Origin of the sequence: Lancefieldella rimae ATCC 49626, from assembly GCF_000174015.1 — a bacterium.
Classification (GTDB): Bacteria; Actinomycetota; Coriobacteriia; order Coriobacteriales; family Atopobiaceae; genus Lancefieldella; species Lancefieldella rimae.
Map to the genome: position 1 here is coordinate 1 of NZ_ACFE01000001.1, position 57,671 is coordinate 57,671.

Below are 57,671 nucleotides of genomic sequence, written 5' to 3' on the forward strand. Positions count from 1 at the left end.
ACCCTTGCAAATGGCAAACGAGTATGGGCAACGGCAGAAGGATCTCTTGCTGAGTCTGATGCCAAAGATGCCAAGCTGATTACCGATGCACCGTCCGGCGATACCGAAAAGCCCGATGACAATAGCACTCCGGACAAACCTTCAGATAAGCCTTCAGATAAACCTTCCGATGATCCTTCCGATAAGCCCTCCGATAAACCTTCAGAGGTTGCATGGTCAACGGAAACCACCATCCTCGGCGAAGCAAGCCTTACCAAGGATGCTCTTGTGGCGGATTTGAAGGCAGGTCTTGCAGCTCGCGGTATCTCCTATCCAAAAGAGCTTGCCGAAAAGGGTGCGGCCACTCCTGAAGAGTTTGTCGATCAGCTGTGGGACGCTGCCACCGCTGAGGGAGTTCGACCTGAGGTGCTCTATGCACAGGCAATGCTTGAAACGGGTTATCTGCAGTTTAATGGTGACGTTTCGGTTGGGCAGTGTAACTTTGGCGGTATGGGGGCCACCGGAAACGGAGTGCCGGGTGACTCATATCAAAACGTACACGAGGGGCTTCTCGCTCAGGCACAGCATCTTCGGGTATACACAGGCAACACTCCGCTGACAAGCATTGTCGACAAGCGCTTTGGAAATTGGCTGCTGAATAGGCAGAAAGCAAATCCCGCGACGACCATTGGCAAACTTGTTGGTTCGTGGGCAATGTCTCCAACCTACGCCGATCAGATAGTGAGTATCCTCAAAAGGCTTTAAGTCCGACGGGTTTGAGACTTCTATCGGCTGGTAAGGTGCCCTTTGTCTTGATGAAATGAAGGGCACCTTTATATACCTTTACACAAGGGTACAGGGTAAAGCTTTGGTTGTCGGATATGGTAGGAGATGCGTATAAAGGCCTCAATCAGCGGTCAGGTTCTCCTTCAATGGATCTGAGCATATCGTAGTAGATATCATCTTTTGTTATGAGGCCCAGGTTAGTCATGAAGTTTTTTGCCACGCTGAAAAGCTCTGCGTCGAGAGATGCCTGTGTTCCTTCCAAAAAGATTTCCGACACTTCAGGTGTTGGAGCTTTGGGAATGTGCGCCGATGCAAGCGCTTTGTCAATTTCCTCATCGTTGAGCTCGGTAAATGAGAACTTCGGTTCTTGAAGGGCTAAAATACTCATTTCAGTGCCAATTAAAAAACGCGCACCCGGAATAAAGCGCAGGGCATATTGATAGCAGGCACGAGCCGTTGCATATCGCTGAAGACGCCATTGGAAAAACGCCATGCGATAGTATCCAAGGCCAATACCTTCAAGATCATGGGCACGAAGCAGGAGTGTCGTAAGTGTTTCGATAGCCTCTTCAAGTTGGTTTGAGGCTTCAAGACAGTGTGCAAGGTGCAAGTGAGCGCTTGTATTAAGCGGAGCAATTTCAACTGCCCGACGAGCATGCATAATGGCTTGCTCTGTTTTTTTCTGCAAGAGTTCCGAGACGGATGCAAGAAGGTGAGCGTCAAAGTAAGCCGTGGGAACGAGCTTTGTTGTGCGCTGCGGCGTACAGAGCAATCGATTATAAAGAACGCGGTCAACATAGCTCGTAAAGGCGCGCCAACAGACCGTATTATTGTCGGCGTAGGTGCGTTCGGTATCGATGCTGTTTAAGGCAGAGAGAACGCAGTTTTCCGCATTGGCAAACTCTTTTTTGGCGATAAGGGCCCGTGCTTGTGTGACAGCCGCCTGAAGTGCGCCTCCGTTGACAAACTCCTCACCGACGGCCTCTACATCACATTCCGAAAGGGTTCCGTCAATAAGATGAGCCACTACGCGTTCACCGGCACTACGAACGGAGGCGTCCGTATCGTGGGCAGTGAGCGATAAGATCATGCGAACGTTCTTTTCGGTAGAGGAAGAGAGGTTGCGCATGATTTGAGTGGCAATGATTTCGCGATGCTCGCCTTCATCAATGGAGAGTCCGGATACCTGGCTTGTTCCAAGGGCGCGCGCTTCATGAGCAGTGAGTGAGCGCGTGGAATGCTCAATGGCATCGTAGCGGCTGGGAGGGCAGAACCTCTCGTCTTCAAGGCTAAAGGTGGGCTTTATGGGGTGCAAAATACCCTCATCACACTCGATTGAGGCGCCCCAGCTCACAAGCAACGCAGTGGGATCAAATGCGTCCGTCAGTTTTACGGATTCAAATTGTTCTCGCGTGAGGTGTAGCGCATAAAGACAGCAATGCTTGACGGGGTCTTCCGTGACGCCTTCAATCCACACCTCGCAGATGGTTTGAGAGCTCGCAAACGCGCACGATGCCACCAAAATACCAAGGCGCGTGTTGTAATCGGTAGCTGCTTTTTTACGCGAGTTATCCGTTGTGTGAGTAAATCCGGTCTCGGCGTGATATTGGACCTTAGGAAATACTTTCGGGGAGGGCAATTTGATACGAAACGCAGCTCTTCCGGTATGGACGTGAGTGCGAAAATCAAGTTCCAAACGGTAGGGAAGTCGGAGGCTTTCAATGTTGAGAGAGATTGCTTTTCGTACCACCCACTCACCGTCTTGAGCTTTGTCGTGCGGACGGGAAACGATGGCAGGAGTCTGCGCGGCAATCGATTGTGCATAGGTTTGCTCAAATAGAAGAAGGTCTTCTCGGCTTGCCATATTGGCGTCTAAGAAATAATGGTTGGCGAGAAGCGCCGTGTTAAGAATGCTTTCAATCTCAAGTAATTGAAGATGTTCTTGATATGGACAGGCGGACCTCTGGGCCCGGATGTAGAAGAGACCGTTGGTGTGCAGGCGGACTACGCGTATTCCGGAGTATCTTTCATGTGTGGCCGCAGCTGAACCGGCGTGATACGGCATTTTGATATGTTCAATGCCCGCATCACGTAAGCGTTCGGCAAAGTAGAGCTTGTAATCGCTCGGCTCTGTGTAAGAAACAGTATCAAAATCAGTATGTGGTGGTACACCATGGTGATGGGCTCCACGCATTACGTCAGCGACAAAGGCTTTCAAAATCCGAAGAGGCTCTGCAGAAAGGACAAGTTCTCTCGAAAGGTTTTCTATATCAAGGCTTGAGTGTTTTGGAGCGAGAGAAGAATCGATAAGGCCTTCATTTTTTTCAGCAAACAATGAGAACACGTCGGGGAGTGTATCTCCATCGACGAGCGAAGAAAACAACCTTCCCAAACGATTGTGACCAGGTTGTTGGGCTTCTGGATTGCCTGCAAGGTGAGCCACGATACACCTCCAACCGGTGGCATAACGATTCACCTTTTGTTAACTATATACCCAGACGGGTAAAAAAGTTCACTTTTGTCGGTAACCGGTTGTTTTCTTCGGTAAAAGCCTATGGAATGACTTTGTATAATGAGTATGAGTGTTTAGCATGTTGTAGTAATCGAAAGACTTTTTATATACACCTGTGTATCGTGAGGATAAACAATGGCAATTACGGTTCCAAACGTGGCTCTAAACAGCATGGATTATCAGCGGAGTCTTGATGACATTGCGCGCCGGAAACTCGTTATCTTTGACTTTGACGGTACGCTTGCCGACACCATGCCCGGTATTACGCAGACTGCTCATAAGGTATTTACAGAAATTGGTATGACAGAGGAGGAAATGGGAGACATCCGCCGCATTGTCGGACCTCCTTTTCCGTTTGCATTTGAAATTGTCTACGGCATGAATCGCGCGCAGGCAGAAGCGGTGACTAAGCGCTACCGAGAAATCTATGCTGTTGAGGGTACGTGGCCTCTTTTTAGAGGAGTGCATACGTTATTGAGCGATCTTAAGCAAGCGGGAAAGTTAGTGGCCATTGCAAGCTCCAAGCAACAGCCACTTGTGATGCGTGGCGTTGCTGACAATCATCTTGAGGATATTTTGGACGCGTGCGTGGGAAGGATCGACGAAGCAGAGTCAACCAAGGTGCAAGCGATTGCTACGGTGATGAATAAACTGCAGGTAGACCCTAAAGATGCCGTCATGGTGGGCGACCGTATGTATGATATTGATGCCGCACGTCCCAATGACATTCCCTGTGTTGGTGTCCTCTATGGAGAAACGACGGTTAAGCAGGAGCTTATTGACCATGAAGCCGCCGCAATCGTTGACAGTGTCCAAGAGCTGCACCGTGTGCTTCTCGGCACATAGTCTTTGGGACATATTACAGACATACGATAGAAAAAACACGCCGTAGCCTCAGGTTGAGACTACGGCGCGCGCTATTGTGACGTAGCTTTTAGGCTTTATTCAAGCTCAAAGGCGCCCGTATAGAGCTGGTAATAGGTGCCTCGCTTGGCGAGAAGCTCCTCATGAGTTCCTCGCTCAATGATGCGACCGTGGTCAAGGACGACGATAACGTTTGAGTTACGAACCGTGGAGAGACGGTGCGCAATGACAAACGTGGTGCGATCGTACATAAGTGCATCCATACCACGCTGAACGATGGCCTCGGTGCGTGTGTCGATACTGGAAGTTGCTTCATCCAAAATCATGACGGGAGGATCGGCAACGGCTGCGCGCGCAATGGAGATGAGCTGTCGCTGACCCTGTGAAAGCGCCGAACCGTTGTCTTTGAGCATGGTGTGGTAGCCGTTGGGGAGACGACGGATAAAATCGTCGGCACCGGCAAGCTTTGCGGCACGGACGCAGTCCTCATCGGTGGCGTTGAGACGACCATAGCGAATATTGTCCATAACCGTTCCGGTAAAGAGATTGACATCTTGCAAGACCACGCCGAGCGCCCGCCTGAGTGAGCTCTTTTTGATCTTGTTGATGTTGATGCCGTCATAGCGGATTTTACCGTCCTCAATGTCATAGAAACGGTTCAAAAGATTGGTGATGGTCGTTTTTCCGGCACCGGTTGCGCCGACAAAGGCAACCTTTTGTCCCGGCTTTGCATAGAGAGAGATGTTGTGCAAGACGGTATTTCCCGGCACGTATGCAAAATCAACATCAAAGAGGCGCACGTCGCCGGTAAGCGGCGTATACGTAATACTGCCGTCTTTGTGGGGGTGTTTCCACGCCCAGTGACCCGTGCGATACTCAGCCTCTTGAATCTGACCATTGACCATCTCGGAGTTGACAAGGGTGACATACCCTTCATCTTTTTCAACGTCCTCATCCAAGAGTTCAAAAATACGATTTGCGCCCGCTATTCCCATAACGACGGAGTTAATCTGCCCTGAAATCTGTCCAATCTGAGCGGCAAACTGGCGTGTCATATTGAGGAAGGGGACGGCCACTGCAATATTGAGGGCCATACCGGAAAAAGAAATATTCTGGAAGTTTGTGGAAATCATGATACCCGCCGCTATGGCAACGATGACGTACAGAAGATTTCCAATATTGTTCAGTATGGGCATGAGTGTGTTGGAGTAAGCGTTTGCATCGCGGGAGCGGGCCATAAGCTCATCGTTGAGTACATCGAAGGATGCTTCGGTTTCACTCTCATGACTGAACACCTTGACGACCTTCTCGCCATTCATAATCTCTTGGATATGACCCTCAACATCGGCGGTGGTCTTTTGCTGTTTCATAAAGTTTCGAGCCGAGCGTCCGCCCAGAAAACGAGTAAGTCCGACCATTACAACAGAACCGAAGATGATGATGAGTGCCATGGGGATGCTGTAGTAAAACATAATGACTACAACGGCAATCAGTATTACGGATGTGAAAAGCAGCTGAGGCAGGCTGATGCCAATCATCTGACGCATGGCATCGATATCATTGGTGTAATAGCTCATCACGTCGCCGTTGAGGTGTGAGTCAAAGTAACGGATGGGCAAATTTTGCATGTGATCGAACATCTTGTAGCGGAACTTCTGGAGAGCTCCTTGGGTCACAATAGCCATACCTTGGGTGGAAATGACATTACAGATGAGACCTATGACATAGATGCCTGCGAGAAGCGCAACGTTGGAGAAAATAACTGGCTGGGCACCTGACCAATCTGCGGCACCGATATACTGCTCGATAATGGTAATAATACGCTCAAGAAAAATGTTAGGCACCGACTGCATGATGGCCTGAATGACGGCAGTACCAAGTGCAACAGGAAGAAGGATAGGGTAGAACTGCCACAGCATCTTCATGGTGCGACCAATAACCTTGCCCGCAGGGACCTTCTTTCGAGGGTATTTGAAAGCTTCTTGAATGCTGTTTTGTGTGCCGGCTGTTTTCACTTGCTGTTCTTGAGTGGAGAATTTCTCGTTACTCATGTGAGCTCACCTCCTTTTCGGCTCCATGTACTTCATCGGCATCTTGACGATTCTGCGAGAAGTATACTTCGCGGTAAATTTCATTCTTTTTGAGAAGCTCTTCATGTGTGCCAACGGCGTTGATACGGCCGCCGTCGATAACAAGAATGCGGTCGGCATCCTCAACACTTGATGTGCGCTGCGCAATGATAATTTTGGTTGTCTCAGGCAGGAAGCTGCGAAGACCTTCTCGAATAAGTGAGTCCGTCTTTGTATCAACGGCGCTGGTTGAATCATCAAGGATGAGTACCTTTGGCTTTTTTAAGAGCGCGCGAGCAATACAGAGACGCTGTTTCTGACCGCCGGAAACATTGGTGCCTCCTTGCTCGATATGAGTGTCGTAGGCATCGGGGAAGGTTTGTACAAAACCGTCTGCCTGCGCAAGTTTAGCCGCTTCAACAATTTCCTCGTCAGTGGCGTGTTTATTGCCCCAACGAAGATTTTCGGCAATGGTTCCGGAAAAGAGGACATTTTTCTGCAGGACCATCGCAACGGCTCCACGGAGTGTATCCAGATCGTATTCACGCACGTCATGGCCACCTACGCATACGCTGCCAGACGTAACGTCATAAAGACGGGGAATGAGCTGTACCAAGGTGGATTTTGCCGATCCGGTTCCTCCGATGACTCCTATGACTTCTCCGGATTTGATATGAAGATCAACGTTGGAAAGTGCTTCTCGTCCTTTGGGGCCTGCATATGAAAAACCGACGTTGTTGAAGTCAATGCTTCCGTCCGTCACTTCCATACGGGCAATTTCGGGATTTGTAATGGTCGGCTTGGCGAGAAGTACCTCGCAGATACGGCGCGCACCCTCTTCCGCAATGATAATCATAGCGAGTATGAAAGAGAGCATCATGAGGCTCATAAGCATCATGAAGCCATAGGTAATAAGTGAGGAGAGCTGACCGACGCCCAAGGCACTTCCTTGTGTGGAAATGATAAGGAAGGAGCCTACGTAGAGAATGGCGACAAAAACCACGTAAATAGAGAAGTTCATAAACGGTGAGTTCAGAGCAATGATACGTTCCGCTTTGGTAAATCCGGCCTGCAAATCTTTTGATGCCTTATCGAATTTTTGGCGTTCAAAATCTTCATTTACAAAAGACTTTACTACACGGATACCTGCAAGGTTTTCCTCTGCGGATTCGTTTAAGGCATCGTATTGTTTGAATACACGCTTGAAAATAGGAATCACTTTGGTAATGAGGATGTAGAGTGCAATTCCCAAAAGCGGCATCATGGCGGCAAAAATAAAGGCCATCCATCCGCCCATAATAAAGGCTGCAATGAATGAAAAAAGGAGCATAAACGGAGCTCGTATGGCCATGCGAATAAGCATCATATAGGCCATTTGGACATTGGTAATATCGGTTGTCAGACGAGTTACCAAAGACGACGTTGAAAACGAATCTATGGTAGTAAATGAGAAGGTCTGTATGTTATAGAACATATCGCGTCGAAGATTGCGCGCAAAGCCGGTAGAGGCATGCGCGCAGGTAATGCCGGCGGCGCCTCCCGCAATGAGTGAGCAAAGCGCCATGAGAGCAAGAATTGCTCCGGAATTCATAATTGCCGCGACATCGGCGCCGGCGCGAAGTGTGTCTACCAAATCTGCGGTTCTAAATGGTATTAAAACTTCAAAAACCGTTTCGATAAATACAAGAATGGGTGTCAGTATACTTGCGTTTTTGAACTCTTTAATGCTTTTCGCAAGTACGCGCATGATTTGCATAATAGTGAAGTCACTCGTATCGGTAATACCCGTGCGCTTCTGTTGTTCTTGTGCAAGAGCGGCAATTTGTTCGGCGGATGCGAGTTCTTGTTCCAATGTATCCTCTGATGTCAGGATGTCTGACATAAAGTATCTCCCTTCGTTTGAACTCTGTGCATTTTTATGCCAAATAAAGATGTATTTTCTATTTTTACCACGTATACAAGGAAATAATTAGGCAAAATTCTTTTTTCTTTTAATTGTGGAGAGAAGGACACGCACGACAGATTCCGCATTGGCCTTGGGCAGATTATGAGGCATGCCGGGTACAAAGAGAAGATGAGCGTGTGGTATGGCCTGAGCGATTCTCAGTGTTTCCGAGGCAAGAATATCGTCATATTCACCTGCCATAATGGTAGTGGGACACTTGATGGAAGAGAGAGATTCAGCTGGTATTTGTGGCTCCGTGTACATAAGTTCAATGTGCTCCGCTATTTTTGCCGCTTCATGCGGGCTTGGAACCGGATAGCCGTCCTCAAGGGTTGCACCTTCGTATCCGTACTGCGCCCAATACCTTTGAGCTGCAACGTATTCAGGAATCCAAGAAATGTCTCCGGCACCTTCCGGAATGAGGTTGGCTCCAATTGCGGTGAGACTTGCAACCTTATCGGCATAGTCGCGAGCAAGGAGCAGCCCTTCGATGCCTCCGTCAGAAAATCCAAGAACGTGCGCGCCGGCGACACCCAGATCGTCCAGTACGGCGGCGGCGTCTGCGGTCATACGTTCGTAGGTAAACGCAGCAGAGCCGCGGGTGCTTTCGCCTTGATCGCGAGAATCCATCGCAATAACGTCGTATCCTCTATCCACCATCGCATCGATAACGCGGCCAAAAATGCCATGCTCTTCTCCGTTGCCATGAAGCATAAGGATGGGAGTGTGCGAAAAGAGGTCCTTGTCGCCCTTCTCGCTCCCCGAATATATAAAGCTTGCAATGGATGCTCCGTCAGGCATAGACGTATTGTGCCGCTTGACAAGGAGAGCGGTTGGCTTTTGGTATGGCTGTGGGCGATATACGGGAGGAAGGGATACGGTCTCCATCACTGTTTCTTTTTCTGCTGGCTGGGATGTGCTTTGAAGAAATCAAAGCGGGGTGGAAGCTCTTCGATCATATGCGTTTGAGCATCTTTCCCAAGTATCCGGGCAAGCTGCTTGGGGCCTTCCATGGCATGTTCCCACGAGAAGAATACTTCAGGCGAGAAGTTCATAGCCTGAGCGATACGCTCGCAACCGGCAGGTACTGCCGGATGCATCAGAAGAGTTACCGTACGTAATACGCAAAATGCGTCCGCGAGAGCCTGTTCGTAGGCAGCATCGTTTCCTTTTGCGGCTTTTGAAGCCTCGTCCCAGCGCTTGTTTTCCGCACGGGCGAACTCTTCAACGGCGCCGAGAGCACCGTGTGCATCAAAATCGTGCGCCATGCGCTCGAAGGCAAGCGTGGTATTGATACACGCATCAATAACATCTTGGTGAGGATCAACCGTAGGAAGATGTCCGGAGCAGGCGTTTGCGGCACCATAAAAGCAGCTACGAGCCAAGCGGTTAAAAATGTTCGTGAGAAATGCCGATTCTTTCAGTGCCGGATCAACAACCCTGGGATCGTCTTTCGTAAGGAGATCGGGAGCACCGTCTTTGCCGGGCCTTGAGACGGAGGTGTCAAAGGCTTTTGGCGAGAAGGACACCGCACGCTGGTCAAGGCCTAGCGAGAGCCAATGTGCGCGGAGCTGCTCGGGAGTGTAGAAGTCCAGGAGTTCCTCGGCCATGGGAGGCTTAATGGCTCCTGAGCTTGAAGCTTTTTTATTCATGAAGAGGATGTGGTAGTTTGCTACCGGAATATCGGTGGTAAGACCCCAGTCAAGAGCATCCCATAGGGGGTTTTGGACAACGCAGTAGAAAAAGATATTGTCTTGGCCAATGAACTGATAAACCTGAGCGTCATCGCTGCACCACCAATCATGCCAGTCGTCGCTGGCATAGCGATGCTCACCGGATGCAGCATCCGCATCGAGACGGGCGCGGGTAAAGGTAATGGGCGCCCAGAGGCTCTCGGTCCATACCCAAATGGTGAGGTCTTTCAGGTCGTCAAGATCGGGAGCTTTAAGGCCCCATGAGATATTTCCGGTCATGCGATAGGGAAGAAGCGTTTTGCCCGTACGGAAACGAATCCCCTCGGCGTCAAGGATGTCGCGTGCACAATCGCGGTCTTCCCAGTTTTTAAAGACAAGGGTAAAAGATTGGCCGCTCTTCTCAGCCTCGATGAGTTCATATGCGGGAAGACTGTCGCAGACGGCATCAAACGCCTCGCGGAACTTCTCCTGGATATACATCATAGGAGCAACAAGGGTCTCGCGAATTGTGCTGGTTACAACATTTCTAACCTGCGGGTCTTTCTCCCAGCGATCGGTAAGGTCACGTAAAAACTGCTGGTATTTTGACAAGTCAAAGTACCAGCTTGGTGCCGGTCTAAGCTCCGGCTTTGTTCCCGTAAGCTGCGAGACGGGAGAAATGAGCTCTTCCGGATCAAATTGATGTCCGAGTTCACACTCCTCGGCATAGGCCTTATCGGATTTACAACCTTTAATGGGACAGCGTCCGATAACCTGGCGTCCGTTTAAGAAGGTGTGTGCTTTTGTATCGTAAAACTGCTTTGTGGAGCGTTTGGTAAGCGTGCCTTTCTCATAGAGGCGGTGCATGATTGTATCGGCCATCTCTTCATGGATGGGAAGCGAAGGCTCAAGCGCGGAGCCTCCGTAAAAGTCCAGTGAGATGCCATACGCGTCAAGAGCACGCTTTTGCAGTGTGTGGTTGGACGTTACATAGTCAAGAATCGTTCCCTTATATGCCTCTTGTTCAACCTTTTTACGATAGCCTTCTGCGATAGGAGAGCCATAGCAGTCGGTTCCGGAGACAAACAGTACGTTTTCTTTGCCCAGGCGATCGCGGAGGAAGCGTGCAAAAAAATCTGCCGGAACAAAGACGCCTGCAATATGTCCAAAGTGTAGGTTTTTGTTGCCGTATGGCATACCTCCGGTGATAACGGCTCGTTTGGGAAAGTGTGGACGGCAAGAAACGTTCGTGCTATCTGTCATGAAAACCTCGCAGTTTAAACGTGTGTAGAGATGCATAAAGAATCGGTAGATACAGTAAAATTATTTCACAAATCAGTCGCTTTTGCGCTGCCATTTTATGTTGCGTGGTATAAGGTATTCGCACAATCAAAAGAAGTCGATACTATACTTAGGCGTAAGATGCTAGGGTAGGTCGAAGATATACACATATTAGCAGGGGAGCACGATGGCAAAAAAATCGCTGGTAAACAGTTTTGACTTTACGGAAGCTAAGCCACCAAAATATCCGTTTTCCCCGGCAGCTGTTGGTCTTCTCATGATTGCCATACCTATCGCTGCGTATGGTATTGGAATGCTTTATATTCCTTCGGAATATCGCCTATATCTTCAATTCATCTCGTTTCTCTGCGTTCTTGCGCTCGTAATGCTATGGAATGCACGCATCAATGGGCGCACAAAAGAAGCACTCGGTTTTCACATGGGTGGATGGCATTCATTTTTCTCCGGGGTTTCTCTCGGAGTTGTGCTTGTCGTGGTCTCAATCGGCCTTATTTTTCTCTGTGATGGGTTTTCGCTTGGCATTGATGAGGGATATCCCTTATGGTATGCCGCATGTGTCGTTCTTGGATTTTTAATACAAAGCGTTGCCGAGGAAGTTCTCTTTAGAGGGTATGTGCAAAACGGCACTATTGCCGCAACTAAAAATCCGTGGATAGGTATTTTTGTACAGGCTTTCCTGTTTGTCCTTCTCCATGGCATTAACGCAGACATTGAGCCGCTTGCGCTCTGCTCGCTTTTTGCGTTTGGTGTGCTCTTTGGATTGTTATTTGAGTATTCCGATAGTGTTTGGTTTGGCGCAGGCGTTCGTTTTATCTGGTACATAGTGCCGACGCTTCTCTTTGGTATGCGCATCTGTGGATATACCGGCATCTCTTCAATTTTACTGTCAACTCCGCAAGGACCGCAGATTCTTTCCGGCGGTGCATACGGACTTGAGGCAAGTGTCCTGACGCTTCTTGTTGCCGTTTCAAGTTGTGCCGTATACGTGCTCATCATTCAGCATATCGAGAAGAGCTCCGTGAAGAAAAAGAAAGCTGCATCCCAAAAGAAGGCTGCACCACAAAAGAAGGCTACGTCCCGTGCTTAGCAAGGAGTCGACTATACATATCGCGTCGGAAAACAGCACACGTTCCGGTGCCATTTTGCCCGGTACGCCTCTTTTACTCCATGCGTGTTGCGGACCGTGCTCGCTCGAGCCGCTTAAGCTTTTGAGAGAAGAGGGCTTTGAGCCAACCATTTGCTGGACAAATCCTAACATTCAACCGATTGAAGAACATGAGCATCGCCTCAAGACGCTGCTTACATGGGCACAAGAAGTGGCTCATGTTGAAGTTATTGTTGCGGGAGATCCTCGCGAGAGCTGGGAGCGCTCGGTTGCTCCTGCAGCGTTTGATCGAGAGAGGCGCTGTGGGGCTTGCTATGCGATTCGACTCAAGGAGAGTTGTCGTGTGGCACGTGAACAAGGCTTTTCTTTCATATCAACAACATTGGCCGTCTCGCCCTATCAGCTCTTTGATGTGTGTGGAGACGAGCTTGTGAGCATTGCCCATTCCTATGGACTCACGCCGGTCTGGCGCGATTTTCGTCCGTATTATGCCGAGGCAACGAGAGAGTCTCGCGAATTGGGAATGTATCGACAAAACTATTGTGGTTGCCGGTTTTCGGCTGCCGAGGCAACTCTTGAGCGCCAAGAAGCGCGTGACGTAAGAAAGGCTGCTAAAAAGCATGCGTACTGATGATTTTGATTATGACTTACCTGATGAATTGATCGCTCAGACACCGGCAGAGCCGCGTGATTCGTGCAGGCTTTTGGTGTTGCACAGAGACGATGGATCTATAGAGCATCGGCATTTCAGGGACATCGTAGAGTACCTTGACCCCGGTGATTTGATTGTTGCGAACAAGACTCGCGTTATGCCGGCACGCCTTGTGGGCAGAAAGCGTGAAACGGGAGGAGTCTCGGAAACGCTTTTGCTTAAACGGCGAGAAGACCTTGATCCTTTGGGGCATCTTTGGGAGTGTCTGGTAAGTCCCGGGAAACGTCTGAAACCTGGAGCGATTATTGAATATCGTGCAGGAGGACTCCACGCACCCCTAACGTCGCCGGTGGTTTTGTGCGGTGAGATCGTTGATTTTGTGGAGGGCAGTAAGGGAGGACGCCTTGTGCGTTTTGAAGCTCCCGGAACTCAAGCGCTTGATGAGGCCATTCATGCTGCTGGTCATGTGCCGCTGCCACCCTACATTACCGATTATGAAGGCGATCCAGAAAAATACCAAACGGTCTATGCGATGCAAGACGAACATTCCGCGGCAGCTCCAACGGCGGGACTTCACTTTACTCCCGAACTTATAGAAGACATCAAAACGCATGGCATTACGTGGGAATCCGTTGAGCTTGAGGTGGGTATCGATACGTTTCGTCTTGTGGAAGAAGACGACCCCACACAGCATGTCATCCATACCGAGCGATATCACGTTTCACAAGGGGTTATCGATGCCATACGCACCACAAAGGCAGAGGGACATCGCGTAATTGCCATAGGTACGACGAGTGTACGCTCGCTTGAAAGTGCCTGGGACGGTGACGCATGCGCCTCAAACCCGGCAATTACCGCAAGATATTTCGAGGACGCTTCGGGTTCCGCTCGCATTACGAAAACAGGAGATCTGGTTGCGCGTGAAAATGCCACAACCAACCTCTACCTCATGCCCGGATCAACCTTTCATGTGGTGGATGCCATGGTGACAAACTTCCATGTACCGCGCTCAACACTCATGATGCTCGTTTCGGCGTTTGCTTCACGGGAAAGCATCATGTCCGCCTACGACGCTGCCATTAAAGAACGATATCGCTTTCTTTCGTTCGGAGACGCCATGTTGATTGTCTAGCTTGGGTTAGCCGGCTTGTCTAGCTTGGATTAGCCGGCCAAGATTTTCCATACGAGAAGCACAACCAAAGCGACAAACCCCAAAACAATGGCAAGAAGAAGGAGTCTTTGTTTGCGGGTACGTACTCTCAGAGTTTTTTCTTCGTAAGCGAGCTTTTCAACTTCTCCTTGGGTCTGTTCAACAGCAGAGAGCTGAGAAGAGACGGAGTTTTTGAGCCGCTCGGTTTCCTCTGGTGACGTTTGAATGGCTTGGGCATCTTCCAGAATAGCCTGTGCTGCGTCGTACTTCTCGGCAGCGGCATCAAAAGCATCCTGCGCCTGCTTGATATTGTTTTGTGTCTCGGTAATGTTGTTTTGAGCAATACGCTCACGCGCATGGGCTTCCGTTTGGCGCTTCTCAAACTCATTTTTTCGCTGCTCATATTCGGCATGAGCCGTATCGGTTGCGCTTTGGGCAACTTCGAGTGACTTTTTTTGCGTCCAAAGGTGAGTTTGGGCCATTTCAATGGTACTTTTTGCTTGTGTGGTAATAATATCCAGTGACTTTTGAGCTTCAGATTCGCGGAGTTTCTCTGAGGCAAGATCATTTTGTATTCGAGTAATGGCGCCATTGTTGGCGGCGGGATCCTCTTTCAGCTCTGTAAGCTCTTCTTGCAGTTTGTGCTGGCGTTCCTGTGAGTTACTGAGAGCGCGTTGCGTGGAGGCAAGAGATTGATCTCTATGCTCCGTAGCATCTTTTACTTGAGATTCTGCAGCTTTGATAGCTCGTTTTGCTTCGGCTACCGTTCGGGAGACATCATCAAGGCGCCCTTTAGCCGTCTCGGAAAGATTGCGATATGGTCTGAGTTCTTGTTCGTCTTCGACAATGAGAGCTTCGAGCTTGCTTTGAAGTTCCGAACAGGTTTTTGTAAGGGATTCAACGAGGTCTTTTTGCCGTTTCATTTCCGCGGATGTCTCGTTGATGATGGCCTGCTGCTCAGCAACAATTGAGTCATAGTTTTCGTGTACATATATGCGGTGCTCAAGCTGCCCTTGGTCAGACGTAAGAACGCTTTGCATTTCTTTCATTTTGTTTCGAGCATGAGCATGTGCCTTTGCGGCCGATCTCACTTCTCGTACCGCCGAAATACCGTCTGCGACAGCATTTTGAGCTTCTCCAAAAGCACCACTTACGGTATTGACTACATTTCCCGCAAGATTTTCCATGTTTGTTTGAGCTTCAGAAGAAGGTTTGTCTTCGCCTGACTGCTCGTTTTCAAAACGGACGGCGCTGTCATCTACAGGTTCTTCATATATGTCATGTTCCTCACTGACTTCAGAATCATTTTGGCTATATCTATCTTTTTCAGACATATTGCCCTCCAAATGCCATGATAAAGGTTTAATTGGGAACTATCTTATCGCACAAAGCGTGATAACTTTCAGTTTCTTGGATAATATACAAAGTAAATTGTAGTGTGATTTGCTAGGATGTCGTATAGTGGGTTATGGAAGATTTTTCCATACATTGGAAAATTGAAAGGGGAGTCCACCTATGGTTTCAAAGCAGACTACTATCACCAATGCAACGGGTCTTCATGCTCGTCCAGCTTCCGTCTTCGTAACAGAGGCAAAGAAGTTCGAGAGCAATGTGACGCTCAAAAATGTTGACAAGGATTCAGCTCCTGTCAACGCCAAGTCCATCATGATGATTTTGGCAGCAGGTCTTGGCACCGGCACAAAGATTGAGATTGCTTGTGATGGTCCTGACGAGCAGGCAGCTCTTGACGCACTTATCGCTCTTGTCGATGCTGGTTTTGGAGAATAGTTCAATAGATTTTGGGCAAAATCCTACAAGAAGCTCGGCTTCGGTCGAGCTTCTTTTATATCTCGGGATATACGTGTTCGGCGACAACGGCGCGTACAGGAGGATTGAGATGAATAGAAAGAGTTTTGTTTTGACATGGTTTGCAACGCTTGTGGCAACTTTGGTTGCGGTTGCATTTGTCCCGGGCATGTCGGTTGTTGGAGGGAACTGGGCAGGTCCCATTGCATTTGCATTGGTACTCGCGTTTCTTAACGCTTCAATTAAGCCGGTTGTGCAGTTGCTTTCGCTTCCCATTACCCTTTTGACTTTGGGAATTTTCTCTTTGGTTATCAACGCTTTTATGCTTGAGTTGGCGAGTTTTCTTTCGCGTCATGTGCTTGGAAATGGCGTGCTTATCGAGGGTTTTGGCTCGGCATTTTTAGGTGCAATCGTAATCTCTTTGGTAAGTTCATTTGTGGCAGGTTTTATAAAGTCAAGTGATTAAGAGCGTTAGCTGGGTCCGCCTTTGTATGTGTCGGTTGTTGGCGAGAAGAGCTGACGGGGGTTCATTTGCTCTCGTATTGTCGAAGCCGATGCTGAGACAAGCGCTCCAAACAGATCGGCAAATATCGACCATGTTCGTCTGTCCGTATTCATAAGGGCGGCGAGAACCGCTCTGAGCGATGAGGCAGATGTGGTAATTTCGTTAAAGTAGACGGCGCCTCCAGCCTCAAGTGCGTCAAAGAGCTCATTGGTCATGGCCTCTCGTTTTTCAAGAGGCAGATCTGTGTACCATGAGCTGAAGGCTTCATTCACTTTTTTGCATTCGGGAGTAAAGTCATTGCAGGTAATAAAGTGATCGCGCTCAACTTGCCATGATATGCCATCGTGCGCCATCATGCCGCTCTCCGAGCTCTTTACAATGGTAAAAGGTGTTTGAGGATCATTAAAAATCATTCCCACTACACTGAACTGAGGAAGAATCCGAATGTACTTCTCGCCAAGAATGTCATGAGCGGTACTGTCGAGGACGCCCGGACACATGTTAGGCCCATCGTTACTCCAAACGCGATCGATATACGGGAGAAGTTCTTGGGGGAGTACAGTGGCTGCATAGCTTGCAAGATTGCCGCCTTTTGAATGACCACCAACGAGAATATGGGTACCTGCGGAAGTTTGCGTATCTCGCAGGTATTCTCGAATGCGCGCCTCAAGATATTGAGCGGCACGTTTATCAGCTGCAGTAATCTTAAAGCTGAGATCAAGGTTTTCTCGCCAACCCACCAAAGTTCCATCGGTGCCTCGATACGAGATAAAGCGAGATCCGTTTGGAAGATATATCGTAAGGCCGGCAAATTGCATGTTTTTATTGTGGTCAAGACGGTTGACATACTTGCCAAGTCTTGCTTTGGCAAAGCGGGGAGAGTCGATAAGTGCTTCAAGGAAGGTAGTATCAATGCGGGAAAGACCGGAGATAAGGCTTGGATCTTTTTTAATGCGCTCGATCATTTTTTGACATGCATCTGAGAGCAATACGGTTTTGTTGGAGCGTTCGGAGGGAACGATGCCATCAAAGCCAAGGTAGGAAAGGAGAGAGAGGACGAGATTGTCAACATCGTTGAAAGGACAATTGTCCAATAAAATGTCGCCACGCCACTTTAGATAGTCAACTATGTTTGCCATACACTATTTCCTCTCAGCCTAGAAATCTTAATAATGGCATAATCAAAAGGTCGTTCGGATACTTGGAGTATAACGTGGAAGATACTGCCGGAGTTTTGCAATTTAACACTCAGCCTCAAAAGAAAACGGGGCAAACGCCCGTACATACACATATGGTATTTGTCGATATTCTCAATATCGTATGCGCACTTGCCGTGGTGATGCTTCATACGTCACTGAACGTATATGTTCCCGAGCGAACACAAATCTGGTCTTTTTCACTTAAACTTCAGGCAGTTTTCATTTTTGCGGTACCCGTCTTTTTTATGATAAGCGGTATGAACTTGCTTGGATACCGTACGAAATACTCAACAAAGGAGTTCTTTTTCAAACGGGTACGTCGTGTGGGGACTGCATTTCTTTTAGGAAGTATTCTTTGCTATTGTCTGTATTGTTTCTTTCCGCATGAATTTTGGGGCACAGAGAGCTTTGTGGGAGTCTTTGGTCCCAAGGATTTTGTAAAAAGGATACTGACAAACAACATCAACAGTACTTATTGGTTCTTTTATACCATCATATATCTCTACGTTTTGACACCCGTTCTATCACATATAGCCCCTCATAAGCGGACGCTGCAGTATGTTTTGGCTCTGACATTTTTTGTGGGTGTCCTTGTTCCGTTGGCAGAGTTTTGTGGCATGAGGCATGAGTATTTTTCCAACGTTTTTGGCTGGCCGTTTTTCGCCAGTTGGGCAACTTTTTATTATGCAGGAGGATATTATCTACATCGATTTGTGCACTTCAAGAAGGGCCTTTTGTCCCGTCCTTTTATATGGGTTGGTATCTACGTGATAGCAACGCTTGCCATGTATGTTCTCACACTGTATGTCAACGGGTGGTATGCAGGCGCAAAATTGAGCCATGAGTACCGGAACTTTATAGCCTCTCCCGGATCTCCTTTATGTGTGATTCAGGTCCTATCCGTCTTTTTGTTTGTCCGGTCGTTGGAGCCATGGCTTGCCAAACTTCCAGCTCTTGCAAAAAAGATATTGAAAACGGTTTCGGCTGCAGGGGTAGGAATCTACCTCATTCAAATTCCTATCATTAACTATATTTCGGTAAAGTACGATCAAGCGCTCTACGCATGGTTAAAAGACGATGCATTTATACGCGGTTTGTTCGTATTTATAGTTGCGGCAATTATGGTAGTGGCATTGCAGGGGCTCTGGAGAGCCTTAAAAAGATGTATTACGTCTCGCACCAAGAGTTTATAGCGTATACGGGTAGAGATAATTTGGTTTCCAATTTGTGTCCAGCCGATGTGGTAGCGTAGCGTAAGAGAGTCTTCATGAGAGGAATTGCGCGATGGCTTTTACGCTTATAGGAACCACATCGACTTCTGTTATAAGTCTGCCGGTGAGAGAAGCGCTTTTGACAAGCATTGAACGTTGTGGAAGAGCGGTGCTGCTTGTTGATACACTTGATACAAAAAAGACGGTACAAAAGTTGTTTGCGGCAGATCCGGTGCTTTCTTTGGGGCTTACGGTTTCAACTCTTTTTGAGTGGACGGAAGAACTTTGGAGGCTCTTTGGTAACGGACACCCTCTTATTTCAGGAGAATTGCGAAAGTTATGTATCTTTGAGGCGCTTGAGAGCTTTGAGCCTTGCGCACTTGACCCACTGAGTGTCGGTGCCGGAGTGGCTCAGGCAGTTGAGCAACTCGCCCAAGGTGATCTTTATTGTGCTCAGAATCAAAGGACACGGTCCAATCTTACTGCGGGGGAAAAGCGAGTGCTTATCGTCTTGGATCGATATCTTGAATTGATTCATAAACGGGGCTTTCTCGAGAAGGACGAATCATATACCCTCCTGATCTCTTTGCTGCCTCAGAGCTATTGTGAGCAGCAAAGCATTGTAGTAAGTGGAGTAGAAAATCTGACCTTTTCTGAAAAGCAGTTTTTGTGCAATCTATCGCAGAACACAGACGTGCAACTTGTTCTTTCAACGCCTCAAAATGAAGCGGGCAACGCAAACAGAGAACTTCTCGCCAGGCTTTCTCGTCTCTCTCATAAAGACGTTCTGTTTGTAAATGATGTGCAAGAGCCTCACGATGCTGAGGTAGAAGCGCTGCTCCACACCATATTTTTGCCGCAACAAACAACTCTGCCCTTGAAGTCCCAAGGTAAGGTTACGTTGCTTTCTCCGGCGGGCATTCTTGCCGAGCCTGCTTTGATAATTGAGCATATCCAAGGCCTTATCGCACAAGGGGTAAAAAGCTTTGGAATCTATGCGCCGCAGCAAAATGAAGCATGGAGGCAACTTGCACCACGTTTGGCCGCACATGGTATACCCGCAAAGACCGTCATGCGGCAAGCGGTTTCGGATAGTAGTTGTGCAAGAGCATTTCTTGGGCTTGTAAGAGCGGTTTGTAAGCTTAAGAATCTTTGTGAGGTATGGCCTGATGCATCTCAGGCAGAATTGGGCGATATGTCGTGGTGGCCCCCTCGTGAGATAGTGGACTTTTTGTTTTCACCCCTTTCTTTTGTTTCAACAGAGAAGGCGTGGGATATTGATAAAATGTGGCGAAAAAATCGTATCCTTACGCCTGATCACCTGCTGCGTTTTCTCAGGCAAGCTTCTGCTACATCGAAGGAATGTGCCGCTACCGTTGAGAGCATTTTGAATGGTCGAATAGAGAAAGCCCTGCATCGCTTATTGATAGCGTGCGATGAGCACAGAGAAGATTTTGATGATGAGGCGTATCTTCTTATTTCAAATTCGCTCTCCGCGATTATGACGGTTGCTCAGGCTCTACATAAACTTGAGGCGAAAGCCGATATTGCTTCTGAGCAGAAGTTTTATGAAGTGGCTTGTCAGAAGAGCTTCTCGCTTTGTCTTAATAACGGAGCGGCTGAAACCGTGGGCTCAAAGGCTCCGGTTTCTGTGGAAATTCTTTCGGACAAAAGTATGCGTGAGCCCAATACGTTTGATGCAGTGATTTGCCTTGGGATGGATTCGGTAAACACTTCGCTTCCCACAAAGGATAAAGCTTCTGATTTGCTTGCAGAGAAGCTCGAAGGAGTTAGGCCCATAGCTCCGCTTGCCGAAGGGAGGCGTCGGTTGTATCGGATGCTTGCCAGTGCACGCACGTACGTCTCGCTTGCATGCGTGGCTCACAGTGAAGATTCAAACAAAACATTTGCATCAGTCGTCCTCAAAGAGCTTCTTTCTTGCTATGAGACCGCAGAAGGAGAGTTTAATCTTCCACAACTCACAAGGGGAGAAGGCCGTCTTTCCGCAAACCTTTTGTTGGGTGGGAAAACACCGGCTAAAGTGGACTCCCTTCCGTTGCGGCCAACGGGATCCATTTCTGAGACGCTTAAGCCATTTGTGATTCTGCCGTCTTATCGAGGGGTAGAGCAGCCTCAAATTCAAGAACTCTCGGCTTCACAAATAGAGTCATATCTTGAGTGCCCCTATAAGTGGTTTGTACAGCGTCGCCTTAAACTGGACAGGGTTGATGCCGGTTTTAGTGGTCTTGAGAAGGGGACATTTATCCATCGGGTGCTTGAGTTGACCCACATGCAGCTTTTACAAGAGGCGCTTGGCACATCAGATGCTCTTTCTGACGAATACGTGTGGCAGGCGGTTGCAACTTCTTTACCGGACTCACGCATCTCTCAAGACACGCTCGCACATGTGCGGTACGTCCTCAGCACACAATTTGACGCGCTTGCAAAAGAGCAGTTTGTTGCGCCGCAAAAAACTCAGAGGAGAACACAGCGCCTGGTTCCCCATACTGTTGCACAGCACCAGCAAATGCAGAAGTTAAGAGAAGACCTTTTTGGACTTCTCGATTTTGAAACGGATAAATTTGTAACATTTGAGCCAAGATTTTTTGAGCTGAAGTTTGGCGCGGACGGAGGATTTCCTGCTACATATGCGGGTGTCGCATTTACGGGGTCTATAGACCGTATTGATGTAAATGCCCGGGGAGAAGCCATTATCATTGATTACAAGCATAAAGCTGCACAGGCTTTGAGTTCATACGCCGTACAAAAGTCGGTTGTCGAACAAAACCCTGAAGAGGATATGCCTTCTCACGTAGAACTTCCTCGTCATGTGCAAGCCATTATTTATGCACAAGTGGTACGCACGTATCTGAAGTCGCGAAATCTTACTTCGGTTGGTGCAATGTATCTGGGAACACATCAAAACTATGCACTGTATGGTGCGGCTCCCGAGTTGTACATCAATAAGATCTTTGGCCTTTCGGACGAACAAAAGCCATCCAAGGGTATGCTTTCCTGCGTTGCCGGGGATACGGTCGGTGCATTTAATGAGTATCTTGATGCATGGGAAGACAAGATCAAGCAAGCGGTTGAGAGAATGCTCAATGGCGACATTCACGCGCATGCCCTTGATAAAGAGGCGTGTGCATATTGTCCGGTGATGAATTGTTCTGAGAGGAAACGCTAATGACTCTTGATTTTCATTCATATACTCCCGGACAAAAGCAGGCCATTCAGACTTTGGACAAGCCTCTTTTTGTGGCAGCCGGTGCGGGATCGGGCAAAACATTTACTCTCACAAAACGTGTTGTTTGGGCACTGAGCAAGGGCTCGGGTACAGACGGAGGCGCGTATCTTGATTCGCTTGATCAAGCGCTTATCATTACTTTTACAAACGAGGCGGCCAAAGAAATTAAGGAACGCGTGAGAAGCGCGCTTGAGGAAGAAGGCCTTTTTGATCAAGCTCTTAACGTGGATTCTGCGTGGATCAGCACCATTCACAGCATGTGCGCTCGCATACTCCGCTCACACGCGTTTGATCTTGGTATCGACCCCGATTTTATCGTTTTGGATGAGCATAGACGCAATGAGCTCTTGCAGGAGTCTCTTGAGGAAGTTTTATCTTCATTGCGGGAAACCGATGAATACAAAGGGTTCTTCTCGGTATTTGATTTAAAAGATACGGCTTCCGCAAGCCATGGTGGTGCGCAAAACGGCAGCCAAAAGCTTGATAGCATTATCGAACAGCTTGCCACCTCGGCACTTTCAGCTCCTTATGAGTTTGAGTCAATTGAGCTTGCAATAGAAAAGGATGGAGCCGTTCCCGATATATACCAAGAACTCAAAAGGCTGCATTTTCAAATGAGAGAGCTTCTCATGCATGTAGCAGAGATAGATGATGAGACGGCAGTGAACATCATCACTCGGCAAGAAGAAAAAGTTGCGGCATATCTTGCAAATCACACAAAACAGGATGTGCAGCCTTCCGAGATAGCAGACCTCTTTGAAAAAATCCCACGGCTTCATTGTGGGAAGGAAACAAAAAAGCTTGCAGCGGATATACAGTCAGATTGCGAGGATCTTCAGAAAACCTGCAGAATGCTCGATATAAACCGCTATGCTCCACAACTTATTAAGGTAACAAAGTTTGTGGTGGAACGGTTTTCGGAAAAGAAGAGAGAAGCCCGAGGACTTGACAATAATGACCTGCTTCATGAGGTAGCGCGTGCATTTGAAGATCATCCGGAGCTTGCAGGTGAATATTCAAGTAAGTTTAAGCTCGTTATGGTAGATGAGTTTCAAGATACCAATGAGCAGCAAGTTCGGATGATTAAGCGTCTTGCCGGTGAAGATGCGCGGTTTTTAACTACGGTAGGTGATGCTCAACAGTCTATTTATGGATTTAGGGAAGCCGACGTAGAGGTATTTTTTGAACGGCAAAAAGAAATACCCGAAGAAAACAGACCGCTGCTCATTGATAATTTCCGCAGCCATGATGACATTCTTCGCTTTGTGAAAGCTGTTTGTGGTGCCGAGGGCATGATACCTGATTTTATGGACCTTAAGGCAAGCAGGCGGGAAAGCTCAGGTCCATTGCAAAACAACATTCCCCGTGTGATGGTTGAGCTTACCGCCGTAGAGAAAAAAGGAAACAAACGCGCTGCAAAAGCGGATGTCTATCAGCGTGTTGCGGCAGAGCAGCTTGCCGATAGGATAGCCCGGATCATTTCCGAGGGTGTCTTTCAGGCAAAAGACATTGCTATTTTGATGACCAGCGTAAAAGATGCGAGTTTGTATATTGAGGCCCTCAGGCAGCGTGGGATTGAAAGCGTACTTTCGGGTGGTACGGGTTTTGGACAGCTTCCGGAAGTGCAGACCATCGCCGCACTCTTGAGTGCCCTTGCTGATATTCATGACACCGAGCAAGGATTGTTCCCGGTGCTTACAAGTGGGATGTTTTCTTTGGAAGCATCGGACTTTGTACTCCTTTCGACGGATCTTACAAAAAGAGAAGGATTCGTTTTCAAACGACCGATTGAAGGCGGTCTGCTTACGCAGGAATTTAGTGGGGACCATCAGCCAAGTTGTCGCTTGAAGCGCGCTCTTACCATTCTTAACCAAGCAAAAAGAGACATTGCGGTAAAAGACGTTGCAACGGTTATACAGCAGGTGATAAAAGCATCCGGTTGGATTGAGCGCCTTGAGACGGGAGATGCACAAGAGCGCTCACAGGCCGCTAATATCCTTGCTGCTATTCGTCGTGTTAGAGAGCTTGAGAGAGATCTTGGAGTTGGCCCTTCACAACTTTCGGTGGCATTTAAACACTGGCTTAAAGTTACAAAAGCCGCACCCGTGGTACTCAACGATGAGAGACAGGATGCAGTCAAAATTCAGACTATCCATGCATCTAAAGGCAAGGAATATAAGGTCGTTGCCGTAGTTGGCGCGCTTAAAGATTTAGATCAAAGGGCCCCCAGTACAAAGCGCTGTCTTATTGGTCGAGTAGACGCCAAGCGCATCGTAGCCTTAAAACCACCTCGGACAGAGTTGCGAGGCGATAAGATTCCGGAGGATATCTCTCAGTGTAAAACCATATGTGATTGGCGCTTGTACCTGGATGAGACACAAAATGCTGCCGCACAGGCTGAAGCAATACGGCTTTTATATGTGGGTCTTACACGCGCTCGTGAAATGGTTATTCTTACTGCAACGGCAATCCAACAAAAAGCAGCAGGTTTTAGCCCGAAGCTTACAAAAGCAGTAATAAGTTCCATTCTGAAAGAAGACAGCCTGCCTCGTGCAGGAGAGTCGCCCTTTGAATATGGCGGTTCACAGGCAGGAGTGTGTAGAACACTGTACGTGCGCTTTTCTGAACAAGCGGATGGCTATGCTCTTGATGGCGTCGATCTTGATCAAACGCGTACCATGTCTGATGCGCAAGAAAACCAAGCCGGTTTGACCTTTGATCTTTATGCACCGGAGACATCGGTACCTCAAGCAAAAAAAGAGACAAACTATCAAGAGTTTTATAGCTATTCATCACTACACCAGCAGATAAATGACAAATTCCAAGAGGTATCAGAGCAACAGGAGACGCTCCAAGGAAAAGAAGCTTCACAAGATGGGGGAGCTGAAGGCGAGACTTCGGCAACCAGCTTTGGATCTACCTTCCATGAACTTGCTCAGTACATGGTTGAGGCAGATGCCTATCCTGAACGTTCAACCATTGAGCGTATTGCCATCCAAAATCATGTTCAAAAATCTCTTATGAGCCGTTTGGAATCAGCGTTGACGCTTTGGAACAACTCTGATGTAAGGGCGGAAGCAAGAAAATATGCTTGCGTCTGTGCCGAGATGCCATTTTGCCTTGAGCAGGTATACGGAGACAAGAAATACCTTAACGGCGCAATCGACCTTCTCGCCACAAACCCCAAAAGCACCGAGGCATTTGTGGTTGACTACAAAACAGGCGATAAGAATCTCACGCCGGAAGAGATTATCGAGTCTCACAGAATGCAGGCAAACTTTTATGCCTTCGTACTTATGCAGCGTGGATACACCAAGGTAACATGCGCGTTTGTGTGCGTGGAAGTTCCCGATTCCGCAGACGAAAAACAGCCGTTTGTGGCACGATATAGCTTTGATGAACACAGGAAACCTACGCTTTTAGGCTGGGAAGTGAGAGAGCACGTATGAGCTTTGCACAGGTAGCCTTAGACATTCCTACGCGTGCTTTACCGGGTGCGTATGATTATGCGATACCACCTGAGCTTCTTGATAAAGTAACCGTAGGAACAACGGTATACGTGCCGTTTTCCCATCGGTGGGTGGTTGGGTATGTTGTTTCAATCTCCAAGTCACCCAAGGCGTCGATTGATCTGGCAAAAATTCTCCCTATTGCACAGGTGCTTGCCGATGCTGCATTCGATGAGATTTCTGCTCGTGTGGCACGCTGGATGGCCTCGGAGTATGCCTGTTCGCTCACTGATGCGATAAGACCGTTTCTCGCTCCGGGGCAACGCGTTAAGGTGCGCCGTACGCAGGACGGGTCTTCCTGGGAGTTAATAAACGAGAAATCAGGTCCTGTCGATGAGCGTTGGGTCATGTTGACACCCAAAGGCCAAGAATTTACTCCCGCAAAGCACGCTTCAAAACAGCGGCTTATAGTGCAGGCGCTTTTTGGAGCTCCGCAGCGAATGTCAGAGCTTTCCGCTACCATTCCGGGGGCACGGTCGGCAATTACGGCGCTGGAGAAGCGAGGTGTCGTTTCCGTAGAGGTCAAACGTCAGATTCGAGGTATGGATACACCTACCACGCTTTCAAGTGCAACGGCGCAAAAACCGGCGCACCTCACAGATGGTCAAGCACGTGCGCTTCTCGCCATCTCAAAGGCCACCGCTTCGGCAAACGGTGACGTGGTTCTTGTTGACGGAGTAACGGGATCCGGCAAGACAGAGGTATATCTTGCTGCCATAGAAGAGGTGCTCGCTAAAGGAAAAGGCGCCATCGTTTTGGTTCCCGAAATCTCCTTGACAGCGCAAACGGTCGGTCGATTTCGATCTCGCTTCGGTGATGACGTGGCGGTGCTTCATTCACGCCTGTCTGCGGGCGAGCGCTTTGACCAATGGGATTTGGTACGTCAGGGGTCGGCTCATGTGGTAGTCGGTGCCCGCTCGGCGCTGTTTGCACCGCTCAAAAACCCCGGTCTTATCATTATCGACGAGGAACATGAGGCCTCCTACAAACAGGACTCGCTGCCGCGCTATCACGCTCGAGAGGTTGCTGCGCATATGGCACGTCTGCGCGGGTGCGCCTTGGTTTTGGGATCCGCGACGCCTTCGCTGGAAAGTCTTATTCGCTGTCATCAAAAGAGTTGGGGCAAAGCTTCATGGGTGCGGGTGTCGATGCCAGAGCGGCCGGGAGATGCGGTGTTACCTGAAGTTGTGATTGTTGATATGGCGGCACAGTTTAGAGACGGCTGCCGGTCGATCTTCTCGGCACCGCTTGTTCGTGCTCTTGAAGAAACGGTTCAGCGTGGCGAGAAGGCCGTGCTTTTGCTAAATCGCCGGGGATTCGCAAATTTTTTGATGTGTCGCGAGTGCGGATGCGTGCCCGAATGCCCGCATTGTTCGACATCGCTTACCTATCATGAGCGTACCTGTGAGCTTGTCTGCCATACGTGTGGCCGGCGCTGGTCGGTGCGTGCGTATCCAAACCCGGCAACAAAATGTCCCAATTGCGGCAGCCGCTACATGGGTGCTTTTGGTGTGGGCACTCAGCGGGTTGAGGATGAGCTGCGTATGCTTTTGCCCGAAGGCGTTGAGATAATTCGAATGGATGCGGATACCACCTCTACGAAAGGTGCCCATCAGAAGCTTCTTGAGCGTTTTGATGCGGCGGATTCTGCGGTGCTTATCGGTACGCAGATGATCGCAAAAGGACTCGATTTTCCTGAGGTTACTCTTGTTGGTGTCATCAATGCGGATACCATGTTAAAGCTTCCGGATTTTAGAGCTGCAGAGCGTACATACGATCTCTTGGAACAAGTTTCGGGAAGAGCGGGCAGGGGAGACAAAGTGGGAAAAGTTATCATACAAACCTATTGGCCAACGCATCCTGCAATTGCGTCCGTTGAAACGCACAATCGCAACATCTTTCTTTCGGAAGAGGTTACAGAAAGAAAGGAAGCGTACTATCCGCCGTACTCACGTCTTGCAAATGTTATTTTCTGGGGCAGGTCAGAGCGTGATGTGTGCGCATCTGTAAATGAGCTGACAGAAGCTTTGCATGAGATGGTAGGTGAAAAAGAAGGCTGGGAAATCCTTGGTCCTGCCGATTGTGTTAAGGCAAAAGTCAAAGACAAATATCGTCGGCATGTGCTTGTAAAAGCACCGACGGAGGAAAATATAGGCGATTTTATATCTCAGTGTGCCGCAAAGCTCACCAAGCGAATGGGTATCAGCATGACAATAGATGTTGATGCCTATGACATGATGTAGATATCACAGCCGAAAGGATTGTTATGAAATTGCTCGATGAGATTGTTCTTTGGCCTGATGAAAGGCTTACCGATACCTGTGAGGAGATATCTGAGATCACCGATGAAATCCGCGATATAGCCAAGCGTATGTTGCAGGATATGTATGCAACCGATGGAGTGGGTTTGGCGGCACCACAAATAGGCATTTTGAAGCGCATGGTTGTGATTGACGTTGACTATCCGGACGGGCAGAAAAATCCGTTTGTGCTTATCAATCCGGAAGTAATCACGGCTGACGGTGAGCCGAGAACATACAATGAAGGTTGTCTTTCATTTCCGGGTATTACCGTTCCGGTAACCCGTCCAAGCCATGTTGTTGTACATGCGCAAAATTTAGACGGCGATCTCATGCAGTATGAGGCAGAAGGAGACCTTTTTGCAGTCTGTCTTCAGCATGAGATAGACCACATAAACGGGATTACCATGCCGGATCACCTTGGGCCAACGGCTCGCATGGAAGTCTTGCAACGCTACCATGAGGCTTTGGCGGCAGGTGCAAAGCCTGGAGAGACCTCGTTTGATGAGGATGAATAAGGAGCGATATCGTGCGGATAGTCTTTATGGGAACACCGGATTTTGCCGTTCCGTCACTTACGGCTCTGGCAGCAAAACATGAAGTTGTTCAGGTTGTTACAAGGCCGGATGCCATCCGTGGTAGAGGTAAGATTGCAGAGCCTTCTGCCGTAAAGATTGCAGCACATGACCTGGGGCTTCCCGTTATTGAGACGGCTCGCATGACTTCCGATAGTATCGAGAAAATCGTTGCATGTGCTCCTGATATTTTGGTGGTAGTTGCCTTTGGGTGCATCATTCCGGATGAGCTTCTTTCGTCTGTCCCCCTTGGCGGTATTAACGTTCATGCCTCGCTTTTGCCCCGCCTGCGCGGAGCAGCTCCCATTCAGCGCGCCATTCTTGCGGGAGATACGCTGACCGGCGTCTCTATCATGCGCGTGGTGCATGAGTTGGATGCGGGTGCATGGTGTCGACAGAGTTCCTGCGAAATTGGCACTAAAACTACTGCTCAACTTACCTCTGAGCTTGCGCATTTGGGAGCCCGTGAGCTTTCCTGTGCGCTCAGCGATATTGCCGCAGGTACGGTATGTTGGCATGAGCAGGATGCAGAGCAAGCAACCTTTGCCGCAAAAATTACGAAGCAAGAAATGAAATTAGATCCGCATGACGGTGCCAGACAAAACGTTCTCCGCGTACAGGCATCGTCGGATACCGCACCTGCTCGGGCACGTATTGCGGGCAGGGGCGTGCGCGTGCTTCTCGCCCGAGAGGCCAAAGAGGCAGAGCCGGAAGCCTTCGTGGTGGAGATTCAAAAAGGTCATCTGTATCTGGGATGTTCCGATGGGGCGCTTGAAGTGCTTGAACTTCGTCCCGACGGTAAGCGCGCGATGGATGCTTCAGCCTTTGCGGCGGGGCTGCACGAGAGCGCATATACGTGGGAGTGCCTGTAGATATGGCAAAACTCGCTCCAGCTCGTGCAGCGGCACTTGACCTTGCGGCGCAATACCGAAGAAAGCATGCGCGTATGCGTGACTTTTTGCGTACATCGCACAGGATGGATGTACTTGGCGAGAAGGACCGAGCTCTCGCCACGCGCCTGCTTTTGGGAAGCGTAAGCGCCGTAGGTGAGCTTGACCGGGTGCTTGCTTCCTATCTTCCAAAAAGAAGGCATCTGGAGCCAAAGCTTAGAGATGCGCTCCGCCTTGCTACGTTTGAGATTCTCTATCTACATACGCCAAAACACGTTGCGGTGAGTCAAGGGGTCGAGATGGCGCGGAGAGCTTCTGCGCAAGCAACCGGCTTGGCAAATGCCATACTTCGACGTATTGCCACCGACGTATCTCCACGCGTCGACAAGGCTTACGCGCGCTTGCGTGCAGGCAATGATGAGTGTCTTTTAGAAGACTTGGTGTGCGTGAGCGGGCAGCCGGACTGGCTTTGTCAAAAACTCGTTGCCTCAATGGGCGTATCCGTTGCAACTCCTTTACTGCTTCACGTACTTGAGCCGGCACCGGTGTATGTGGCTTTGCGAGAAGGGCTGTCACAAGACGTACTTTCTGCTTTTGATCCGTACACAAGCATCGCCCCCCAAAGTTTTTTCCTCGAGAGTCCCGCAGGTCTTGCGGCTTCCGATCTGGTTGCTCGTGCAAAAGTGTTGCCTGCCGACATTTCGTCCCAGCTGGTGGCGCTTCTCGCTTTGTCGGGTAGGGAGAAGACCCTTTTAGAGATCGGACAGGGGAGAGGAACAAAAACCATACTTCTTCAGCAAAATGCCGCTCTGTTAAATCATGTGCTGCATATAACGGCAATTGATATTGATCCTCAAAAAGTTGAGATTGCAAGAAAGCGGCTTGTTGAGGCTGCCGTTGATAATCAGGTAACGTCTGTGGTTTTTAATGCAGCAGAACTTGGAGCACGCGAGGCGAACAGTGAGCCTCCCTGCAAGCTCCCCGGTGAGCTTGCACACACCTTTGATACCGTTTTTATCGATGCACCGTGTTCAGGTGCGGGCACTTTGCGGCGTCATCCGGAGATTGGCTGGTCGCTTGATGAGGGCGCCGTTTGTTCGGACGGAATACTTCCAAAAGTACAGAAGGACATTCTTGTGGCAGCTTCCAGAAAAGTAGCCGCTCATGGCACGCTGGTATATGCAACCTGTTCTCCGCTGTATGAGGAAGACGAAGCGGTTGTCGAAGCTTTTCTCGCTACGGAAGAGGGAAGCAGTTTTGAGCCGGAGGATATAGTGGAATCTGCTGTTTTTAAGCTTCTCTCAGATGCGGGAAAGCAAGTCGTGCAAAAGGCGCAAACAAAAACGGGATACGCTCATTTTGGGTATCAGCTGGATATACTTGATGCCGACCAGCATTTTCTTGCAAAACTGAGGCGCATTGGATAGTTCAAGCGTATTGGGCAGCACAGGCGCATCGGACGGTTATTTTTTGTTTTTTTGGTCGGTATTGTAAAAGCCGCTTCCCTTAAAAACGATACCTGAAGGGTCAAAAACACGTTCGGCCAAATGTCCGCAAGAAGGGCACGTTACTTTTGGATGAACACTCATGGGATGTTCAACAACAAATTTGGTCTTACATTCAGGACATTGATAACTATAACGAGCCATGTTCCCTCCGGATACCGCTAAACTATTTACCGTGAACTACTTTACCCCATGATGCGTTTTTTATGATCCGCACTGGCCACCAATGAAAGAAAGGTTGTTTCATGCAGATAACGGGTGCAATCTTTGATCTTGATGGGACACTGGTTGACTCCATGTGGATGTGGAGAAGATCGTTCGGAGATGTTTTAGAAGACCTGCATATCAATATGACTCCGGATTTTTTTAAAAGGGTCGAGGCCATTTCGCTTTACGATGGTTGCGTAGCGTGTATTGAGGAATTTAATCTTCCTTTATCCGCAGAAGAGCTGTATGAAAAGTTCCTTTTGTATGTACAAACGGTATATTCGCACGATATTAAAAGCATTGCGGGGGCTACCGACTTTCTCCAGGAACTTTTTGACGCAGGAATACCTCTTGCCATTGCTTCTTCTACGCCATCTCGTGCCATACATGTTGCTCTTGAAGCCCAAGGTATGGAGAAGTTTTTTAAAGCGGTTGTGTGTACCGAAGACGTCGGGGGTGTCGATAAAGCAAAACCCGATGTCTATCTTGAGGCTCTCAGACGCCTGGGCACCGATAAAGCACACACGTGGGTCTTTGAGGACGCTGAGTTTGGTGTACATACGGCACAAACCGAGGGCTTTCCCGTTGTTGCGCTGTTCAATGGCAAAGACGGCCGTGATCTTGAGTATATGAAGGCGCACTCTGATCTTCTCGCACATGATTATCGAGAACTCTCTCTTGCCCGCATTTACGATTATGAACGGGTGACGAATCAGCCACATCTGGGCGCCTCATCGGCTCAGAAGGTCTTTTCGGTTCTCGTTGTTGATGGATCTCCCACGCCAAGTTCAGCCGCGCTGGTTTCAGAACTTTCATCATGCTCGGATTATGTCGTTGCTGCAGATCGCGGGGCATATATCTGCAAGGAGGCCGGTGTCGTTCCTGATATTGCGTGCGGAGACTTTGATTCCGTGGGAGAAGAGACACTCTCTTGGATCCATGCACAAAAGGTGCACACGATTGCTTATCCTCAAGATAAGTACGAGACCGATTTGTCTCTTGCACTCAATGCCGCTTGCCATGAAGCAACCCGTCAAGCACTTCCGCTGTCACTGACACTTACCTGCGCTTCCGGCGGCAGGCTTGATCATGAGCTTGGTGTAGTGGGGCTTCTGGCTCGATTAAGCACTGCCTCATGGAGGGTGCGGATTGTTGAGGATGCCTTTGAAGCAAGGATTCTTTCGGCAGATACGTATGCGGCGTGGAGGCTCTCAGAAAAAGATCGAGGAAAGACACTGTCGGTGCTTCCGCTTCAGGAAGAAACGGTGATTACCGAGATCGGTATGCAATGGGACCTTGCCTCACGAACTTTGCTGCTCCTGTCTGATGAAGGAATTTCCAATGTGGTACAAACGGATGTGGCACAAATACATTGCGAGAAGGGCAAGGCGCTCGTGGTGCTTCTCGCAAATGAATCGTGACGTTGGGGTCTATCGGGCAGAGTGGGCGCACCCATTCATTGAGTCGGAGAGGACAGTCGGAGAGGGTGAGAGAGCCAGGACAGAATTCCAAACAAAAAAGGTCGCCTCGGCGACCTTTTCCATATCTAAAAAGACGTGCGTCCGCGTGCTTAGTCCAAACGTTCAGCCACACGAAACGCTTGCTGCGTGAAGCGTTAGCTGCGTGCAATCTTTCCGGACTTAAGGCAACGGGAACAGACATTCATCTTTTTGCGCTGTCCGTCAACAACGACGGTAACGCGCTGGATATTTGGCTTAAATGTGCGGGTCACCGTGCGATGAGAGTGCGAGATAGAACGACCAGCAACAGCGTGTTTACCGCAGAAATCACAAACCTTTGACATGACAACGACCTCCATAAGGCGTGGATATAACCATCCGCGCGAATTTCCAAATTGCCGAACTACTATACCACAGCTGACCTCGTATGCAACCGGGATCTTTGAGTTCATAGATCTCGAACAAACTTTACATTCTCCGCACTTGTTATTTTTTACATGATGCTTCTTCTGTGCAGGTATAGACGTGGGGTATAATCGCTGTGATTCTTTTTGATTCAGGAATCAAACGAGAGGAGTAATTGCATGGCTTCCACTGTTCCTGGAACGCTCAAAGTTTCAAACGACTGCCTTGCCGATCTTGCAGGATATGCCGCTCTTGAATGCTACGGTGTCGTTGGTATGGCTGAGATTGATGAACAAGCGGGCGTTGCACGTCTTTTACCTGCATATCGCCTGCGAAAGGGCGTAGATGTCTCATCGTCGTCTCAAGGCGTATGTGTCGATTTGCATGTTGTGGTTGAGCAGGGCGTCAACATGGCATCTGTTGTCGACAATCTTTCGGCCTCGGTGAAGTTTTTGCTCCGTCAAATTGCCGAGCTTGAAAACGTCAAAGTAACCGTTCACATTGAAGCAATGCGCGCTTCTCGCTAATGTTTTGCGCGCAGATTCAATTACGATAAAGAACTGAGGTCTTCAAAGATGATTTCAACTGTCATCCGTACCTGTTTTCCGGCGGCTGCGCTTGCGGTTGCCGATAAGGCAGAAGAGATTAATAAGCTTAATGTGTTTCCAGTACCGGATGGCGATACTGGAACCAACATGTCTTTGACATTGGGAACGGTCGTGCGAGAAGTGCAAGACCTTCCCGCAGATGCCTCTATGGAAGACATTGCAAAAGCAATTACTCACGGCTCACTTATGGGAGCACGCGGAAACTCGGGCGTTATCACAAGCCAGATTCTTCGAGGCGTTGTCGAGGGTTTGTGTGATGTCAAAGATCCCGAGCACATTAAACCAAAAGACATTGCGCATGCATTTCGTCGGGGTAAAGAAGTTGCATTTAAGGCGGTTCGTAAACCGGTTGAGGGAACCATTCTTACCGTTTTGAAGGATGTTTCCGCAAAAGCCGACTCTCTTGAGAAGTCAAAACTGACGCCGGTTGAGGTTTTGGACGCGCTTGTTGTTGAGGCATACGAGTCGGTGGCAAGAACGCCTGATTTGTTGCCCGTCCTTAAAGAGAACGGTGTCGTTGACTCAGGTGCCTTTGGATTTGCAACGTTTTTTGAAGGCTTTGTCAATGCCGTTCAGGGAAAGACGGAGCTCTCTGATTTTAAGACAACCGTAGGCACCGATGATGCCAAGGCTGCCGCAAGTGCAAAAGTATCCATTGAGCTGAACGATGACTGGGAGGGCTCCGAGTTTAGGTACTGCAACGAGTTCCTCTTCCATGCAAATGACGCAACGTTTGATGAGAGTGCGGCTCTTGATTTTCTCTCCACCATGGGCGATTGTGAGCTTTTAGTGGGCACAAACCCCGACTATAAGGTGCACGTACATTCCAATACGCCTGACAAGGTATTGCACTATATGCTGCAATACGGCCAGATTTTTGAGGTCTTTATCCACAATATGGATCTTGAAGCCAAAGAACGTACCGAAAAGATCGCGGAAGATAAAAAGGCAGCCTCCACCCCCAAGGCTCCTCATAAGAGCCTTGGTTTTGTTGCCGTATGTTCGGGCAGCGGTTCTGAGTCTATTTTGAAGTCTTTGGGTGTAGACGTGGTTGTTTCCGGCGGACAGACCATGAACCCCTCAACGGCTGATATTTTGAGCGCCATTGAAGAGGCAAATGCCGACAGCGTTATTGTGATGCCCAACAACTCCAATATCCGTATGGCGGCTGAGGCTGCGGCGTCTGCGTGTACCGATGTGAAAGTGGCAGTCATTCCAACAAAGTCAGTGCTTCAGGCGTTTTCTGCCATGTTTGTGGTTGATACCGAAGCATCGCTTAAAGACAACGTCGCCGCTATGACCGAAGCTTCCGCGAATATTCGCTACGCCGAAATAACCACTGCGGTGCGTGATTCCACTGCGGCAAATGGGGATCCTATCCATAACGGAGACGTCATGGGTATCCAAGGCAGCTCGATTGATGTTGTAGGCCATGACGTTGATGACGTTACTTTGCGGCTTCTCTCTCAGATGCAGGAGGAGGAAGAGGGAGACACGCTTACCCTTCTTGCGGGTTCCGATATGGATGATGTGCACTTCTCGGCACTTACAAAGCGTATCGAGGAGGCATTTCCTGACTTGGAGGTTGACGCGCATCGCGGAGAACAGCCTCTCTATCCCATTATTTTCTCGCTAGAGTAAGCTGAGCAGGCTGGTATGGAATCTCGCCCCAGCATAGGTGAGGCTGCCGACCGTATACAGAAAACCTGCTCGTTGGGTGATGAGGTTGGCTGTCTTCGTTATGTTACTGAAAATCGTGCCGAGGCGCTTGGGCGTCTCGGCATTTCGCGCGTGAGCGATCTTTTGGTACATATCCCTCATCGGTACCTCGATTTTTCCTCTGAGACGAGCATTGCGTATACAACCATAGGCACCGACGTTACCATACGGGCAAAGGTTGAAAAAATAACCGTTAAGCATCCGCGTCCGCGGATGAGCATTGTTGAAGTTGAAGCAGTCGATGCAACCGGCGTGATGACGGCGGTTTTCTTTCGCCAGCCGTGGGTGGCACAGCAGCTTCACGAAGGAGATGAAGTTGCCTTTTCGGGCACCATGACCTTTGCGTATGGCTTTCATCAAATGAAAGCTCCGTTTTTCGAGGTCATTACCACAGAGTCTGAGAAAATGAAGTCGCATGCCAAGATTTTACCGGTGCACCCTGCAACGGAGGGGATAAGCCCCGCTTGGATGCGGCGTATTATATCGGCCGCGTTGGCAGATCAAGGAGACGTTCTCGACTGGCTGCCCGCACGCCTGGTGGCTTCTCGTGGCTTCATGACCCTTGCGCGTGCGTTGCGGGAGGTCCATTTTCCCTCCTCAATGGCGGCAGCCGAGAGAGCCCGCCGCCGTCTTGCCTATGACGAGCTGCTCTGTCTTCAGATGGCACTTCTGGCGAGAAGAACCTTTGAATGTGAGGGTGACACTCCTTTTGCCCATACGATAGACGGATCCAAGAAGCGTGCCCTTTTGGCGGCTCTGCCCTTTGAGCTCACTGAAGAGCAAAGAACTGCTGCACACGACATTCTCCACGATATGGCAGCTCCGGAGATTATGAACCGGCTGCTTTTGGGTGACGTTGGTACCGGCAAGACGGTAGTTGCCGCTCTTGCGCTTGCTGCGGTTGCCGATTCCGGTACACAGGCAGCCATGATGGCGCCAACGTCCGTGCTTGCAAAGCAATATGCCGAGAAGATTGGCCCGCTTCTTACGGCGGCAGATATACCATGGGCGCTGGTAACAGGCTCCACGCCTGCCGCAGAGCGAACGGCTATTGAAAACCGTCTTGCCACCGGTGCCATTTCCGTCATTTTTGGTACATCTGCGCTGCTCTCTGAAGGCATAAACTTTCGCCAGCTAACGCTTATCGTGATTGATGAGCAACATCGCTTTGGCGTGAATCAACGGAGTGCGTTGAGAAAAAAGGGAAGTGGTGTTGATCTTCTCGCCATGACGGCAACTCCTATCCCTCGTACGCTGGCACTTTCCATCTATGGAGATATTGCCCTGTCGCGTATTGCGCACCGGCCTCTTGCGGGGGCCGGTCTCAAAACAGAACTGCTGCAGAGCAACAATCTTGACCTTGCGTATGGTGCCGTCAGGGATGCGGTGGCAGCCGGGCAACAGGCGTACGTGGTGTGCCCCTTGATTGACGAGACTGATGAAGGTACGAATTTGGATGACGTGCCTCCTAATGTTCAAACTCAGACAAAGCTGCATTCGGCTCTTGCCACGTATCAGGCACTGCAGCGTGGCGTGTTTTCCGATCTGCGCCTTGGCATTTTGACGGGACGTATGAGCTCCGCTGAAAAAGACGAGGTGATGGAGAAATTCCGCTCAGGGGATTTGGACGTTTTGGTTTCAACAACCGTCATTGAAGTTGGTATTGACGTACCAAATGCAACCGTCATGCTCATCTATAACGCGGATCGCTTTGGCTTGGCAACCTTGCACCAACTGAGAGGTCGCGTTGGGAGAGGTTCTTTGCCGGGGAAGGTTTTTCTGAATTCCGATGCGAAACGTGGTACATCTGCTCGACGTCGACTTGCGGCACTTGAGGCCACTGCCGATGGATTTAAGCTGGCCGAACTTGACCTAAAGCTTCGTCGTGAGGGAGAGACGTTGGGGTACAGGCAGTCCGGTAACGCAACGCTCAAGATTGCGGATTTATATGGGGATGCCGACATTATTGAGACTGCATATAAGGATGCACGCTCCCTTTATCGGCGCGACCCTGAACTTAAAGAACCTCAGCATCGTACCATGGCCTTGGAGGCACAAAATCGCTTTAGCGCATATTTTGAGGAATTGGGGCGTATATGAGGATTGTGGGAGGCAAATGGCGGGGGAGAAACATTCAACCTCCAAAAGGATACGCTCTTACGCGACCCACGGCAGAGAGAACCAGAGAGGCCATAGCGTCTTCCATTCTTGCCGCCTTTGGCCTGAATTTGGAGAATGTCTCTGTTCTGGATGCCTTTGCCGGCTCCGGGGCTATGGGGCTGGAGCTGCTTTCCCGTGGTGCGTCGCACGTTACCTTTGTCGATCAGGATCGAAAAACCGCTGCGCGTATCCAAAAAAATGCGCAATCACTCGGAGCACGTGCGCAAGAGGTGGATGTTTTATGTCACAATACGCTGCGCCTCGCGGAGCGCAAAATCCTTCCCGGAGCTCCCTTTGACATTGTCTTTCTCGATCCTCCGTATGCCTTTGAAGGAGCGCAGATAAGCGCGCTTCTCGATAGTCTTGTTGCGGTGGGCACCCTTGCCCCGAACGCTCTTATCGTGTATGAACATGGCGCCGCAACTTTGGGTATAGCGCAAGAGTCGATGGTTTCGGTTAAGTCAAAACGATACGGAATTGCGTGTGTTGATTTTATGAGATTGCGCATAGATCATCAAAAATCTTTAGGCGAGAAGAGCGTGGCGACCGAAGATAAGATCCGCAACCAAGCTGAAGGAGAAATTTGTGGAGAAGATTGATCATGTGGTTGTGCCGGGAACTTTTGATCCGGTAACAAACGGACATTTGGATGTCATTAAGCGCACAAAACGCCTTTTTGGAAAGGTTACGGTTGCAGTGGCTTCTTCTCGAGACAAAAATGGCGTAGGGACAACCTTTTCTCTTGAAGAACGTGTGGAGATGTTGCAGAAATCTCTCGGTGAGGCCAGCATTGAAGGGGTCAGTGTTGAGCCGATGAGCGGACTTTTGGTGGAATTTTGTCACAATCACGGTGCGGGTGGTGTGGTCAAGGGACTGCGCGCAATGACCGACTTTGAATATGAGCTTCAACAGGCTGATTTAAATGCTCATTTGGCACCTGATATTGAATCGATATTTGTTATGTCAAGTCCCGCATACGGATATGTTTCGTCCTCAATCGTTCGTGAAATTGCCTCGATGGGAGCGGATGTGTCTTTGTTGGTTCCGCTGTGCGTGGATCGTGCACTGAAAGCTCTTCACAATTTCCAAAAATAATATGAACCGCGTATAAATTGTTCATATTCTGCTACTATTCATAAAAGGCGCATTATGTACATAAGCGTTATCATCATGATGTAGCTGGTTTTGTAGATGTATGAAAGGAGTCCTGGATGCAGCCAGGTGAAGAAATCGAGAGCCTCGTATCGGAGCTTGAGCAGCTTGTCAGTGAGGCAAAATCACCCCTTATGGACAGCGGTCAGAAGAAGATTATTGATGCCCAGGATTTCTACGAGCTTTTGGACGAGATTCGCCGTGTCTTCCCCGAGGAGTTTACAACAGCTCGTCGCATTATCAAGGAAGAGAACGAGACGCTCGATCGGGCACGTACACAAGCCGAGTCCATCATTGCTGACGCACAGCAGCAGGCAATGATTTTGGCCGGTGATCAAGAGGTGGTCCGTCTCGCACAGCAGCAGGCTGACGGAATCAGAGACCAGGCAGATCAGTATGAGCGGGATACTCGCTATAACGCTGAGGAGTATGCCGATACCGTTTTAGCTCATCTCGAGGAGAACCTGAAGTCGCTGACCAACTCAGTTTCGCGCGTTCGTCAGACGTTGGATGAGAACTCCGGTCCCCGTAATACAACAAATAACGTCAACTGGTAAGAGTAATGAAACCAATCATTGTCTCCATCGACGATCGCTTGGCCAATCCCGGCGAAGCGTTGCCGTATGCCGGACATCTTGATGAAGACACGTATACCTTAGGGGAGCATACCTTCTCTCTGCCTAAGGGCATCGATTACGATCTTGTGCTTACCAACGCAGGTGAGGGGATTCTCGTTACCGGCATACTTAAGGCACATGTCGTCGGCGAATGCGACCGTTGCCTTGAGGCTGCGACGATGGATATTGCGGCAGAGGTTGATGAGTATTATCTCTTTGAGGAGCCGATAAACCCGGCCGATGACGAGGATGAAGCCGATTATTCGCTCGTGTCATCTGACAGAACCATTGATCTTGCCGATGCTCTACTTCCTTCTCTGGTCATGGAAACACCCTTTGTGGTGTTGTGTAAGCCCGATTGCAAGGGACTTTGCCCGGTATGCGGAGCCAATCTTAATGAGGGTGATTGCGAGCACGTTGCTCAGCTTGAACACAAGCGCTCAGAAGACGCGCGGGCAGCAAATCCCTTCTCGGTACTCGCAAATCTTACGTTTGACGAAGAAGAGTAACCGAAACCGGATAAAACCGGATGGAATCCAAAACGTGTGAATCTGGATAAATTGCGTTATTTGTGTTCAAAATGCCCTTATACGTGGTATAGTATCCAACGCATGAAATTAGATGGGTCGCGTCCCTGTAAGTATGGGACGCTTGCAAGAAAGTAAGAGAGGTTCCAAGATGGCAGTACCTAAGCAAAAGAAGGGTCGCGGCGCTACCCACACTCGTCGTTCCGCAAACAGCAAAGCTTCAATGCCCGCACGTTCCGTTTGCCCCGAGTGCGGAGCACCCAAACTTCCGCATCATGTGTGCCCCAATTGCGGTCACTATAATGATCGTGAAGTCATTGTTACTGAGTAGTTCTCAGACAGCGTAAGTTCAAGGAGGCTGTCCCGTTTGGGTCGGCCTCCTTTTCTATACAGGTCTATACGGATCTGTGAAGGAGACTATATGCCCACAATTTGTGTTGACGTTATGGGTTCCGACCAAGGACCTTCGGTGGTTTTGGAGGGTGTGGAGCGCGCCCTTGCAAAAGATGCAGAGCTTGTGGTCCTTCTTGCGGGGAGCGATGAAGAAGTAACGCCATTTGCCGAGAAGCACGATCGAGTCCGCACGGTAGTGAGTTCTGAGGTTATTGGGATGGACGAACATCCGGCAAATGCAGTGCGTCAAAAGAAGGATGCAAGCATTGTACGTGCCGCTGCCGCGGTAAAGCACGGCGAGGCTGACGGACTCTTTTCTGCGGGTTCAACCGGTGCGGTGTTGACGGCAGCCACCTTTGGTATTGGCCGCCTCAAGGGTATCAAGCGCCCTGCACTTGCGCTTATCCTCCCCGGTCTTGACGGACATAGAACTGTTTTTCTTGACACGGGCGCCAATGCAGACGTAAAGCCTGAGTTGATGGTAGATTTTGCTCGCATGGGAATTGCATATGCACAGGTAGCACTTGATATCCAAGAACCTTCTGTGGGACTTCTCACAAACGGAGCAGAGGACACAAAGGGATCAGAGCTTACGCTTGCCTATCATGACATACTTGCTCATGCAAAGGTCAACTTTAGCGGCAACGCCGAGGGAGTTGATCTTTTAGGGAGCCGCTTTGATGTGATTGTGGCGGACGGTATGACCGGCAATGTGGCACTTAAGTCCATTGAGTCAACAGGTCGGTTTATTTTGAGTCGCATTAAAGACTCGGTGGGCGCGTCTAAAAAGGCGGCACTTGGAGCCTTGCTTCTAAAAGACTCTCTTAAGAAAACCGCGGGTGAGCTTTCCGGAGATACCGTTGGCGGGGCGGTGCTTTTGGGGCTTTCGGCGCCTGTCATAAAGGCACACGGATCAGCCGGCGCAGGTGCGGTCTGTGCGGGAATTTTGGCGGCAGCCACGGCGGTTCGTGGCAATCTTGTGGGAAAGATTACGGAAGCAATTCAGGTTGGATAGTTCTCATGTTCCATGAGGTTCAACACGGGTAAAATTGCATTGTCTATGTTTGCTGTGAGTGCAAGGAGAGTGTAATGGCAGATACCAACACATTGGAAAAAGTGATTGCCGTTGTCCGTGAAACGCTTGATATTGACGAAGATACCGAGCTTGATGAGACAACTTCGTTCAAAGATCTTGGTGCCGATTCGTTTGATCTTCTCCAGCTGGTTACCGATCTTGAGCAGGAATTTGACATGACGTTTGAAGTTGAGAATCTTGATCAGATCGTAACTATCGGAGACGCTGCCGATGCCATTGACGAAGCGTAAAGACAGGTGCTGGTAATTTGAAGACGTATGAACGTATACGAGCAGCTGAGAAAATCTGTAATCATGTTTTTAAGCGAAGGGATCTCATAGAAGCCGCCCTTACGCACCCTTCTGCCGTTGAAGATAAGCCCGTTTCTGCATCGTATGAGCGTCTTGAGTTTTTAGGCGATTCAATTTTAGGCGCCATCGTGGCAACGGATCTTTTCGAGCGCTACCCCGAGATGGATGAGGGAGAACTCACACGGCTGAAGATTTCTCTTGTTTCAGGGCACACCTTGTCTCTCGTTGCCGAAGCACTCGGAATCGGACCGTTAATTATTACGGGCGTATCTGAAAGAGGCACCGGTGGGCGCGGTATGCGCTCTGCACTTGAAAACGTGTATGAATCCATAGTAGGGGCTCTGTATCTTGATGCAGGGTATGAGCCCACTCATGAATTTGTGATACGGACGCTCGCCCCTCATATCTCTCCGGCATTGGCTGAGCGCTCGGTGAGCCCTAAGTCTCGCCTGCAAGAAGCAGTGCAGGCAAACGGCAAATCAACTCCTGAATATGAACTTGTGAGTGAATCCGGCCCGGCTCATACGCCAACTTTTATTTCGGTCGTGTCAGTGGACGGATGCAAGGTTGGCAGGGGACAAGGACACTCCAAAAAAGCGGCGGAGGCGGCTGCGGCTCAGGATGCCCTTGTTCGCCTTGGCGTTGACGCAGTACCGGTTGATTGTGATGCCGATATGGGCTTGAAGTAGGGGGTTTCAGTTGTATCTCAAGGCGCTCACGCTGAAAGGCTTTAAATCGTTTGCGGATAAAACTCATATGGTTTTTGACCCGGGACTGACCGTAGTGGTTGGCCCCAACGGTTCGGGAAAATCAAATGTTTCTGACGCAATCCTTTGGGTGTTGGGTGAGCAGAGTGCAAAAATGCTCCGTGGGCAGGCAATGGAAGACGTTATCTTTTCGGGTTCGTCCGCACGAGGCGCAGTGGGCGTCGCAGAGGTTACGTTGGTTCTTGATAACGCCGACCACACGCTTCCCATTGATTTTTCCGAGATTGAGATTACGCGGCGTATGTACCGATCGGGGGAGTCGGAATATCTCATCAACGGAGCTCCGTCGCGCCTTATGGACATTCAGGACATTTTGCATGACTCCGGCCTTGGAAAGGATACGCATTCCATCATCTCCCAGGGCAAGCTTGATTCCATCTTATCAAGCCGCCCGGAACAGCGTCGAGAACTCATTGAAGAAGCAGCAGATATTTCAAAACATAGGCGCCGAAAAGAGCGAGCAGAGCGCAAGATTGGAGCCATGGATGAAAATCTTGCGCGCGCTAAGGTGGTTGCCCGTGAGATACACCGTCAACTGAAACCGCTTGAAAAGCAGGTAGATAAGGCGTCTCGGGCAAAAACACTTCAGAAACAATTGTCCGAACTCACCGTTCAGCTTGCCGTTGATGATCTGCGTCAGTTGCAGCGCAACCATGCAAAACTTATTGAGAAACAAAACGAGACAAACGCAGCTATTGAGCTGGCACAATATCGCTCAGACGAGAAGGCTAAAGAGCTTGAGAAGCTACAAGCTTTGCTTGAACAAAAAGGTCTTTTTGTTGGTGATTTAGGCGAGCAGCGCCGTCGTATGCAGGATGTGCTTGGTCGTATGGGCTCTGATATGCGTCTTTTGGAGGAGAAAGGCAAGAATATGGTTTCTCGCCTTTCTGACATGCGCATGCAACTGTCCACTATGGGAAAGCAATACCAAGAGGTAACGACGGAATCCGAACGTCTTGAAGAACAGCTCCTGCAAGTTTCCGCTCAAAAGAAGGAACTCATACGTACGCAAGAGATGCTTGAAGAGGCCTCTCGGACAGCCGTTGCAACGCGCAAGGAGCTTGACCGTAAACTTCAACGCTTAAACGCCGAGCAGCGCACTTCTCGCTCAATTGCCGATAAGGAAACGCTTGCTCAGATAAAACTTGAAGAGCAAATTACAAACGCGCAGGTTGAAGACGAGATGTATGCATCTCGACTGACCCAGATAGAAGACTTTATAGAGACTACGACGGAGGCACTTGCCGAGAGAGTGACGCGTGAAGCAGATGTGAGTGCCCGCCTTGAAACGGCACGTCATACGGCCGAGTCCTTGGCGGTAAAAATAAGCGAGAATACCGCTGCCTTGAAACAGGCACGTATGCGGGAGCAAGAGGCAAGTCGTGCGCAATCGGATGCCGAGGCAACGCTTGCGGCACTGCAATCTCTTGATGTTGAAGTCGCTCAGACAAGCCCGCGCGCTTCTGCGCTTGCCGGCGATGCGGAACACGCACATCTGATACAGGGGAGGCTTGCCGATTATATTGAGGCAACCGATTCCAGCCTCGAACCCTTGATCGAGCGTCTTCTGGGCGACGACTTGGCTGCCTTTGTAACCGGCTCCGATGTCGCGGCTCAATCGCTTGTGCAGGCGGCGCTTGCACAAACTGATATTGAGGGCCAAGCGACGATTGTTTTGCCCACGCACGCATCCGCAAAGTCCGCGCCGGACGACGCAGACGGAGAGGCACTTCTCTCCAAACTTCGTGTCGATCAAAAAGCGCAACCGCTCCTGGAGGCAATATTTGGCAATGTGCGCGTGGTAAAAAACGTAGACGCAGCACTTGTCGCCCATAAAAAGCTTCCGGAATATACCTACGCAACCCGAGATGGCGTTGTTGTCCTTCCGGACGGCCGCCTCATCATAGGAGACGCGACGTCTGTGGAAGCGGGCTCTCTTGAGCGCAAGCGTCGCATTCGCACTCTGAAAAAGGACATGGACGCCCTTATACGCGCACATACCCAAGCACATGCTGCAACCGAACAGGCGGAAGTGGAGCTTGCCGAGTCACGCGAGAAGAGCGCCGCCGCAAAAGGAGAAGTCGCTCGTCTTTCGGGAGAACTCTCTTCGCTTTCGGCGGAGCGAGGCCGTCTTGAAAATCAGTTGACGTCTGCACAGGCGGAGAAGAGCCAGGTTACGAAGGCTCGCGCGGCCGCTGCTGAGCATGCAAAAGATGCACGAGCCCATATTGAAGAGCACAGACGCTCGGCACAAGAAGCAAAAGAGCAGACCCAAGAGCTTGAGCAACAGCTGGCTGACATAAAGGCTCAACACGATGAGGCGGTGCGCTCCCAAGGTAAAACGTCACATGAGCTTTCCGAGGCCCGTATGAAGCGTGTCATGGCCTCTGAGCGCTATGATAACCTGACTTCCCGTACATCTGAGCTTGCCGTCCGCGCACAAAATCTCAAACAGCAAATTGAGGCAACCGAGCAGGCTTCTCATGCGCTTGAGGTTATTCGTCTACGAGTTGACCCTCTCTATGATCGCTACCGTGCACTTCATGCCAAGGCACTTGAGTGGGCTTCTCGCTTGAAGGATCGAGCTTCGCTTGCCGAAGCCGATTCAGAGTCGCTCCGCACCACGATTGGCGAGGCAAAAGACGCGGCGAGCGCTGCGGCCGCCGATCTTGAGCAGGAACGAAGCCGTGTAAATGAAGTGAGTGTTGAGCTGGGTCGTCTTGAAGTTCAGGTGGAAAATGCAATTAACGCCATTGTGGGTATGGGAGCCATCCTTGATGAGGCGCTGCAACTCCCGGAGCCTGAAGACAGGGATGCTGCGGAGCGCACGATAGCCCGCTTAACCCAACAGCTTGCAAGTATCGGCCCGGTGAATGAGGTTGCAATGGATGAGTATCTGCGTCTCAAAGAACGAGCCGACTATATTGGTGAGCAGGTAGAAGACTTAGAGGCGGCGCGCGCTTCTCTTAAGAAAATTACCGCCGCTATTGAGCGAAAAATGCGCAATCGTTTTCTGGTTGTTTTTGAAAAGGTCAACCAGAATTTCTCAGCGGTCTTCTCGATGCTTTTTCCGGGTGGCCATGCCCATATTGAAATGACCGATCCAGAACACCTTGCCGAGACGGGCATCGAGATTGTGGCGCAACCGCGTGGAAAACGTATCACAAAAATGACACTGATGAGCGGCGGCGAGAAGAGCCTTACGGCGCTGGCGCTTCTTTTTGCTGTGTATCGCACGCGGACCGTTCCGTTTTACGTATTTGATGAGGTTGAGGCAGCGCTTGATGACGCAAACCTCTCCAAGTTGCTTGACGCAATCGAGCAGCTTAAAGAAGCCACGCAGCTTATTGTTATTTCGCACCAAAGACGTACCATGGAGCAGGCGGATGTTCTGTACGGCGTGTCCATGCAGGCAGACGGTGTAAGCCATGTGGTTTCGCAGAGACTTGATCACACAACCGGAAAGGTGGTTGATGCCTGATGGGCTTCATGGACAACCTTCGTCGAGGACTTGAGCGTTCCCGTGAGACGATCAATGAGATTTTTTACATGGGCGGTGAGGTTACCGAGGACTTTTGGGATGACCTTGAGGATACGCTGGTAATGGGTGATATGGGTGCTGAGGTGGCCATTCGTGTGACCGATCACCTTCGGGAACAGGCAGCCAAAGAAAACCTTACGCGCTCCCATCAACTTCGCAGTGCACTTATTGAGAGACTTTCCGAGGAGTTTCCGCGTGCTTCTCGAGATCCTTTTGTTGATACTCCGTCCATCGTCCTTTTTGTGGGCATTAACGGTGCCGGAAAGACGACTACGGTAGGTAAGCTTGCGGGGCGCGCACAGAGCGACGGTGTGCGCGTGCTGATAGGAGGAGCCGATACGTTTCGCGCGGCAGCGATTGAGCAGCTTGAGGTGTGGGGGAGTCGCTCCGGCGTTGAGGTTGTGACCCGCGAGCGGGGAGCGGATCCGGCAAGCGTTTGCTATGACGTCATTGAAGAGGCCGAGAAGCGCGGCTCTGAGCTGGTGCTTATTGATACCGCAGGACGCCTGCATACGTCGTCCGATTTAATGCGGGAACTTGCGAAGGTGGTTTCGGTCACGCGTAAGCGTGCGGGCATAACGCCGGTAAGCGTGGTTTTGGTTATTGATGCCACAACCGGTCAAAATGGCTTGAACCAGGCCAAAGAGTTTAACGATGCGCTGGATCTGGACGGGCTGATTGTTACCAAACTCGACGGTACTGCAAAAGGCGGTATTGCGCTTGCTATTTCTCACCAGCTCAATTTGCCTATTTACCGTATCGGTGTGGGCGAGTCCATTGATGATTTGCAAACCTTTGATGCGCATGATTTCTGTGCAGCACTCGTGGGCGAAGGAGTTCAATAATGTTTAACAGCCTGCAAGATCGCCTCAAAAACACTTTTGACGCGCTGCGTGGCAAGGGTCGTCTTACGGAGGATGACATAAATGTCGCCATGCGTGAAATCCGTATGGCCCTTCTTGAGGCCGATGTTAACTATCGCGTGGTTAAGAATTTTGTCGCCCGCTGCAAAGAGCAATGTCTGACGGCTGAGGTGCTTGATTCGCTGTCTCCCGCCCAAAACGTCGTGCGTATCGTACTTAATGAGTTGACATCCCTTTTGGGATCTACCGAGTCAAAGCTTACGCTGGCTCAAAACCGCATTCCCAACGTTATCATGCTTGTGGGTCTTCAGGGTTCGGGAAAAACTACTGCAGCAGCGAAGCTTGCGTATCTTTTGAAATCCGAGGGAAAACATCCGCTTTTAGCGGCCTGTGACGTACACCGTCCTGCGGCGGCAGATCAGCTTGAGACTCTTGGCTCAGAAATTGAAGTACCGGTGTATCGCGGAGACGGACGTGATGCCGTGGCCATCGCGTCTGCGTCCATTCAGCAAGCCGTTGATAACATGAACGACATCGTGATTGTCGATACCGCCGGTCGTCTTCAGATTGATGAAGAAATGATGCAGGAGGCTGTTGCCATCAAGCAGGCAGTCAAACCCGATCAGATTCTCATGGTTGTGGACGCCATGACCGGACAAGACATCGTGAACGTCGTAACCACGTTTGCCGAACGCGTGGATTTTGACGGCGTCATCATGTCAAAACTTGACGGCGACGCCCGTGGCGGCGGAGCTTTGTCTGTTCGAGAAGTTACCGGTAAACCCGTAAAGTTTGTTTCCATGGGCGAGAAGCCCGATTCGCTTGAGGTCTTCCATCCGGATCGCATGGCAAAGCGCATTCTTGGTATGGGCGATGTCATCTCCATCGTTGAGCAGGCCCAGAAAAATGCCGATGAGAAGCAAGTTGAGGATGCGGAGCGTATGCTTCGTGAAGGCTTTACCATGGACGATCTGCTCGCTCAAATGCAGCAGATTCGTAAAATGGGTGGTCTTGCAAAGCTGATCGGTGCTCTTCCCGGTGGAGATCGTTTGATGTCTCAGCAAGGAGGGCTTGACGATAGTTCTCTTGGACGTATTGAAGCCATCATTCACTCCATGACAAAAGAAGAGCGGATGCGGCCTAAGATCATTAACGGCCAGCGCCGCAGACGCATCTCGGATGGTTCCGGTCGTACCATTCAAGAGGTCAATCAGCTTATTCGTCAGTGGGGCGAGATGAATAAGATGATGGGGAAGATGAGAGCCATGACGCAGAGCGGCAACGCTAAGAAAGGTCGTCGTCAAATGGAAGCCATGATGCGCAATATGGGCTTTGGAGGAGGACAGCTACCTAAGTTTTAATGCGACATGCGGAGCTTATGGATAGCCATGCGTTAGCGGCTCATGACGTAGGAAATAAGATATAGAATGTAAATATGAGCGGGGTAGAAGAGGTAGAAGAAGTATTTTGAGCCCCTACCGCGTTCTCCGTTATAGAGCATGATGGAGAAGATCATCATCCACTCATAGTTTGTGGTGAAGAGATTACTGAAGGTCAATCCGGTTGAGACAATTGCGGCAAGTGCGATGGCTCCGCACTAAACCCATTCAAACCTGCGAAGAACTTTCAGCTGAGCTTTCGTTATTCCAACGCATACGCAACATATAACATCAGGACCATCTGTGGAACAGGTGGTCCTGATGTGAAAATGGAGCTTTTGATATGAATGATATGAACTTGTAACGCTAGTAATGGATGACGACGGGGTCTCCGTCTTTTGCGATATCAAAAAGTTTTTCAGCGTCGTCATAACTGAGATTAATGCAGCCGTGGCTTCCGCCCGTCTTATAAATCTGTCCGCCGAAAGCACTACGCCACGGAGCGTTGTGGAAGCCTGCCTCCTGACCCTTGACACCAAGCCAGAAATCAACCTTGGTATCCCAACCGGGACGTCCGGATTCATCATTGGGTCCAAGAAGTCGTGCACCACGAATATGGCTGGTAATATCCCAAACGCCTTCAGGTGTATTGTGATGACCATCAGGAATGCCGGTAACCACATCAGCTTCCCAGATGATTGAACCATTGTCATCGTAGAGGCGGGCGTGCTGCTCGGAAAGGTCAACGTCGATGTAGCGCTTACCCCAGTCCTGTTTGCCGGGGTCATAGGTAACGGCAGACTGAAGACAAGGAACATCCACGGTTGGTTGTGCCGATCCGCTCTTAATGGCATTGATAATGGCATCTGCCGTTGCGTCGCCATCGATGGACCAGCCGTAGTGACCGGCAGCGGCGGTTGTGATTTCTTTTCCGTCGGGACGTGTATAGGTACGGGCTGTTCCCTTGGAGTCAAGCTGTTTTGAGAGATCTCCATGGGCATAATCTTTAATTGCCTGCTCGTTGAGGGTTACGTTGAGATTCTCATCAAAACTAATCCAAGAAGCTACCTGATCTGCCGTAATTGCACCGGCGTCATTGTTGCCAAGTTTAAGTTTTGGAGCTGCGGAAACATAAGCATTTGCGGTTGCAATGGCGGTGTCAATTTCTTTGGCGCTTAAAACAACACTGTCGTCAAGCTTGATGTCTTTTTGAAGAGAATTGAATGCCTGTCCAACCTCTTGATCCACGGCATCGGGGGAGAGACGCATGGCTCGTGCTTGCTCAGACATCGTAAACTTTCCGGAAGCCGAGTCAAACGTAATGCCATTGTGGTCCTGCTCGCCTGCAGCGGCGGTACCCTTCTGTATAATCTCGTCAACATATGCTTTGAGCTTATCGTGATCATAAGAAGCGGTACCAACCGGCTTTAAGTCGCGAGACTTAAAGATTTCCATGGGCCATGCCCATATATTCTCTTGTGATTTGGCGCTTTCGGCGTACCCTTTACCATCGTAGGTAAGATTGATATCAGAGGCCTTAAGGGTAAGGTCAACTCCATTGCCGGAGATATGACCCGTATAGTTTGAAGCATCAGATTCAATTGAGGTTGCGAGAGCCGAAGTTGGCTTCAGCGAATAATCGGTGCCATATATTGTGGTATGTGGCAGGAAAATAAAATGAAAGAGAAGTACGCCTCCAAAATAAATCACCGTAAGTACGGCAAGAAAAACGACGGGAATAAGCCAGAGCTTACGCTTCTTTCGAGGTGCTTTGTTCTCAGAGGTCTCAAGAGGTGGCATGTATACGGTTGCCCCATCGTCCAGACTCGTGGCTGTAGCGGTAGCTGAATCACCATCCGTATCGGAGGCGGCAAAGGTATTTGCGTCTATGTGGGGAAGAACGGACGTATCAATCTTGTAGCGCTCTACGCTTTGAATTGCGGTTGTGGCACTTTTGGCATCTTCAATGTGAGATGCATCAGTGTCAGATGCAGCGTTAGATTCTGATCCAGAGACCTTCTCGCCGGAGTCTGCGCCAAGTTCCTGGTGAGTCTCTTGATGAGAAGGGGCGGTTTCATCGGTATGAGATAGAGTTTCCTCGTCTGAAAGATGCTTTGGCTGGGATTCAAGAATCTCATTACTGTCGGCAAAATGCTTAGCCACGCGAACTCCTGTCTAGCTCAAACTTTGGTGGTAAGGTACGTTTAGGATAGTTGTCGCACCAATACGCTATTCTAAGATATTTAGGTGGGCTTTTATTTGGAAATCTTGAGGAGAATGTGTTGTGAAAAAGTTTCGTGTGAAAAACGTAGACTCATTTGAGGATTCGGAGGTTGGTGTATACGCCCATCTTACCAACAATCAACTGCGCAATCGTCTTGATCCGGCTCATTCGGTAATGATCTGTGAAAGTCCTTTTGTGGTTGAAGTTGCCTTGCAAACCGGACAAGTTCCATATAGTTTTTTGACAGATACTGCACATATTCTTCAAGCTTCAGAAATTCTTGAGCGTTGTGGATGGCACCGGTGTACACAGGACCAAAACGTTATTCCGCTTTTAGTGATGCCTCCACAAGAGTTGGAGCGTTTGGTGGGCTATAAGATCACGCGTGGCTTACTTACTGCTATGGAGCGCCCACAGGGAGCTTCAATCACTGAGACTCTTGGCAAAGCGCGCACGGTTGCGGTGCTTGAAAATCTTGTGGACGTAAGCAATGTGGGAGCGGTTTTCAGAAATGCTGCAGCGCTTGATGTGGATGCGGTTTTGTTGGCACCACATTGTGCTGACCATCTGGCTCGGCGGGCAATTCGTGTGTCAATGGGTACGGTATTTCAGGTACCCTGGGCGCACGTGCCGGAGGAGCTTTGGGTTGAAGGTCTTATGCACATGCTTCATGAGGAAGGTTTTATTACTACGGCGCTTGCACTGACGGATACGGCAGTTCCTCTCACGGACATCAAGCGTACTTCTTCGTTGGGAAAACACGCATTGTTTTTTGGTTCGGAAGGATACGGTCTTGATCAACGCACTATTGAGGCCTGCGATCAAACGGCAATTATTCCGATGTCTCATGCGGTGGATTCGCTTAACGTGGCCGCTTCAAGTGCCGTTGCGTTTTGGGAGCTCTTTGCAAGGAAGGAGCAAGCGGTAGTGCCCTTATAGGTTGCTGCCGCCCAGCTTGCTATAGGTATCAATGACGCGCACCCGTGTTGTTGATCCCGGTGGGCATACGCGGTCAAACAGCGGCAAGATGCCGCGGAAAATAATGCCCGACTGAACACGATGTGCAAGACCCTTGGCGGTTCTTCTCGATTCTTCCAGTTGCGAGCGGAGCTCTTCAAGATAGGGAGAACGGCGTGCGTAGAACCAAAAAAGCCCTGCCAGATCGGAGTTGGGATACAACCAGGGGCGGTTGTCGGGTCCGGCGTAATGTACGATGCAGAGGTCTGAGCGAGCTTCGTCGTACTCCTCGCGAACGTCTTTTGGAGCCTGTGCCACAATGTGTGTGCGGCGTAAGAACTGCCAGTCTGCAAGGTAGTTCCACTTCATGGGGATGCGCAGGTAATGGCCATTAATCAAGCGATTCAGCACGTCCTGATCAAGCCAGCGCCAGTTGCGCATGGTGGCAACTTTGAGAAACTCTTCGGGAGCAATGGAAGTGCGGATTTCGGCAAGGTTCATCAAGATAACGCCCGCTTGGAAGTAGTCATGCGGATCGTTCATGCCGAGCTCATCTTTAAGGTATGGACCCACAGTCGAATCGTAGCCGTCAATCTGACCGATGGTATCGGCATCGCGTGTGGCCGCTACAAGGTATCCCGTAACATCAATGTCAAAAAGTTCTGCAACATCGTGGTTGACGACCAAATCAGAATCAAGATAGACAGCCTTGGCAACGTTTGGTAGAAGCGATGGTGCCAAAAGGCGAAAATAGGTCTCGGGGCGAAAATGGCCGTGATGAGGAAGTTCAATATCACCCAAAGCCGCATCAACATCCAGAAAACCGATGCCTACATTGGGCGTCACCTGACACTGGCGCGTTAAGGTAATCATGCTTGTGGGTGAGAGATCACGCGTGAGCACGATTACGTCATAATTGCGATTTAAGCTGGCGTTTTCAATGATTGACTGTACGGCAACAGAGAGATACGGCACAAAGTTATCGCTACAGGCAAAGACAAGCACCACGTCATCAAGGGCAAGTCCCAACTCATCAGATGAGCTGGCAAGCATTGCGCCCGGAAGCGGACTGCGGTTGGTGGCGAAGCTCCGCGGAGGAGTTGTTTTGCGTAGTTTTCTCATGTATCAAACTTTAGCACTTACGCGCCAAATAAGGTTGCGGCGTTGGTAATTACTTCATCTTGTACGTCATATCCGCGAGCTTGACTCAACCCCCTGCAGGCTCGCTCTATGCCGGCGAGAAGATCCTCGATGCTGCATGCTGGATGTTCAGACGAAGGCAGATCTGTTTCCGTAAGCAAGCGATCTGCCGGGTAGACCTTTGCGTACTCACGTCCTTTGCCGGTCTTGAGACTCTTCTCGCCAACGGAAAACCAGCAGCCGGCTAAAATGGCGCGATGCAGTTGATTCGATGAGCCACTGAACCAGTGCAAAATGGCTCGGCACCTGTTAAGCGCTTTGGTTTCTTCTAGCACATCGAGCACCGCATCAACACTTTTGACTGCGTGAATCGAAAGAATTTTGGGTGCGTCGTCGGCAGGGATTTGAGCGACTTTGCGACAGATGCTTTTGAACGCATGAAGCTGGCGCTTTCGCACTTCGGCATCATTGAAGCGAGAAGAGAAATCCAAGCCAATTTCACCAATAAAGCGCACGTCAGATATGGTGTCGAGCATCATTTCTATATCGGCCTTACTTACCCGACCATCCGCAATCCACCACGGATGGGCTCCTATGCCAATACGGATTCCCGGTGCGGTTGGTTGGTTGGCTCTACCGGTGAGCATTTTGGAAGTGTTGGAAAAATCGGTAGGAGAGACCCCACAGGAAAAGAAACCGAAGTTATGAGACGCGGCACTTCTCGCCACCTCACCTGCGGTAGGCATAAGATCTAGGTGCACGTGAGCGTCGAAGTAATCAAGTGCGGCAATGTCTTGAGCAAACACGGTGTTGCTTTGAGAGGTTATGGGTTCGTTATACACGATTTTCCTCGCTTTGGTTCAGACCCGTCAGATGCAAGATGACATCGCTTGCAATCAACTGTCCCATGATGGGTGGAATATAGGACATGGTACCAAGTTGCGCAGCCTTGCCTTCAGCGTCTTTAGGTGCGAGAACCTCTCGTGCCGGCTCGGGCGAATATACCACGCGAAAATCGCTCAGACCGCGCTTGCGAGACTCTTTGCGCATAATGCGCGCCAAGGCATCGTCATGAGTTTGGGAGAGCATGGAGACCTTAAGTAATTCGGGATGTATCTTGTTGGCGCCTCCCATGCTGGAAATAAAATACACACCCCTCTCCTGAGCCCAGCGGGCTGCCGCAAGCTTTGCAGATACGGTATCGATGGCATCCACAAGTACATCGGGATGGGGAAGTGTATCAAGCAGCGTAGACGTGTTGTCTTTGAGAAGAAACGCATCGAGGGTTTTCACCTTAGCAGCAGGATTGATGTCTAAAATGAGGTTACGGGTAGCATCCGTCTTTTTTTGGCCCAAGGTATGCACAAAGGCGATGGCCTGCCGGTTGAGATTACTCGCTTCCACGGTATCAGCGTCTACCAGTACAAAGTGACCAATCCCTCCGCGCGCAAGTGCTTCTACGCAATTTGACCCGACGCCTCCAAGGCCAAGCACCATGACGCAGGCACTTTCAAGACGAGCAAGACGTTCGTGTCCAAGAATCAGCTCAAGCCGTGCTGTTGCGTTTGGGATCTGCTCTGCCATAGGTCTCCTTGGGTAGAAATAACTGCTGCTTAGTATACCTTTTAAGCATACAGTTTTATCCTACTGTTCAAGGGTGTAGAGAGCCTTAAAGTAATCGTCATGGGCCATAAGCTCATCGAAGGTTCCCTGTTCAACAAGGCGTCCATCCTTCATCACCAGGATCTCGTCAAACTTTGTAAGCTGAGCTTCCTCTAAGCTGTGTGTGATTACAATGCGAGTGGTATCTGTGAGGTTTGTGATTGAGCTGATAATTTGGTCTGCAGTCGCATGATCAAGGGCAGATGTAGCCTCATCCAAAAGGAGCACTTTTGAACCTTTGAGCAGGCTTCTGGCAATGCAGATCCTCTGGCGCTCTCCACCGGAAAGATTGGAGCCGCCTTCACCACAACGGTAATCAAGACCGTTCTTTTCGATAAATTCGGCGAGACCAGCGCGCCTGCAGGCGTCCATAACGGCATCTTCAGGATGGTTTCCGAACATGGTAATGTTGTCCTGTATAGAAGCATTAAACAGGAAGTTTTCCTGCTGCACGAGAGAGACGTTTTGATAGAGTGATTTCTTGTTGATACCTTTAAGTTCAAGTCCATCATAGAAGATGTTGCCTTGATACGTTAAATAGCCTCCCATGAGTAGGTTAAACAGCGTAGATTTTCCAGAGCCCGAGGCACCTACAATGGCATAACTCTTTTTGGGAGCAAATTCTACTGTGATATCCCGCAGTACAGGCGCATCCTCTTCGTAGGAGAAAGAGAGGCCGCTTACGGTAATCCCGTGTTCTACTGTATTTAATTCGTCTGCTCCCTCGGATTCTTTGTTACTGGCAAGAAGATCTGCAAACTTTGAAATCAAATCATTTGATGCCTTACGTGCCGCAAGTATAGGAGGTATGGTTTGAAGAGGGAGACTGATGTAATTCATAAGCAACGTTGCCATAAGAATGACACCAGGGGTAACACCTTGGTTTGTGATGCAGAGGTATGTACCGGCAATAAGTACAGCCCATTGGGAGAGGCCAAATGCGCTCCAGCTGAGAATGTTGATAAAAATTGAGGTTCTTCTACGTTCTCTCTTAGTAGTTTCAAGTGCACTATTATCCGCTTTGAAGAGTTTTAAGGCAGCCTTTGAGGCCCCGTAGGCTTTTATTAAAGGAAATCCTTTTACGAGATCGGATACTTGAGCGATAAATTCACTAGCTTTTTCTGACGATCTTTTCTGAATTTCACCAAGAGCGCCTCCCAGTTTTACGCTGATTATGAGAGGAAGAATTGAAGCTGCGATAGCTACAAGCGTTAAAGGTACGCTTTGCACTAGAAGCATGATGAGGGCTACGACAAAAGAGATACTGTCAGCAGCTAGAGTAAACATGTCTTCGAGATACGTTGTTTCGATGGAGTTCAGATCATTAATAAGTGCAGATATATATGCAGAACTTCCATCCTGTTCGAAGGAGTTAATTCCCTTTTTGAGCATGTATTTGAAGGCGACGTTTCGATATGAATTGGCAGCATGATAGAGGTACTCAGGAACAAAGTATCGGATGATAAATCTATTGACTATTGCTGTGACTGTTAGCATGGCAGCAAAGATGCAACCGCGTATAAAGTCATTCGTTGAGCCTGAGACGGCGGCATTCATAAGGACTGAAGTGATGTATGGAGAGCAGACAGTTACAAGATCGAAACTGGTCTTAAAGAAAAATGAGCCAAACAGTAGTCCCTTATTGTCCCAAAAAAGGCTTCGTCTGAGTTTATACTGAATCTCTTTTGCGTCGTCGTTCATATAATCCCTCTCCAAGCTCTCTCAGCCATTGGTATATTCATTTCGAATCTCCTTTTATGGAGAGATTTGAGTCTTGTTACGACAATACAAAGCTATCATTTTTTGGATTAGTTGCAGAATCTTGTAATAGATTTGTAATGCCACTGAAAACGTGAGGATTATCTTGTTCTTAGACCTTTTCGAAGTACACTTATCTACATACACTATACTGTTCTGCTAGCTAGTCCCAACGTTATTCGAAGCATGTGAAAGGCGTATATACCGTGGAAGAAATGCCCAAGACGTATGACCCTCAGGCCACTGAGCCTGAGCTCATTAAAAAATGGATACAAGCCGGCTGCTATGGTCGCAGTAAAGGCACAGAAGATCGCACCGTTGTGATTCCGCCACCTAACGTTACCGGCATTCTCCACATGGGTCATGCCATGGATGACACCATTCAAGATACGTATATCCGCTACAGCCGCATGCGTGGTTATTCCACGCGTTGGATCCTGGGAACCGACCACGCGGGCATTGCTACCCAGACCAAGGTTGATAAAAAGCTGAAATCAGAAGGGGTTTCTCGCCTTGAGATTGGTCGCGAGAAGTTCATTGAGGCTTGCTGGGATTGGACGCGTGAGTACGGTGGCACCATCGTCGAGCAGATTAAGCGCATGGGCTGCTCCATTGACTTTGATGATGAGAAGTTCACGATGTCGCCGGAGTATACCCGCGCTGTGCGTAAGGTCTTTGTGGACTGGTATCACCATGACCTTATCTACCGCGGCAAGCGCATCGTCAACTGGTGCCCTCACTGTGAAACGTCCATCTCCGATGACGAAGCGGAATATGCTGACGAGAAGGGTCATCTGTGGTATTTGCGGTATCCACTGAAAGAGCCCATCAACGGTATTGAATACATTACGGTTGCTACCACGCGTCCCGAGACAATGCTTGGTGATACGGGTGTGGCAGTGTCTCCGCAGGATCCCGAGAAGGCTGATCTTGTGGGAGCTACGGTGGTGCTACCTATCGTGAATCGTGAGATCCCTATCTTCTCCGACTGGCACGTGGACGCCGGATATGGCACGGGCTTTGTGAAAGTCACTCCGGCGCACGATCCCAATGACTTTGCAATGGGCGAGGCGCATGGTCTTGAGAAAATCAACATCTTTGATGAGCACGCGGTGGTCGTTCCCGGTTACGGTGAGTTCTCGGGCCTTGATCGTGATCAGGCGCGTGCTGCCATTGTGGCATGGTTTGAAGAGCATGGCCTTCTCGACCACATCGAAGACCTTGAGCACTCCGTCATGCACTGCTATCGCTGTGGCACAACGCTTGAGCCATGGCTCTCCGAGCAGTGGTTTGTTGCCGTTGATAAGCTTAAAGAACCTGCTGCACAGGCGGTTCGCAAAGGAGACGTTACCTTCCATCCCGAGCGCTGGACGCAGACCTATCTCACGTGGATGGATAACCTTCGTGATTGGAACATTTCCCGGCAGCTTTGGTGGGGTCATCGTATTCCGGTATTTTACTGCGACGATTGTGGCTGGCAAGACGCCCTTATGGAGGATACCGATGTCTGTCCCAAGTGCGGCGGCCATCATGTACGCCAAGATGAGGACGTCTTGGATACCTGGTTCTCCTCGCAGCTCTGGACTTTTGCCACACAGGGCTGGCCTGAGCATCCTGAGCAGCTTGAGGGTCATCATCCCACAAAGGTACTGGTAACCGCTCGCGATATCATTGCTCTTTGGGTGGCACGCATGATTATGAGCTCGCTTTACTTTACCAAGGAGATTCCGTTTCATGACGTGTTTATTTACGCTACCATCTTGGCTAAAGACGGTAGCCGCATGTCAAAGTCCAAGGGTAACGGCGTAAATCCGATGGATCTTATCGCAAAGTACGGCGCCGATGCCATGCGTTATAACCTGTTGACGCTTATTACCAACAACCAAGACGTCAAGTTTGATGCGGTTTTGGATAAGAAAACCAAGGAGCTTCTTGAGTCTCCACGAACCGATCAGGCGCGCT

At 49.7% G+C, this 57,671-nt stretch carries 46 protein-coding genes (1 of these 46 running past the window's edge); 31 read left to right on the forward strand and 15 right to left on the reverse strand.

Translation table 11 applies throughout. The annotated features are described in order from the left end of the window. Window positions 1-744, forward strand: a 744-nt coding sequence (locus ATORI0001_RS07595) for a glucosaminidase domain-containing protein (RefSeq protein WP_050768498.1), incomplete at its 5' end; no start/stop codon positions are given. A 145-nt stretch (window positions 745-889) separates the two neighbouring features. On the opposite strand, the gene ATORI0001_RS00010 is transcribed toward ATORI0001_RS07595, so the two are convergent. Next, window positions 890-3,208, reverse strand: coding sequence for a tetratricopeptide repeat protein (locus ATORI0001_RS00010; RefSeq protein WP_003148492.1), 2,319 nt, complete (start codon window positions 3,206-3,208; stop codon window positions 890-892). Window positions 3,209-3,412: 204 nt separating this feature from the next. On the opposite strand from ATORI0001_RS00010, the gene ATORI0001_RS00015 reads away from it, so the two are divergent. Continuing rightward, window positions 3,413-4,123 (forward strand): HAD family hydrolase, encoded by a 711-nt coding sequence (locus ATORI0001_RS00015; RefSeq protein WP_003148285.1) that lies wholly within the window; start codon window positions 3,413-3,415, stop codon window positions 4,121-4,123. Between the two features lie 95 nt (window positions 4,124-4,218). On the opposite strand, the gene ATORI0001_RS00020 is transcribed toward ATORI0001_RS00015, so the two are convergent. The 4 genes from ATORI0001_RS00020 to ATORI0001_RS00035 all read right to left on the reverse strand — a co-directional run bounded on the left by ATORI0001_RS00020 (window position 4,219) and on the right by ATORI0001_RS00035 (window position 11,091). Further along, window positions 4,219-6,066: an ABC transporter ATP-binding protein gene (locus ATORI0001_RS00020; protein WP_169308222.1), complete on the reverse strand. Its 1,848-nt coding sequence runs from the start codon at window positions 6,064-6,066 to the stop codon at window positions 4,219-4,221. 118 nt (window positions 6,067-6,184) lie between these two features. Continuing rightward, the gene (locus tag ATORI0001_RS00025) at window positions 6,185-8,092 is read right to left on the reverse strand and encodes an ABC transporter ATP-binding protein (RefSeq protein ID WP_003148444.1); all 1,908 of its coding nucleotides are present in this window, start codon (window positions 8,090-8,092) and stop codon (window positions 6,185-6,187) included. 87 nt (window positions 8,093-8,179) lie between these two features. After that, window positions 8,180-9,043 (reverse strand): alpha/beta fold hydrolase, encoded by an 864-nt coding sequence (locus tag ATORI0001_RS00030; RefSeq protein WP_003148200.1) that lies wholly within the window; start codon window positions 9,041-9,043, stop codon window positions 8,180-8,182. Continuing rightward, the gene (locus tag ATORI0001_RS00035) at window positions 9,043-11,091 is read right to left on the reverse strand and encodes a class I tRNA ligase family protein (protein WP_040324398.1); all 2,049 of its coding nucleotides are present in this window, start codon (window positions 11,089-11,091) and stop codon (window positions 9,043-9,045) included. The genes ATORI0001_RS00030 and ATORI0001_RS00035 overlap by 1 nt, the downstream gene beginning before the upstream one ends. Window positions 11,092-11,296: 205 nt before the next feature. On the opposite strand from ATORI0001_RS00035, the gene ATORI0001_RS00040 reads away from it, so the two are divergent. From ATORI0001_RS00040 to queA, 3 genes are read left to right on the forward strand one after another with little or no spacing between them, the layout of a single operon-like run. Beyond that, window positions 11,297-12,217, forward strand: a complete 921-nt coding sequence (locus ATORI0001_RS00040; RefSeq protein ID WP_003148331.1) for a CPBP family intramembrane glutamic endopeptidase — start codon at window positions 11,297-11,299, stop codon at window positions 12,215-12,217. Window positions 12,218-12,269: 52 nt separating this feature from the next. After that, window positions 12,270-12,866, forward strand: a complete 597-nt coding sequence (locus ATORI0001_RS00045; protein ID WP_050768508.1) for an epoxyqueuosine reductase QueH — start codon at window positions 12,270-12,272, stop codon at window positions 12,864-12,866. Then, window positions 12,856-14,019, forward strand: a complete 1,164-nt coding sequence (gene queA, locus ATORI0001_RS00050) for a tRNA preQ1(34) S-adenosylmethionine ribosyltransferase-isomerase QueA (RefSeq protein ID WP_003148487.1) — start codon at window positions 12,856-12,858, stop codon at window positions 14,017-14,019. Before ATORI0001_RS00045 ends, queA begins: the two co-directional genes overlap by 11 nt. A 29-nt stretch (window positions 14,020-14,048) precedes the next feature. Here queA and ATORI0001_RS00055 read toward each other — a convergent pair whose 3' ends face one another. Next, window positions 14,049-15,371, reverse strand: a complete 1,323-nt coding sequence (locus ATORI0001_RS00055; RefSeq protein WP_003148371.1) for a coiled-coil domain-containing protein — start codon at window positions 15,369-15,371, stop codon at window positions 14,049-14,051. Window positions 15,372-15,552: 181 nt separating this feature from the next. Here ATORI0001_RS00055 and ATORI0001_RS00060 point away from each other — a divergent pair, with 181 nt between their 5' ends. Both ATORI0001_RS00060 and ATORI0001_RS00065 read left to right on the forward strand, forming a co-directional pair. Further along, window positions 15,553-15,825: an HPr family phosphocarrier protein gene (locus ATORI0001_RS00060; protein ID WP_003148341.1), complete on the forward strand. Its 273-nt coding sequence runs from the start codon at window positions 15,553-15,555 to the stop codon at window positions 15,823-15,825. Window positions 15,826-15,934: 109 nt separating this feature from the next. Then, window positions 15,935-16,309: a phage holin family protein gene (locus tag ATORI0001_RS00065; protein WP_003148255.1), complete on the forward strand. Its 375-nt coding sequence runs from the start codon at window positions 15,935-15,937 to the stop codon at window positions 16,307-16,309. 5 nt (window positions 16,310-16,314) lie between these two features. Here the strand turns inward: ATORI0001_RS00065 and ATORI0001_RS00070 are convergent, their stop codons facing one another. Then, entirely contained in the window at window positions 16,315-17,487 is a 1,173-nt protein-coding gene (locus ATORI0001_RS00070; RefSeq protein WP_003148221.1) for an Mbeg1-like protein, read from the reverse strand. 74 nt (window positions 17,488-17,561) lie between these two features. Here ATORI0001_RS00070 and ATORI0001_RS00075 point away from each other — a divergent pair, with 74 nt between their 5' ends. The 7 genes from ATORI0001_RS00075 to ATORI0001_RS00105 all read left to right on the forward strand — a co-directional run bounded on the left by ATORI0001_RS00075 (window position 17,562) and on the right by ATORI0001_RS00105 (window position 30,706). Next, window positions 17,562-18,740, forward strand: coding sequence for an acyltransferase (locus tag ATORI0001_RS00075; protein WP_003148787.1), 1,179 nt, complete (start codon window positions 17,562-17,564; stop codon window positions 18,738-18,740). A gap of 91 nt (window positions 18,741-18,831) precedes the next feature. Next, window positions 18,832-21,945, forward strand: coding sequence for a PD-(D/E)XK nuclease family protein (locus tag ATORI0001_RS00080; protein WP_003148651.1), 3,114 nt, complete (start codon window positions 18,832-18,834; stop codon window positions 21,943-21,945). Then, window positions 21,945-25,454 (forward strand): UvrD-helicase domain-containing protein, encoded by a 3,510-nt coding sequence (locus ATORI0001_RS00085; protein WP_003148546.1) that lies wholly within the window; start codon window positions 21,945-21,947, stop codon window positions 25,452-25,454. The genes ATORI0001_RS00080 and ATORI0001_RS00085 overlap by 1 nt, the downstream gene beginning before the upstream one ends. Continuing rightward, window positions 25,451-27,757 carry a replication restart helicase PriA gene (gene priA / locus ATORI0001_RS00090; protein WP_003148564.1) on the forward strand — a complete coding sequence of 769 codons (2,307 nt, stop codon included), beginning with the start codon at window positions 25,451-25,453 and terminating at the stop codon, window positions 27,755-27,757. Before ATORI0001_RS00085 ends, priA begins: the two co-directional genes overlap by 4 nt. A 23-nt stretch (window positions 27,758-27,780) precedes the next feature. Further along, on the forward strand, window positions 27,781-28,332 hold the full coding sequence (gene def, locus ATORI0001_RS00095) for a peptide deformylase (protein WP_003148768.1): 552 nt from the start codon (window positions 27,781-27,783) through the stop codon (window positions 28,330-28,332). Window positions 28,333-28,343: 11 nt separating this feature from the next. Beyond that, window positions 28,344-29,261, forward strand: a complete 918-nt coding sequence (gene fmt, locus ATORI0001_RS00100; RefSeq protein WP_003148754.1) for a methionyl-tRNA formyltransferase — start codon at window positions 28,344-28,346, stop codon at window positions 29,259-29,261. Window positions 29,262-29,263: 2 nt separating this feature from the next. After that, complete coding sequence (locus tag ATORI0001_RS00105) at window positions 29,264-30,706, forward strand: transcription antitermination factor NusB (protein WP_003148620.1); 1,443 nt, start codon at window positions 29,264-29,266, stop codon at window positions 30,704-30,706. A 36-nt stretch (window positions 30,707-30,742) separates the two neighbouring features. On the opposite strand, the gene ATORI0001_RS00110 is transcribed toward ATORI0001_RS00105, so the two are convergent. Further along, window positions 30,743-30,928, reverse strand: a complete 186-nt coding sequence (locus tag ATORI0001_RS00110; protein ID WP_003148185.1) for an FmdB family zinc ribbon protein — start codon at window positions 30,926-30,928, stop codon at window positions 30,743-30,745. A 101-nt stretch (window positions 30,929-31,029) separates the two neighbouring features. On the opposite strand from ATORI0001_RS00110, the gene ATORI0001_RS00115 reads away from it, so the two are divergent. Then, window positions 31,030-32,412, forward strand: a complete 1,383-nt coding sequence (locus tag ATORI0001_RS00115; RefSeq protein ID WP_003148415.1) for a thiamine diphosphokinase — start codon at window positions 31,030-31,032, stop codon at window positions 32,410-32,412. A 194-nt stretch (window positions 32,413-32,606) separates the two neighbouring features. On the opposite strand, the gene rpmB is transcribed toward ATORI0001_RS00115, so the two are convergent. Then, window positions 32,607-32,795 (reverse strand): 50S ribosomal protein L28, encoded by a 189-nt coding sequence (rpmB, locus tag ATORI0001_RS00125; RefSeq protein WP_003148357.1) that lies wholly within the window; start codon window positions 32,793-32,795, stop codon window positions 32,607-32,609. A 240-nt stretch (window positions 32,796-33,035) separates the two neighbouring features. Between rpmB and ATORI0001_RS00130 the strand changes: the two genes are divergently transcribed. From ATORI0001_RS00130 to ffh, 14 genes are all read left to right on the forward strand, one after another. Then, window positions 33,036-33,383 (forward strand): Asp23/Gls24 family envelope stress response protein, encoded by a 348-nt coding sequence (locus ATORI0001_RS00130; RefSeq protein WP_003148588.1) that lies wholly within the window; start codon window positions 33,036-33,038, stop codon window positions 33,381-33,383. A gap of 48 nt (window positions 33,384-33,431) precedes the next feature. Then, the gene (locus tag ATORI0001_RS00135; RefSeq protein WP_003148739.1) at window positions 33,432-35,105 is read left to right on the forward strand and encodes a DAK2 domain-containing protein; all 1,674 of its coding nucleotides are present in this window, start codon (window positions 33,432-33,434) and stop codon (window positions 35,103-35,105) included. A gap of 15 nt (window positions 35,106-35,120) precedes the next feature. Continuing rightward, window positions 35,121-37,283, forward strand: coding sequence for an ATP-dependent DNA helicase RecG (recG, locus tag ATORI0001_RS00140; RefSeq protein WP_003148661.1), 2,163 nt, complete (start codon window positions 35,121-35,123; stop codon window positions 37,281-37,283). After that, entirely contained in the window at window positions 37,280-37,942 is a 663-nt protein-coding gene (gene rsmD / locus ATORI0001_RS00145; RefSeq protein ID WP_003148638.1) for a 16S rRNA (guanine(966)-N(2))-methyltransferase RsmD, read from the forward strand. The genes recG and rsmD overlap by 4 nt, the downstream gene beginning before the upstream one ends. Further along, window positions 37,929-38,438 (forward strand): pantetheine-phosphate adenylyltransferase, encoded by a 510-nt coding sequence (coaD, locus tag ATORI0001_RS00150; RefSeq protein WP_003148437.1) that lies wholly within the window; start codon window positions 37,929-37,931, stop codon window positions 38,436-38,438. Before rsmD ends, coaD begins: the two co-directional genes overlap by 14 nt. A 116-nt stretch (window positions 38,439-38,554) precedes the next feature. Beyond that, window positions 38,555-39,052 carry an SPFH domain-containing protein gene (locus ATORI0001_RS00155; protein WP_003148242.1) on the forward strand — a complete coding sequence of 166 codons (498 nt, stop codon included), beginning with the start codon at window positions 38,555-38,557 and terminating at the stop codon, window positions 39,050-39,052. Window positions 39,053-39,057: 5 nt separating this feature from the next. After that, the gene (locus tag ATORI0001_RS00160) at window positions 39,058-39,621 is read left to right on the forward strand and encodes a YceD family protein (RefSeq protein WP_003148815.1); all 564 of its coding nucleotides are present in this window, start codon (window positions 39,058-39,060) and stop codon (window positions 39,619-39,621) included. Window positions 39,622-39,790: 169 nt separating this feature from the next. Beyond that, a complete protein-coding gene (rpmF, locus tag ATORI0001_RS00165; RefSeq protein WP_003148393.1) occupies window positions 39,791-39,970 on the forward strand; it encodes a 50S ribosomal protein L32 in 180 nt (59 codons plus the stop codon). A 90-nt stretch (window positions 39,971-40,060) separates the two neighbouring features. After that, window positions 40,061-41,047, forward strand: coding sequence for a phosphate acyltransferase PlsX (plsX, locus tag ATORI0001_RS00170; RefSeq protein WP_003148347.1), 987 nt, complete (start codon window positions 40,061-40,063; stop codon window positions 41,045-41,047). A 74-nt stretch (window positions 41,048-41,121) separates the two neighbouring features. Then, a complete protein-coding gene (locus ATORI0001_RS00175) occupies window positions 41,122-41,358 on the forward strand; it encodes a phosphopantetheine-binding protein (RefSeq protein ID WP_003148422.1) in 237 nt (78 codons plus the stop codon). Window positions 41,359-41,375: 17 nt separating this feature from the next. Further along, a complete protein-coding gene (gene rnc / locus ATORI0001_RS00180; protein WP_003148485.1) occupies window positions 41,376-42,107 on the forward strand; it encodes a ribonuclease III in 732 nt (243 codons plus the stop codon). A gap of 10 nt (window positions 42,108-42,117) precedes the next feature. Next, window positions 42,118-45,666 carry a chromosome segregation protein SMC gene (smc, locus tag ATORI0001_RS00185; protein ID WP_003148598.1) on the forward strand — a complete coding sequence of 1,183 codons (3,549 nt, stop codon included), beginning with the start codon at window positions 42,118-42,120 and terminating at the stop codon, window positions 45,664-45,666. Then, window positions 45,666-46,571: a signal recognition particle-docking protein FtsY gene (ftsY, locus tag ATORI0001_RS00190; RefSeq protein ID WP_003148760.1), complete on the forward strand. Its 906-nt coding sequence runs from the start codon at window positions 45,666-45,668 to the stop codon at window positions 46,569-46,571. The genes smc and ftsY overlap by 1 nt, the downstream gene beginning before the upstream one ends. Further along, window positions 46,571-47,950 (forward strand): signal recognition particle protein, encoded by a 1,380-nt coding sequence (gene ffh / locus ATORI0001_RS00195; protein WP_003148614.1) that lies wholly within the window; start codon window positions 46,571-46,573, stop codon window positions 47,948-47,950. The genes ftsY and ffh overlap by 1 nt, the downstream gene beginning before the upstream one ends. Before the next feature lie 32 nt (window positions 47,951-47,982). Here the strand turns inward: ffh and ATORI0001_RS08095 are convergent, their stop codons facing one another. Further along, a complete protein-coding gene (locus ATORI0001_RS08095; RefSeq protein ID WP_155811527.1) occupies window positions 47,983-48,177 on the reverse strand; it encodes a TraX family protein in 195 nt (64 codons plus the stop codon). A gap of 157 nt (window positions 48,178-48,334) precedes the next feature. Next, a complete protein-coding gene (locus ATORI0001_RS00200; RefSeq protein ID WP_003148458.1) occupies window positions 48,335-50,131 on the reverse strand; it encodes a L,D-transpeptidase family protein in 1,797 nt (598 codons plus the stop codon). 121 nt (window positions 50,132-50,252) lie between these two features. Between ATORI0001_RS00200 and ATORI0001_RS00205 the strand changes: the two genes are divergently transcribed. Continuing rightward, a complete protein-coding gene (locus ATORI0001_RS00205; protein ID WP_003148489.1) occupies window positions 50,253-51,131 on the forward strand; it encodes a TrmH family RNA methyltransferase in 879 nt (292 codons plus the stop codon). Here ATORI0001_RS00205 and ATORI0001_RS00210 read toward each other — a convergent pair. The 4 genes from ATORI0001_RS00210 to ATORI0001_RS00225 are packed head-to-tail and all read right to left on the reverse strand — an operon-like array spanning window position 51,126 to window position 55,652. Then, window positions 51,126-52,271: a glycosyltransferase family 8 protein gene (locus ATORI0001_RS00210; RefSeq protein ID WP_155811515.1), complete on the reverse strand. Its 1,146-nt coding sequence runs from the start codon at window positions 52,269-52,271 to the stop codon at window positions 51,126-51,128. The two genes, ATORI0001_RS00205 and ATORI0001_RS00210, sit on opposite strands and share 6 nt — an antisense overlap. A 17-nt stretch (window positions 52,272-52,288) precedes the next feature. After that, a complete protein-coding gene (locus ATORI0001_RS00215) occupies window positions 52,289-53,131 on the reverse strand; it encodes a TatD family hydrolase (protein WP_003148414.1) in 843 nt (280 codons plus the stop codon). Continuing rightward, a complete protein-coding gene (locus ATORI0001_RS00220; protein ID WP_003148688.1) occupies window positions 53,124-53,873 on the reverse strand; it encodes a tRNA threonylcarbamoyladenosine dehydratase in 750 nt (249 codons plus the stop codon). The genes ATORI0001_RS00215 and ATORI0001_RS00220 overlap by 8 nt, the downstream gene beginning before the upstream one ends. A gap of 60 nt (window positions 53,874-53,933) precedes the next feature. Next, complete coding sequence (locus ATORI0001_RS00225; protein ID WP_003148570.1) at window positions 53,934-55,652, reverse strand: ABC transporter ATP-binding protein; 1,719 nt, start codon at window positions 55,650-55,652, stop codon at window positions 53,934-53,936. 263 nt (window positions 55,653-55,915) lie between these two features. Here ATORI0001_RS00225 and ATORI0001_RS00230 point away from each other — a divergent pair, with 263 nt between their 5' ends. Further along, window positions 55,916-57,671: the 5' portion of a valine--tRNA ligase gene (locus tag ATORI0001_RS00230; protein ID WP_003148230.1), read on the forward strand. 932 nt of this gene lie beyond the right edge of the window; 1,756 of the gene's 2,688 nt are visible here — the first part of the coding sequence; the start codon lies at window positions 55,916-55,918; its stop codon lies beyond the right edge, outside the window.

Excerpts from the sequence above, each read along its gene's own strand:
- ATORI0001_RS00130 (WP_003148588.1), top strand. The coding sequence starts at position 33,036 with ATGGCTTCCACTGTTCCTGGAACGCTCAAAGTTTCAAACGACTGCCTT.
- recG (WP_003148661.1), top strand. The coding sequence starts at position 35,121 with ATGGAATCTCGCCCCAGCATAGGTGAGGCTGCCGACCGTATACAGAAA.
- rpmB (WP_003148357.1), bottom strand. The coding sequence starts at position 32,795 with ATGTCAAAGGTTTGTGATTTCTGCGGTAAACACGCTGTTGCTGGTCGT.
- ATORI0001_RS00065 (WP_003148255.1), top strand. The coding sequence starts at position 15,935 with ATGAATAGAAAGAGTTTTGTTTTGACATGGTTTGCAACGCTTGTGGCA.
- ffh (WP_003148614.1), top strand. The coding sequence starts at position 46,571 with ATGTTTAACAGCCTGCAAGATCGCCTCAAAAACACTTTTGACGCGCTG.
- ATORI0001_RS00210 (WP_155811515.1), bottom strand. The coding sequence starts at position 52,271 with ATGAGAAAACTACGCAAAACAACTCCTCCGCGGAGCTTCGCCACCAAC.
- ATORI0001_RS00015 (WP_003148285.1), top strand. The coding sequence starts at position 3,413 with ATGGCAATTACGGTTCCAAACGTGGCTCTAAACAGCATGGATTATCAG.
- ATORI0001_RS00070 (WP_003148221.1), bottom strand. The coding sequence starts at position 17,487 with ATGGCAAACATAGTTGACTATCTAAAGTGGCGTGGCGACATTTTATTG.
- ATORI0001_RS00020 (WP_169308222.1), bottom strand. The coding sequence starts at position 6,066 with ATGAAGATGCTGTGGCAGTTCTACCCTATCCTTCTTCCTGTTGCACTT.
- ATORI0001_RS00040 (WP_003148331.1), top strand. The coding sequence starts at position 11,297 with ATGGCAAAAAAATCGCTGGTAAACAGTTTTGACTTTACGGAAGCTAAG.
- priA (WP_003148564.1), top strand. The coding sequence starts at position 25,451 with ATGAGCTTTGCACAGGTAGCCTTAGACATTCCTACGCGTGCTTTACCG.
- queA (WP_003148487.1), top strand. The coding sequence starts at position 12,856 with ATGCGTACTGATGATTTTGATTATGACTTACCTGATGAATTGATCGCT.
- ATORI0001_RS00155 (WP_003148242.1), top strand. The coding sequence starts at position 38,555 with ATGCAGCCAGGTGAAGAAATCGAGAGCCTCGTATCGGAGCTTGAGCAG.
- ATORI0001_RS00060 (WP_003148341.1), top strand. The coding sequence starts at position 15,553 with ATGGTTTCAAAGCAGACTACTATCACCAATGCAACGGGTCTTCATGCT.
- ATORI0001_RS00160 (WP_003148815.1), top strand. The coding sequence starts at position 39,058 with ATGAAACCAATCATTGTCTCCATCGACGATCGCTTGGCCAATCCCGGC.
- ATORI0001_RS00110 (WP_003148185.1), bottom strand. The coding sequence starts at position 30,928 with ATGGCTCGTTATAGTTATCAATGTCCTGAATGTAAGACCAAATTTGTT.
- ATORI0001_RS00175 (WP_003148422.1), top strand. The coding sequence starts at position 41,122 with ATGGCAGATACCAACACATTGGAAAAAGTGATTGCCGTTGTCCGTGAA.
- ATORI0001_RS00085 (WP_003148546.1), top strand. The coding sequence starts at position 21,945 with ATGACTCTTGATTTTCATTCATATACTCCCGGACAAAAGCAGGCCATT.
- ATORI0001_RS00025 (WP_003148444.1), bottom strand. The coding sequence starts at position 8,092 with ATGTCAGACATCCTGACATCAGAGGATACATTGGAACAAGAACTCGCA.
- ATORI0001_RS00035 (WP_040324398.1), bottom strand. The coding sequence starts at position 11,091 with ATGACAGATAGCACGAACGTTTCTTGCCGTCCACACTTTCCCAAACGA.
- ATORI0001_RS00225 (WP_003148570.1), bottom strand. The coding sequence starts at position 55,652 with ATGAACGACGACGCAAAAGAGATTCAGTATAAACTCAGACGAAGCCTT.
- ATORI0001_RS00135 (WP_003148739.1), top strand. The coding sequence starts at position 33,432 with ATGATTTCAACTGTCATCCGTACCTGTTTTCCGGCGGCTGCGCTTGCG.
- def (WP_003148768.1), top strand. The coding sequence starts at position 27,781 with ATGAAATTGCTCGATGAGATTGTTCTTTGGCCTGATGAAAGGCTTACC.
- rsmD (WP_003148638.1), top strand. The coding sequence starts at position 37,280 with ATGAGGATTGTGGGAGGCAAATGGCGGGGGAGAAACATTCAACCTCCA.
- ATORI0001_RS00220 (WP_003148688.1), bottom strand. The coding sequence starts at position 53,873 with ATGGCAGAGCAGATCCCAAACGCAACAGCACGGCTTGAGCTGATTCTT.
- rpmF (WP_003148393.1), top strand. The coding sequence starts at position 39,791 with ATGGCAGTACCTAAGCAAAAGAAGGGTCGCGGCGCTACCCACACTCGT.
- ATORI0001_RS00080 (WP_003148651.1), top strand. The coding sequence starts at position 18,832 with ATGGCTTTTACGCTTATAGGAACCACATCGACTTCTGTTATAAGTCTG.
- ftsY (WP_003148760.1), top strand. The coding sequence starts at position 45,666 with ATGGGCTTCATGGACAACCTTCGTCGAGGACTTGAGCGTTCCCGTGAG.
- ATORI0001_RS00030 (WP_003148200.1), bottom strand. The coding sequence starts at position 9,043 with ATGGAGACCGTATCCCTTCCTCCCGTATATCGCCCACAGCCATACCAA.
- ATORI0001_RS00055 (WP_003148371.1), bottom strand. The coding sequence starts at position 15,371 with ATGTCTGAAAAAGATAGATATAGCCAAAATGATTCTGAAGTCAGTGAG.
- ATORI0001_RS00105 (WP_003148620.1), top strand. The coding sequence starts at position 29,264 with ATGGCAAAACTCGCTCCAGCTCGTGCAGCGGCACTTGACCTTGCGGCG.
- ATORI0001_RS00115 (WP_003148415.1), top strand. The coding sequence starts at position 31,030 with ATGCAGATAACGGGTGCAATCTTTGATCTTGATGGGACACTGGTTGAC.
- plsX (WP_003148347.1), top strand. The coding sequence starts at position 40,061 with ATGCCCACAATTTGTGTTGACGTTATGGGTTCCGACCAAGGACCTTCG.